The following is a 56,512-nucleotide window of genomic DNA, read 5'->3' as shown; positions in this document are numbered from 1 at the left end:
ACGCCACCGACCGCGCGGTGACCGCAGTGATCGCCAGCACGACGATGCCAATCACGTTCCAGGCCAGGGTGACGTACTCCAGGGCGAACCCACGCTGCAGCAGCCGCGATCGGGCGGCGTCCTCGATGTTCTGCACGACGACAGTCTGCCCGACCGCTGCTCACAAACGCAGCGCCACAGCTTCGCGAGCAGCACACGACCGGAAATCATTACCTGGCAACAAATCTGGTCGGCTTAAACCTCTCTCAAACGCCAAGCTGACTCGAACCACTTGCATCGTCACCAGGGACCCGGCGTCAAACATTCAATCGGAACTCGTCGTCGGTCAGCCATCGCGCCAAGAGCGCCCGCCTGCCGCCGTGCAGCAAGCGCTCATCGCCAGCCGAGGCCGCGGCGAAGCGGCCTGAAGTACTCACCGATTCTCCGTCTACTTGAAGGGATAGCTCCATGTCTCGGTTCGACTTACGCCCTGCGCACATCGACGGACTCGTCAACGCCGGCCTGCAATTCGGCATCATCGGCGTCTTCGACGATCTCACCCCCGTCGGCCAGATGCTGCTTCAGCAACACCGCCCCCACCGCGAAGTCGATCAGGAGGACAGCAAGCCGCCGGACTACGTCGCGACGGTGACTGACCGTGCACTGCATCCGATCGCCGCGCTGTGCCTGCTGGAGTGCTACGAGTACCAGACCAGCGGCACGATCGACTGGCACACCAGCGACGCGCACGATTGGACGCGTCGCTTGCGCGAGACGGTGCTGACCCGGCTGCCCGCCGAGGCCAAAGCGACCGTGCGCCATGGAACGAATTACGTCCCGGCCTACCGGCTTCTGGATGCCTACACCGAGACACCATGGGGCATCACGGAACTCGACCAGATTCCCGAAATAGGGGACGGCGTCATCGAGGTCCCGGTCGTCCGGAAAGGACTGCGCGCGCAGATCCTGACCGGCCCGATCCACTGCCCCAACAAGGGCCTGTCATCCCACGTCCGCCACGTGACGATCCTTGGCGTCGGGGACGAGCGGGCGCTGCCCGCGTTCGCTCGGATCTCCGAGCCCTCGGATGCCGCTCCGGGCGTCTACCTGCTGTTCCAATACGGCCGCTACGTCGCGCGCCCGGCAGACGCACCGCCCGGCAAGTGGTTCATGGCTTCCGGTGCTCACCTGCACACCAGCGATTCTCGCTGGCGCGAGCTGATCGGGCACAGCCTGCCCATCCCGCTGCACGACCGCACCGAGCCCTAGCCGGACCAGCGCCAACCGCACCCGCGAAACCCATCGACCTGAGCAAGCCCTACCTATCGAGGAGTTGAACCATGCCTTCACATGACGAACTGCGCGCCCGGCTGTTTCTTCTGCACGCGGCCGAACCGCCCGCAGCCGCCATTCACCACTTCGTCGCCGTCCACGGGCCGGTCGACGCCGTCGCGCAGATCCGACACGGCACCGCCCCCGCCGCCGTACTCAGCGAGATCACGCGGCCCGAAGCCCGGATCGATGACGACCTGCGAGCCCTCGATAGTGGCACGGCGCACCTGCTCACCCCCGAAGGGGACGACTGGCCGCTCGGACGGCTGACCGGTCTGGCCCGCCTCGGCGTCCCGCTCGCGCTTTGGGTGCGCGGCAGCGGCTCGTTGGCCGAACTCACCAGCCTTGCCGTCACGGTCACGGGCGCACGTGCCTCCTCGGCATACGGAAACACAGTCGCCGCCGATCTCAGCTACGAGCTCGCCCACGTCGGGGTGACTGTCGTCAGCGGCGGCGGCCTCGGTGTGGACGAGGAGGCGCACCGCGGCGCACTGGCCGCTGACGGCCGGACGATCGTCGTGCTCGCCAATGGTGTCGACCTGGCCCATCCGCACCAGCACGCACGGCTCTATCAGACAGTGATCGAGCAGGGCGGCTTGCTGGTCAGTGAGTACCCGATCGGCACGCCGCCAGCCCGCATCCGGTTCCACGCCCGGTGCCGGCTGCTGGCTGCCCTCTCCGCAGCGACCGTGATCACCGAAGCCGGCCAGCGCAGCGGCGCCCTTACCGTCGCCCGAGCCGCTGGCGAGCTCGGGCGGCGGGTCTACGGAGTCCCTGGCCCGATCCACTCCGCCCCGTCGAAGGGCGTCAACGAGCTCCTGCGGACCGGCGCTGCCACGGTGGCCAACTCCGTAGAGCACATCAACTACCAGGAGGGACTGCGATGAATAGTCCTGACCGCTATCAGACGGCTTTGGCCACTCTCCAGCTCCCTGATGAGTGGCAAGTCGACGTGGCAGTCCGTCCACGGCGCCGCCGCGTCGGCATCGAGGTCAAGCCCGGCGGTGCCGTCGCTGTCTTGGTCCCGCCGTTGGCGGACCCGGAGCAGATCGTGCGTTTCGTCCGAAGCCGACGCCGTTGGATCACCGAGAAGGTCGACCTAGCCGTACGCCTGGCGCCCGACCACCCGGTCAAAGAGCTCGTCAATGGCGACGAGTTCGATCTGCTGGGACAGCGGTATCAGCTCCAACTCGTTGCCACCCCGCCCGCAGGCATCGAGCAACTGCCAGCTGCGACGGCGGACCGGATCCTGTACGCGCGTGCGCAACGACCGGAGCAAGTTCGCCAGGCGATCATCGGTTGGTACCGACAGGTTGGTCTCGACTGGGTAAAGCGCGAGGGACGCCAGTACGAGCAGGACGGCCGCATCGGGGGCCTTCGGTACGAGGTACGCGACCTCGGCAGGCATCGTTGGGGGCTGTACCGCGGCGAGCCGAAGCACATCACCGCTCTGCACTGGGCGGTATTCGGCCTGCCCGTGCATCTCGCCGAGTACGTGCTCGTGCACGAGCAGGCCCACGCGACCAGGCCGGGCGGTCGGGCCCATGGGGCCGCTTGGCAACGGCGCATGAACCTGTGGATGCCCGACTGGCGCCAGCGTCAGCTCGAACTCGCCGAGGTTGGCCGTCATTGCTGGCTAGGGGACTGCCGCCTGCCCGGAGCGGCCGTTTAGCGACCGGGCGTCGTCACGCGCGTCAACAGACGGCGGGTCACCTCGGTCGGTTCCCCGAGGTGACCCGCCGCGCACCCGCAGGTGTCGTAGCGGGGGGACTGATAGACATGTGTGATAGACATGCAGGGATCTCGATCGTTAGTTGTGCACGGCCAGGACAACGCCCGGAAAGAGAGGCTTCCCGATGAGCGAGGATCCCGAGGAGGTCCTTCGGCTTCGTGTCGTGCGGGCCGAGGTCGAAGACGTCAAGGAGAAGCTCCGCGCCGCTCGCGCCCAGCAGGAGGAACTAGAGAAGAAGGTCACTGACCTGCTCGCGAAGCAACGCAAGGCTAGAGACAACCGTCGCGAAGCCATTCTCGCCGCCGATGCCGCGGGTATTCCGCGACTGCGGATATCCAAGGAAGTCGGCATGCCGCGCGGCAACATGTACAAGCTGCTCGCAGGAGACAGCAGCGACGATTCGTGACCGCAGCTTCCACCAAGACCTGTCCAAATTAGACGCGAGAATCGGCAACTGGTCGACTGGCCGCGAGATAGTCATCGCCGCCCCAGTGGTACCCGCTGGTCTGAATCGGCTGTCCAAAATCGGGCGCGTGCACCATCTTTCCGGCCCCGATATACAAGCCGACGTGATGGACGTTGCCCGGTGTGCCGTAGAAGACAAGGTCTCCGGGCAGCAGCGGCTCCCCGGTTGACACCAGCGGGCCGGCGTTGTATTGCGTCTGGGCCGTCCGGGGCAATGCGATGCCGGCAGCGTTGTAGGCTGCCATGGTCAAGCCTGAGCAGTCGAAACCCTTGTCTCCGCTGGACGGCCCGTTCCCACCCCACTGGTAGGGCAGTCCGAGTTGCCCGCAAGCGAAGTTGATGGCCATGATGGCAGCGGGGTTCGGAGCCTGGATCTTGTTGCAGTCGCCGGTACCGACCATGGCATCGCCGTATTTCTTCGCCTGCGCAAGAACGTCGTTGACGTACCAGTCGGCGTGGTTGTACGCGAAGATCGCTTTGCGAATGTCCTTTGGTGCCCCAGAGTCGCAGAGGTAGTACGCCGCGGCGTAGATAGCGTCATGTGGGTTGTATCGGGATGGCGGTGTAGATCCGCCTGCTGGCAACGAGTGTCGAGCTGTCACACCGTCGAATGTGGACTGTAGGAACTGCATGGGCCCACCTGCGCCAGCGAAATTTTCTCCGCTGGAGACGCCTGGCAGGGTCGATCGGCCGTGGTTGGTTTCGATCTTGCCGATGGCTGCGAGGATCGACCAGTCCAGGCCGGGGCACACGGTCACGGCTTGCTGGTAGTGGGCGAGGTAATTGCCGGGAATGTCGGCGAGTGCTTCCTGGCTAGGCTGGGTGCTGCTGCTACCGAAGAGGGCCTTGACGACGGCCTGCCCGATACCGCCGATCAGCATGGGGATGGCGATGATGGCCGCGACAGCGGCGATGGCGATCTTCATGGGGTCACCTCCGGAAACGGCTGGTGGGCGGTGATGGCGGGATCGGGTCCGGCGCTGCGAGTTCCGCTGGCGCCTGCTGGACCGGGAGCGACGTCGAGGACGGCGCAGCGGCAGGCGGGTCGACGTGGGGCCAGAGCTGGGCGAGCTCGACGAGTCGCAAACGGCCGGGCCGTCGCGATGACGGGCCGGAGACCGGGAGCCACCGGCCAACTGCGGGGTTGTTCTCTCCGCCCACGCCCGCGACGTCCGCGGCGCTGGTGGCCACCGGCACCAGCCCTGGGCGGTCCAGTTGGGACAGCGCGTCAGCGAGCGCCCGACGTGCGGTGGTCTCGCGACGGTTGGTGGGCAGCCAAAGAAGAACGGGCGTGGTGATTCCTGTTTCGGTGGCGAGCTTTTCGTAGCCGTGGAGCTTTCGGCCGAGCTTGCCGAGGTCCTCGGTGCCGAAGTCGAATTCCAAGAAGAACTCGATCTGGTGCCCGTCTTCGCGCCAGCGGCCGTAGGCGTCGGGGCGGACCATGTCTCCGAAGAGCCGGCCGCAGCGCAGTTCGGACCACCACGCGGTCAGCCGTCCGCGTGCGCCGGGCCGTTGGCTGAGCGCAACGAGGGCGGTGAAGAACCCGTTGATGCCAACGGTGTGCGCCAGGCGCAGCGAGTGTGCGATGCCGATGGCGTCTTCGTGGCGGTAGCCGAGTTGCTTGGGATCGAGGCCGTCCTCGTAGGCCAGGGCGACTGAGCCTGCGATGTCGAGCACGTAGTGCATCGGGGCGGTGCCGGAGGTGACGAACGGCTGGAAGCGGTCGACGACGCGCCACTTGAACAGGTCGAGCATCCTGTGGTTGGCCGCGCGCATGGTCGGGTAGCAGAGTTCAACGATCTGCTGGGTGGTGAGAACCTTGTGCTCGTAGAGCATCCGGGCCAACCATCGGTCCCGAAGCGTGAGCCGCCCGGCGAGCTGGGCGTGGTGCTCCCCGGTCGTGGCCGCGCGTGGCGTAGGACGCTTCGGCATGTGCCCGCGCAATGCCCTTTGGGGCGTGGGATTCGAAATCATGGGTACGCACCTCCCAGGTGTTGGCAGGAGTTGGGAATGGCCCGAGAAGCGCAGGACCGGCTCAAAGGGCCGCGATGTGCGCGAGAGATGACCCCGCATGCGTTGCGGGATAACAAGAACTGACGGGCTACGCTGCTCGGCGTGGGTCTGCGGTGGGCTGACCAGAACGCCCTGTCGTGTTGTCTGGGTCGGCGACAGGCGGTCGCGTGTTGATCTTTGCTGCCTTGCGGATTGCCTTGGCGCGTCCGGGAATCGCGGGTCGGAGTTTCTCGGTGACCGCCGTGAACGGCGGTGCTTCCTCACCACCCAGGACGAGTCGGGCGGCGACGTGGTAGACGCCGAGGTTGGACAGGTCGTGATCACTCAGCCGCGGCATGGTGTGCCGTGCCAGCCTCTTTGCGTCCTCCGGAGAGGCGTTGAAGAAGATCTTCGACCGGGCGTTGGTGCTGATGCCCTCTTCCAGCTCCTTCGGTAGCTGCCCGAGGTACTGGTGCGCTAACGCCATGGAAAGCCGGTAGCCACGGGCTTCGGCGAGCATGTCCTCCAACGGATAGGCCAAATTCAAGAAGTTGTGGCATTCGTCCACGTACAAGGAGGCGTCCCGGCGCTGACGCTGGGGGACGCGGGCTCGGCGTGAAGCGGCCTGCCAAGTACGCGCGACGACAATTGAGCCGACCAGCCGCGCGGTTTCCATACCCAGCGCATCGCGGGCGATCCGCACGAGGCAGATGCCGCCCGTGTTGAGCACCTCGTCCATGTCCACTGTGGATGCACCGCCTGCAATGGCGGCGCGGACGAACGGGCGCAGGAGAAACCCGCGGACCTTGTTCATCAGCGGGGCGATCACCTGCGCGCGTGAGGCGTCGGACAGGTCGTCGTACCAGGACCAGAAGCCTTTGAGGACCTCGTCGTCGATCTGGTCGCAGGCCCGTTGCCGGAATGCCGGCACGGTCAGCAGCTTGGGTAGGTCGTTCAGGGTCGGCGTGCCGGGCATCGCGGTCAGGGTGAGCAGGCCGGCGCGCAGGATGTCGTCGGTGCGCGGCCCCCAGGAGGAGGCGTAGATCCGAGAGAAGATCGACACGAGGTTGTCGACCGCGCGGTTCTTGTCCGTTCCTTCCAGGGGATTGAGCACCGGCGGGCGGCTCTTGCTGTCGGCGTCGAACAGCACGACCTTCTCGCCGAGTTCCTCGGGCAGCCGCATCAAGATGTCCGAGATGAGGTCGCCCTTCGGGTCGACCACGACCACGGCACGACCGGCCTCGGCGTCGTTGAGGATCATCCGGGCCATCAGCTCGCTCTTGCCGGAGCCGGTGGCGCCGAGGATGTGCAGGTGGTGGCGGGCGTCGGCGACGTGCAGGCCGACCGGGCGGGAGTGCCCGGAGTCCGACAACCCGAGGGGCTTGATCAGGTCACCGGTCGTGGCGATGCCCGGCGGGGGCGGCACAGCCTTCGCGCCGGCCCGCTGCAGGCCCGGCACGGCTTCGTCGATCGGCAGGTGCGCGATCGCGGCCAGTTCCGGGATCGAGAGCAGATCGCCCTTCCCGAGCCGGCGGTCGGCCAGCACGGTGACCGGGTGGCGGAGCCGGACCCGGCGGTAGTAGTTGTGCTCGGAGTACGCGGCGAACGCGGAGGCGATCGCGTGCCCGCGGCCCCTCAGTACCTCTCGCACGGCCTGGATCTCGCCGGGTGTTGCGTCGTTGGGGACGGTGGTGGCGACGGCGTAGCGGATGCGGGTCTCGAACTGGTTGGCGCGCAGCTTCTCCACGACCGCCCGGTCCTGGGCGGCGTACTCCAGGCTGGTCTGCCGATCCAACTGCGGCGTCCGCGTGCTGGTCGACGGCTTGGCCTTCTTGCCCGGCGTGATGGCATCGAGCAGTCGGCCGACCACGTTCACCGAGCCGCCTGCGTGCACCCGGCGGGCCGCCCGGCGGGCCTTGGTCACCCGGTGACCGGCGACCGGGCGGACGAGGATCTGCACGCAGGCGCGCTCGTGCGGGCCGAGTCCGACCGGCGCGCCGAGCAGCGCCCGGATCGGGTCGGCCTGGTGGTCGGTGCGGATAGGCAGCGCCTCCGAGCGCGCCAGCCGCAGCTCACCGCCCACAGCTTCGACCTGTCGGCCTGCCGCGGCGGCGAGCGGGATCGGCGGCTTGGCCGGGGTGGTGCGGGTATGGGAGCCGGGCCAGGCCGCTTCGATGGCGCGCTCGACCATGCCGGGTGGCACGAGGCCGGGTACCCACAGCCGGATGTGCACGCCGTCGTCGGTGAACGTGAGCTCGAAGCCGAGGTGCGGCTGCCCACTGAACCGACGCCGCCAACCCGGCCGCAGCAAGCCGACCAGGTTGGACCACACGGTGATCGCCCCGGACGGGTCGACTGTCGGCGGCGCCAGCACGGTGATCAGCCGGGCGTCGGTGACCAGCTTCTCGTGGTAGCGGCGACGCCACCGGCGCCGCGCGACGACCGCGGTGGTGATGACGACCGCGAGCACCGGCCCAGCGATCGGGCCCCAGGCCAGCGCGAGGTCACGCAGGTGGGCCAGCACGTTCTGGAACGCGCCCAGTGGGTCGCGCAGATAGTCACCGACCGGCGAGGCGAGCACGCCCACGGCAAGGTCGGCGCGCGGTTGGGCGATAGAGGACACGGGTACGGCGATGATCGACGAGGACATCGGGGACCTCCCACGAAGGCAGCAACGGAACAGGCGTATGAACTGGGCAGGTCGGGTCAGGCCGCCCGCGGCTGGTCTACCTGCCCCGAGGCGCGGGCGGCTTCGCCGGGCTCGACGGCGGGGCGGGTGTTGTCGACGACCAGATGCAGATGCCGGCGGCCTTGGCGGGTGGCGCGTTCGGCGTCGACCTCGGCCTGCCATTCGGAGAACCGGCGGCCGGCCAGCCGCTTGAGGTAGGCGGGAATCCGGTTGGCTGGGACACCGACGAGTCGCGGGCCGAGCACCGCGAGCAGATCGCTGGCTTCCTGCGACGCCCAGCCGCCGGCGGCGATCGCCGCTTCGTCGGGAAATACATCGGCCACCCGATCTGTGGCCAGGTTCAGGGCGGCATCCTGCGTTCCGCCGTAGGAGTAGACCCACAGGAAATTTGCGGGCGCGTTCGGTTCTGTGAGCCGACGGAACCTGTCGACTTCTTTTGTGTACGCATAGAAATTCACGTCAGGGCGGGCACGGCAAATGCGTAGCCACGCGCGCAAGTAGGCGTCGCTGAAGAAGTCGCCCGCGTCGTGAATCCTGATCCAGGCGCCGTGGAATCTGGGTGCTCCCAGCTCGGCGACCATGGCGGTTTCCCAGCCGGGCAGGTCGTCGAGCACAAACATCAGGTTCGCCTGGTGTTTGGCGCGCACGACTGGCCATGTATAGGTGCCGTGCCGGGCGTAGCACGCCCGTGCGCAAACCCCGGCCGACGGACATGTGTTGTAGGTGCGGCCATCGGCCAGGCGGCCAGCCCACGCGGGCAAAGACCAATTCCACACGCCGATCTGCTTCATCTCGCTGTTTTGGGTGAGCAGCCGAGCAGGCCGCCGAGCAGTTCCCGAATCAGGCTGAATTGCCGTCATGACTTTCCCCTTTAGTGAGCTTCGCTGCTGGATGGATCTGGTGCAAGAAAGTGTGGATCGCGATGTGACCACGAGGAGTCGAGTTCGAGATTCCGACTTCGTGCGAAGCGGACGCGCGTAGTCAGCGTGATCCAGTCGCGTCGCGATCGACATATTCATCGGGTGGCAGCGTGATCACGACCTCAAGACCCCCGGTGTCTCGGCGGCGTTCCCAGATCTCGACGACGACACCAAGTGACACCAAGACGACAATGCCGAGATAGACCACAAGGGACTGGAACGGCCAGTGCGCGACAACTGCGATCAGGACGATGAACACTCCCAGGCGAAGTAGGAGCGCCAGCGCACGTCGGCCGGATAATGAACTACTTTGCATTCGTTTTGATTGCATGATTAACTCCTCAAATAGGCGTGTTGATAGAGCTACCTTGTTGCGGGTTATCGGTTTATGTCGTTCTATGCGGCGTCGAGTTCGATTTGCGACGCGTCGCCGTCGTCGAACGAGTCTGCGATTTCCGCGTCGTCGTCTGCGCCGAGTTCGACGTAGGAGGTTTCGATTCCTGACGAGTTGTCGGAATATCCGGCGATTTCCGCGGGATTAGACGTGACCAGCTGATGTTCGACCGGTGAGGCGATGGACTGGAACGCCACTCTCTGAGTTCCGGTCGACAAGAGCCCCTGGCCCCGATCCGCGGAGAGCAGGAACTGCCGCTCGCCCATCGAGAGATCGAACGTGCGGGTGATCTCGTCGATCGCCTGCGAGGCTTGCCGGAGCAGGATCTGCGTCGCGGCGTTCGCGACGACGGCCTTGCCCAGATCCGAGCCGAGCACATCGGCGGTGTCCTGCGTGGCCACCGTGAGGCCGGCCCACTGCTTTCGGCTTGCCTTGGCCATCCGGAACAGGAACTCGGCTCCTGCGGGTTCCTTCATCAACAACCAGGCTTCGTCGACGACGACCAGCCTGGGTTTGCGGATGGCAGGGTTGGAGACCTGCCGCCACACCGCATCGAGCGTCAGCAGGGTGCCGATGGGCTTGAGTTCGTCGGCGAGATCCCGCAGCGAGAACACGACCAGGTGCCCCTCCGGGCGGGTCGTGGTCGGGCCGGAGAACAGCCCGGAGAAGGCGCCGGTGACGTAGGGGTGCAGCCGTGCCGCGAGCTCGACCCCGGCGGGGTCACCGGTGTCGGCGAGGACCTCGGCGAGGTCGGCCAGCAGCGGCGCAGGACGGGTCCAGGTCCGCGGATCGGAGGTGATTCCGACGCGCTGGTAGGTCGCGGTGATCGCCCGGTCCAGCGCGGCGCGTTCGGTCGCCGCCAACTCCGCGCCGAGGAGCACCGAGATGACGGTGTGCAGGAACAGCGACCTGCGGATCAGCGCGTCGCGGGGCGCGGTGCGCTGGCCGTCGGGGCGGGTGTGGATCGGCAGGTCCATCGGATTGAGGCGGACCTGCTCGGCACCGAGGTGCACGTAGGTGCCGCCGACAGCGGCGGCCAGCCGGGCATACTCGTCCTCTGGGTCGATGACGTGGATCTCGATCCCGCGGTACAGCGAGCGCAGCAACTCCAGCTTCACCAGGTAGGACTTGCCCGCGCCGGAGCGGCCGAGGATCACCGAGTTGTGGTTGTCCAGCGCGAACCGGTCGTGGTGGACGAGTCCTTGGCTTCCGACGTTGAAGCCGTAGAGCACTCCGGTCGGTGCGCCGACCGAGGTCGGGTCCGGCGGCGGCAGGTCCGGGCTGGTGAACGGGAACGCCGCGGACAGCGCGGAGGTGTCGAACGTCCTCCTCATCCCCACGAGATCGAGGCCCATCGGCAGACTGGTGATCCAGCCCTGCAGGCTGCGGTAGGTCGTGGGTTTGCAGTCCAGCAGCAGCGACGCTGCCAGCGACCGGATCGCGGCGACCTCGTCGCCGAGGGCTTCCTCGGTCGGGGCATGCACCGTCAGGTACAGGCCCATCCGGTACAACTTGCCTTCACCGCGGGCGACCCGCGCGGACAGGTCGTAGGCGTCTTCGGTGGCTGCCTCCACGGCGGGGTCGAGCAGCCGTCCCTTCTCGCTGGTGTGCCGGCGTCCGGACTCCAGTTTCGACAGCTGCTTCTTGAGTCGGTTGGCCGCGGTGACGGGGTCGATCGGCTCGATGTGCAGTGAGACGTCGACCCGGCCGGGGTAGGTCAGCAGCGGCTGCAGCCACCCGTTGTGTACCTCGCGCGGGTAGCCCACGACCGCGAACGAGGAGACCCATTCGCCGCCGACTTCCAGCGCGCGAGGGCGGACGGAGATGGCGTCCGGGGTGAACGCGCCGGCCCGCCCGAGCGGCGGCTGCGTGGCCGGCGCCTTCTGGCGGCGGCGCTTGTCCTTGGTCTTCATGAGCGGTACCTCCCCGCGGAGTTGTTGTAGTCGTCGGGGTCCTCGGCGTCGTCGTCCCAGGCGTCCTCGGCCTCGTCGAACTCGTCGTCGGTGGCGAACACGGACTTGCCGAACGCGGTCTCGTCCCAGCTCTCGTCCGGGGCGGTGGTGATGACCTCGTCCGACCCGGCCAGGCCGGCGCTCGGCGGGATCAGCGAGTCCGGGTTGCAGGCCGCGGCCAGCACCGCGGTGGCCTGCCCGGCATCGAGCGGGACGACCGTGATCCCCGAGGGCGAGAGCAGCTCGACCGCTTCGCCGAGTCGGCGCACCAGTCGGGCTTCGGCGGCCCGCTGGGTGGCGTCGTCGACGTGGCCGGCTTGCTTGGTGGCCTTGCGCCGTGCCGACAGCACGGCCAGCGGCGAGGCGCCGCCGAGTCCGTCGGTCGGGCCACCGGTGACCAGCGGTTCGCGCAGGATCAGCAGCACCTGGCGCCGCAGCAGATCGGTGGCGCGACCGAGCTGGTCGAGGTAATCGGCGTGCTCGCGCGCCGCCCGTTCCAGCGCCGGGTGTGGCAGTCCGCCGGCCTGCTCGCGGAGCTCAGCGATTTGCCCGGACAGGTCCAGCCGTTCCGCGCGAATCAGCACCTGCACGGGTGCGGTGAGGGAATGCAGATACCGCCCGAAACTGGCCACCAGAGACTCCTGCTCGGCTGGAGTGCGGAGCGCGAAGTTGATCGTGGAGCAGACCGCGACCACGGCGACACCGTCCTTGCCGAGGTCGATGACACCGGTCTCGGTGACCGCTTCGGCGGGCAGCCGTAACGCGGCCGGCGACACCGTCGACGCCGCGGCCCCCGCGCTCTGCTTCCCTTTGGTGCTGGCCTTGCTGGTGGCGTTGACTTGGTTGTTGAGCCACTCGGGAGCGGGCCGGATACCTTCTGGTGCGGCCACCCGGTGCTGCGGGCTCAGCCGCTGCTTTAGCGCTGCCAGGACCAGTCGGTCGAGGGTGATGCCGTCGCGCTGACCGAGCGCGAGGACCGCGGCGGTCGCCCCGATCGGGATGGCGACGATCAGGAACACCGCGACCGGGACGAACTGGCGGGTGATCGTGTACGTCCCGTACAGCACGATTCCGGTGATGGCGAGGATGAGCAGTTGCCGCGCGGTCAGCGGACCGATGACGCGGTCCTCGCGATCGACGTCGGCGGGAATTCTTACCGGCTGACTCATTTCCCTTCACCTCCTGGGGCGGGCTTCGGTGCACGGAACACCGGCGGCGGAACGGATTGCGTCCGCCGGTAGGCGTCGCCAATGCGGGGCTCGGGGTGCGCCTGCCGGAACACCGGCGCGGCGGGCGTGGACGCCGGTTTGGCGGGACTCGCGGGCTGCGGCGCGGGCGGCGTGGCCGGCTGGAATCGCAGCTGCGATGGCACCGACGCGACACGGATCGGGCGGGCCGGCGGCGGAACGGCGCCGCGTCGACGTGGCCCACCCGCGGCCTGGAACTGCGGCGCCGAGCCGGGACGCGGCCCTCGTCGCGGCGGTGTCATCGGTGTGGCGGGCGTGGGTGCGGAGCTGAATTCGGGAGGCATGGTTGGTCCCTGGTTCGCCGGAGTGACGGCGGGGTCGTGGGTGGTGTCTTGGGGTGAGGGCTGCAGGAACTGCGGTGCCTGCGAAGGCAGCCGCGAGTGGCGGGCCGCGCGGGCGCGCTCGGCGTCATGGGCCGCTTGGAGCCGCTTGTTGACCATCGCCGGAGTCGGCGCGAGGCGTGGCTGTGCAGGCCATGGCGGGTCCGCTGAGCCACCTCCGCCGCGGCCACCTCCGCCGCCCCCGCCGCCGCCGGACTTCGAGCCGACAGCAGCGCCGGCCTTGCCGAGACCACCAGCCTTGCCGGCGACCATGCCGAAGGTCTTCGCCGCGACGTACGCGCGAACAAGACCGCCGAGGAACGAGCGGCCGGAGCCGACCTTGACCGCCTTCAAGAGCCAGAAGGGGATCTTGAACAGGATGAAGAACAGGGCCATCGCGGCGACGAGGGTGCCCAGCGCGGACAGCGTTGAGCCGAACAGGTGCATGCCGCTGGAGAGGAACGTGCGCACCGCGGTGATTAGCACCAGCGCTTGAGCGAACTGGATGGCCAAGGTCGCGGTAAGGGCCTTCCACCACCAGCGCGCGAGCGGGTCGGTGTGCGGCAAGGCATGGCACATCAGGAACAGCGGCCCGCTGATGATCAGGACCAGGGTGATGGCGATCCGGACCACGTAGACGACCAGCAGAGCCAGACCCACGACCACGAGGACCAGGCCGACCAGGATGATGAACAGCCCGCCGGTCTGGATGCCCTGAACGGCGTCCTTAAGGGTGTTGCCCAGGGAAGGCGCGTTCACTCCGTCGCCGAGCACGCCCAAGGTCAGGGCGTTGGCCAGCTTGATGAACTTGTCGGCAAAGAACAGCGACAGCGCCGAGGCCAGAAATGCGATCGGGATCCGCGGCCCGATCTCCTTGATCGAGTAGCGCGCTTGGACGCTCTCGTGGCCCATCAGCAGGATGCCGCCGCCGAGGATGAAGAAGCCGTAGAGGGCGAGGACGAGCTCCCAGGAGTTGTTCCACAACTCGCCGATGCCGGGCAGGTCGCTGATCGCCGGTGTGGACAGCGCGGTGTTCCCGATCAGGTCCAGGATCGGTGAGAGCGCGGCGTCGACGACGCTGCGGAACGCCGAGTTGATGGCCTCGGTGATGCACGCGCCGATGTCGGTGATCCCGCAGTCCGAACTGTTGTCGCCGTTGCCGTCGCCCGGTTGCTGCGGGCCAGTGCCCGGCGGTGGAGTGGTCGGTTGCGGGATGCAGTCCTCGCCCGTGCACGGCTTGCTCGGAGTCGTGGTTGGGACGGACGAGGTGCAGCCGATCTGGCCGGGGAAACTGCATGTCGTCGGCGCAGGTACACCGGTCGGGAGCGGCAGGAGGGTCGGCTGCGGCTTGGTCGTGGTCGGGCCAGGCAACTGGCAGACCGGCAACGGTGAATCCGGAGGGCAGGGATCCACGGTCGGGATCGGCAGCGGCGGAGGCTGCTGCGGCGCGGCGGGTGAGGCCCACGCGCTGACCGCGAGGACACCGACCAGGAGCACGACGATGCTCAGCGCCAGCAGCCAGCCCGCGCGCCAGCGCCGCGGCCGACCGATCGGCGGCCGGTCGGCGCTGGCGTCGGAGACCGGGGAGAGCATCACTCGGTCCGCGGCGGCAGCGATCGCGACCGGGCCGCCGGACCGGCGGTGCGGGCGAACCGTGGGCGGGGTGCTGACGGCCATCGGTCAGGCCCCCACGATCCCTTTGAGGATCTCCACGACCAGCGGCGCGAGCGCCGCCAGGGCGTAGCCCCACCCCGCGGACTTGAAGCAAGTCTTCGCTTTCTCGACCTCGCCGGGGTCGCCGCCGCCCATCACGTAGCGGACGCCGCCGATGGACAGGAACACTGTGGCCAAGCCGGCCAAAATGCCCATGATCCAGTTGCGGATGTTGTTCAGGACGTCGGTCACCGAACCGGCGATGGCGAGCACCACGGTGTCGGCGTGTGCCGAGGAGGCCGACGCCAGCAGCGCGAGGACCGCCAGTTCGACGATCAGGGCCATGTGGGCCCAGCGCCGCGGTCGCACCGGTGTCCAGTCCGCCAGCGTAATGATCGGAGCATTCATCGGCTGGCTGCTGGTGACCTCGTTCGGCGTGCTCGCTGAGGTGGTCTCGACCAGCGGCTGTGGACGGTCGTCGAGACGGGCGCTGCGCGGCCCGCTCACGGCGGTGAGGAATCGATCGATCAGGCGCATTGGGGCACCTCCGGAAGTCGGGCTGAGAGCGGGTGTGTCCCGCAGCCCTGAACTCCGGAATTCGGGTCCGTTTTGGACACGCGACCCTGAACTTTCTGCGCCGACTCAACCTCGGGCACCGACACAGAAAGTGACGACCGTGGAAGGTTTCGGACCGGCCTGGCTGAGCGCGCGAGAGCCACCGAAGTGGCAACCTGGTCGATCAGCGGGTCAGTCGGATCGGTCTCGGCGGCGCCATCGCGCAGGTACTCAGCGAGCCGGAGCTCGGCGCGGTTGCGCGCCTTATAGACCGCCCACTCGCCGGTCTGGTGCTGCGCGGCCCAGTCCGCGACGGCGACCTCTTCCAACCGGGTCGCGCCGATCAACGCGGCCTCAGTCTGGGTCAGGACTCCGTCCGCGACCGCACGAGCGAGGACCAGATCCGGGTGCCCCCACGGTGCGTGCGGCGGGGTGGATCGAAAGCCCGGCGCGACCGGGGTCGGACCCGCGAGCGCTTCCGCGAGCGCCTGGTAGCCGGACCGGTAGGCGTCCCACCGCAGCCGGAGCATGATCCGCGGCGGGCGCAGATCGATGGTCGACAGCGCGGTCAGGAAGCCGCGCAGAACCTCGGCGTGCACGTCGGCCGGATCGCCGGCGAACCGGTTGGTCAAGGTCGCGGCGACGGAGGTCAGCGCGGGCAGCGCGACCCCGACCGCGACGACCGTCCAGGTCGCTCCTTCTGTGCGGGAGCGCAGCACCAGATGCGCCCACACCGCGTCCCGCGTCGCCTGCGGGCAACGGCGCGCCAGCAGCCGGTCGCGGACCTCGTCCAGCGGTATGCGCCGATCAGGCAGCCCCGGAAAGAGCCTGCCGTTCAGCGACACCGGATGAGGCCCGGTCACCAGCCAGGTAAAGGTGTCCCGCGCGATATCCAGCGAGTTCGGAACAGCGGCGTCGCAACCGCGACGGAAAACAGATTGTGCAGCCATGTCGTGTCTCCCAGGGCGTCGATGTGAACAACAACGACGTCAGGAAGCCACGACCGATACCAGCGAAATACCACGCCATTACTAGCTCCCAACTAGCGAAGCGCCCTGAGGGCTACTAGCGGACTACTATTTCGCCCGCGAACGGGCGCCCGCAAGATCCACTTCATCGTGGTCGGGCCGTCAGGTGTTGATCAACACTAGTACGCGCTGAACTGGGCTTATAGTCGAACACTAGTAGCGCACTGGTATCCAAAGGGACGCGAGGGGCAGTAGATAGTGAGCCTGCCACAAGATCAACATGACAGGCGGGAGAAAAATCTTGAAAAGTCCGTCGCAGCCCGTCCAGAACTCGGCTCGCGGAGCTCGCGCAGATATCGCAGTTCGGCGCCATTGCCGAACCTCGGTCGGAGCTGACTGAACAGTTTCCCACCCGCATCCATGCGGGCTTCTACGGTCACCAAGAAAGTCAATTTGGTGTGTCCAAAACGGGGTCAAAAAACGGAGTTAAGGGGCGTCAGAACACACGGCACCCATCCGTCGGAGGAGACCCACGATGACCCCGACACACGGCAACGACTCCCCAGGAGACGACTCCCAGGAGCACGGCCCCACCGACCCACCGACCATCCCGATCCCGCTGCCGCAGATGCGGCGAGCGCCGCGCCTGCGCACCCTGCGCCTCGCGCTGCGCCACCCCCGTCCGGCCCGGCCGAGCACCATCTGGCCGTGCGCTCAAGACGACCTGAGCGAGGGCACCGGCCTGCTCGCCAACTGGCTGCTGACCGCGGTCATCAAGATCGTCACCACCTACACCCAACCCGGCCAGCGAGTGCTGTTGCTCGACCCCGCGCCCTACCTCACGCCGGGCGCGTCGTGGCCGACGATCGCGGTCCGCAACCGGCCCTGGCGCGGCCCGTACGCCGGACTGCTCGAAGCCGGCTGGACCGTGGTCCGACTCGGCCGCGGCATCCAGACCCAGACCGCCGTCGCCAACCCCGACCCGGCCGGCGAGCACCCCGTCGACGCACCGGCCCAGTCTGAGTCCGGACCCGGACTGCCCACCGAAATTCCGTCCGCCGACCACCCGGTCGGACCGTCGGCGGACCGCGTGGCCGAACCGGACCCGGCCGCGACCGGACACGGTCCGGACCGCTACGACCTGATCATCACCGCGGCCGAACCGCACACGCTCGGCTGGTTCCGCCCGACCGACTGGACCGGTCTGCTCACCCCGACCGGCATCCTCGCCGTCATCACTCATGGTGACCGCAGCAGCAGCGGTCGGCTCGCCGACCCGGCCGGCGCGCTCGTGCGCACCGCGCACCACGCCGGACTGCGCTACCTCGATCGCATCGCGCTGCTACGCGTACCCGTCCGCGACGGCGCGCTCGCCGCTGCAACCCCGGCCACACGCGACCGTTCCCAGGTCCAGTCGGGACGGTCGACGTCCACCGTCCGGCACACCCAGGTGCACGACGACCTCCTGGTGTTCACCTGCCAGCCCGCCCTCAGCGGCCCGACCGATGGCGAGGAGACCTCCGATGACTGACCGTCCCACGTCGCCCTGGCCACTCCCCCTACCGCCGGGGGAGGAGCCGCCGATCCCGCCGTTGTCGGTCTGGTCGACCGGCCAGCGCGACCCCGCGGCGCAGCTGCGCAACAGCGGCTGCGTGCCCGGCACCGATGCCGACACCGACCGGATCCCGCCCGCCGTCGCCGCCTACGCGATCGCGACGCACACCCGCCCCGGCGACCTCGTTCTCGACCCTGACTGCGGGGCCGGCACCGTGCTGACCGAGGCGCTGCGCGCCGGTCGCCACGCGCTCGGGCTGACCGCCCGCAACCGGTGGTGGACGCTCGCCCGCGCCAACATCACCGCCGCCAAGACCGCGGGCGCGTGGCGCGACGGATCGGTCCTCGACGCCCGTCCGAAGGTGCTCGCCACGATCCGCGCCGCCGGGTTGGTCGGCCGAGTCGGACTCGTCCTGACCGCCTTGCGCACCACACCCGACGAGCCGACGGATCGTGCACCGAGTCCGGACCGCGACCCCGACTCCGCCATCGCCGAACTCGCCGCGACGCTCACCTACTGCGAGCCACTGCTGCGCTCCGGCGGACACCTCGTCGTCGTCGCGCGACCCCGCCGACACCCCGACGGCTCGCTGGTCGACCTGACCACCCCGCTGATCGCCGCGGCGAGGGCCGCGGGCCTGGCGCCGGTCGAACGGTGCGTCGCGCTGACTGCCGAACTGCGGGGTAGCCGACTGGTCAACCGAGCCTCGCTCGCCGAGCGCCGCGCCGCCGCCCGAGCCCGCGCCGCCGGGACGCCGACCGCACTCACCGCGCATCACGAGGTGCTCGTCTTCCAACTCGCCCACGACGCCGAACTAGCCGACGCCGCAGCAGTCGACATCCCGTGGTCGACCGGGGACCAAGTCATCCGGCCCGCAGTCAACGGCGTCAAGTACCCCGGTTGGAGGCGAGCGGCATGACCACTCGCCTGTACTGCCGCGAGTGCGGCTGGCACACCAAGTTCCGCAGCAAGCGCTCCGCGCTGCGCGCCGCCGGCCGTCCCCACTGCACTGGCACACCGGTGGCCGAAACCTGTCCACGGCGGTGGTCCCGACTGTGGACAAACCTGTGGACAGGCCGATCCGATGCCGCGGCCAACAACACCGAAGTCGGGGCCGACGACGGAATCGGTGACGGCGAACTGATCGATGCCCGCGGCAACCGCGTCCAGTGGGCCGCGCTCGCCGCGCACCACGCCGAAACGACTCGGCGGGCCCGCCAGGCGATGGTCGAAATCGTCCGCGCCGGCTACCAGATCGGGCCGCCACCGTATGGCTACCGCGCCCTGCGCATCCGGGTCACCGACCCGACCGGACACAGCAAGCTGCGCGCGGTTCTTGTCCCGGACTGGCAGACCGCCGCGGTCGTCAAGCAGATCTTCATGTGGCGTGCCGACCACGGCCTGAAGTTCGCTGTCATCGCCACGCGACTCAACGCCGACCCGCGCCAGTACCCGGTACCGGTGCCTAACAGGCGATGGACCGCCAAGGCCGTGCGGCGGATCGTCACCAACGCCAAGTACACCGGGCGTCAGGTCTGGGGTCGCACTGTCGCCGGCCGCCCCGCGCCCGTGGAGCAGTGGGTCACGTCAGCGCCGAAAGTGCACGAGCCGTTGGTCGACGAGCGCACCTTCCGCCGCGCCCAGCCTGGCCCCACCGAGCATCCACCCGGCGCGGCGAACGCGGCAGACTGCCCGCCGAGCGCGGCATGAACACCCGCCGGTGGACCGTCGCCGCCGCAGTCTTGTTCGCCACCTATGCGGCGACGATCGCCGGGGCGAACTGGGCGTCCACGCTGTGGCCGGCGGTCGCGGTCGCGGGCCTGCAGATTCCCGCGGGCGCACTCTTCGCGGGACTCGCGTTCACCGTCCGGGACCTCCTACAAGACGTTGTTGGCGCCCGGACAACGCTGCTCGCGATCGCTCTCGGTGCGGCGTTGTCCGGGCTGGTCGCCGAGCCGCGGATCGCGCTGGCCAGCGCGGTGGCCTTTGTCGTCTCCGAAGGCGTCGACCTCGCCGTCTACACCGCACTGCGGCAGCGGAATCGCTTCGCTGCCGTGGGTCTGTCGAACGCGGTCGGGTTGCTCGTCGACAGCCTGCTGTTCCTGCCGCTGGCGTTCGGCTCGCTGACTTACCTCGCCGGGCAACTCGCCGGGAAGACCGCCACAACCGTCATCGCGGTCGCCGTGCTCGTGGGCACCCGCGCCCACCGGAGGGCGGTGCCGGCGTGAAGTTCTTCCTGGGCGCCCACCAACCCATCTGGCTGACCCGTGTACCGGACATCCCGCTGCTGGTGTCGCACCGGCGGCTCGGCCACCGTCGCACTCTGCCCAGCGCCATCACCGAATGGGCGCTCGACTCCGGCGGCTTCACCGAACTGCAGCTCCACGGTCGCTGGGAGACCAACGAGAAGGACTACGTCCGCGCGGTCCGGCGCTACGCCGACGAGATCGGCAACCTCACCTGGGCTGCGCCGCAGGACTGGATGTGCGAGCCGCACATCCTCAAGCGCACCGGTCTCACGGTCCGCGAGCATCAACGGCGCACCGTCATCAACCTCGTCCGCCTCCGGGACCTCGCGCCCGAGCTCGCATGGGTGCCGACGCTGCAAGGCTGGACCCTGTCGGACTACCAAAGGTGCGCTGACCTCTACGACCGGGCCGGGATCGACCTGGCAATCGAGCCGCTCGTAGGGATCGGCACGGTGTGCCGGCGCCAGAGCAGCGCTGATGTGGAGCGCATCATGCGTGCCTTCGCGGCGCGCAATTTGAACCTGCACGGCTTCGGCATCAAGATCACGGGCCTCAACCGGTATGCCGAAGCTCTCTGTAGTTCGGACTCGATGTCATGGAGCAGGCGTGGCCGCTACGTGCCCGGATGCGGTCCGAGCCACCGCACCGAGTCGAACTGCCTGCGCTTCGCGCTGAGCTGGTATCGACAGATCCAAACCAGGCTCGGTTCGGCAGGGCTGACAGCGGAAGGCGTTCACCCCGACCCGTTGGCGAGGGTCGCGTGAAGACCGTCGCCGCGCTGCTTGCGCTGCGAGCTCACTGCTCGCCGCGTACCTCGGTGCTGTCCGGTTCGACGAGCGAGACGTCGCGTGGCGTGTCGATCCCGAACAGCTCGTTCGGCGTGCACTGCAGCGTTGTGCACAGCGCCTTCAAGGTCGCCACCTTGACCTGGACCGGCTGCTTCTTGATCAGCACGTCAACCGACTGGAGGGACAGTTCGAACCCGGCACGCTGGACGAGGAGCTCGCGCAGTTCGGTCGCGTTCCAGACGTTGCGGGAGGCCATGACCTTCCGCAGCCGCCACTCGATCTGCACCCGCTGCCCGCCCATGCTCGTCGCTCCGCGGCGCTTCGCGCCGTCGCCAACGACGCTCAGTGTCCCCGATGGCGACGGAAGCCGGCCGCTGCATGTCCGGCGTGTTCAGCAGACGCACATCCGCAAGCAGGCATAACCTGAGATACACAGGCTACACACGAGCTATTCAAGTGTTACCTTAGTTGAATGACAGACGTGTGCGCGGCTCAACAGATAGGAGGTGCCTCGGCACCCATCACGTTCAACGTTCTGCAGGCGCAAGGCCGTCCGCGGTCCGCGCCGGTACTGATCATCTGGACTCGCGTCGACCGCCGTCCATCTCGTTTGCACGAGGTGCCTCAGCACCCGTTCGACAAGGCCCCTGGCCCTGCCGAACGGCGAGAGTCCAGCACGGCCACGAGCGCCGGCCCCGCACACACGTACTCGGGGAGTAGAGGCCCGCTGATCGTGACAGCTTCGGCGATCCCAGCTTGTTCAACGCACGTCATGGTGCGTGCCCGCGTCGCCGCGAAACCCGCCTCGCGCGGACCGGCGACCGCAGGTGTCAACGGCTGGGAGCGCCCGCTGTGTCGACGGTTCCTGTCGCCGACCAGCAGCCCCATGAACCTCCGCCACGCGCGGACTTCATGGGCACGAAGGGGGCGCTCATGTGCGCTCAACCTCGCAACCCTGACCAAGCCAACGACAACGCCGCCAACATCCCTGCTGCAGTCGAACTGCAGCAGGAAAGCTCCGCCAACGCGCCGAGCCGGCAGCCCCGGCAAAGCGCTCGCGCCGGCAGGGCTGGGCGCAACTTGGTGGTGCGCGGCGTTCGCCGCGATCCCCCCGACATCCACAAGCTCGCGCGAGTGGTCGCCAGCCTCGCGGCAGCGTTGTTGGCGGCCGAATCCGGCGACCAACCGCCGCGCGCCGAGCCTGACGCCGACCACCACCTCCGCGACGCCGCATAACGCCGCACGTTTGCGCTCGCCCAACAAATGCGGCGGATCGGCCTCGTTCGCCGCTGCCCCGAAAGGAAGGTTCAACACGATGTCTGCCAATTGCCATCCCCGCACTGATCGCCTGGCCGAAGATCCGCGGGTTCGACGCTTCGTGCGCGTCGGCCTTTACCAGCGATGCCCCACTTTCGGCGAAAGCGACTTCCTACAGTCCTACGTCGCCTCCCAGCCTGATTGGCGAGTCGCTCTTCGCAGCAGCGACGATGGATCAGGTGCCACGTTGAAGCGGCGTGGACTGCAACGAATGCTGGCGGCAGCCCGATCCGATGCCATCGACGTGCTCGTCGTCCGCCACATGTACAACCTGTCCCGAACAACTCAGCACCTCGCCTTCCTGCTCGACGAGCTGACGTCGCACGGTGTGCGGGTGGTCTCGGCCGCTGACCCCGGCCTCGACACCGAGACCCCGTTCGGCCTCTTCCTCGTACGCGTGGTGAGTGCCGTCGCCGAGATCGAGCACACCGGCGCGCTCGCAGATCGGCGCGCTCGCCTTCGCCACAAGCAGAAATCCGGTAACGAGTCGCCACTTGCGGGTTAGCCCGCAACGCACCCGGCAGATCCGCCGGGCCAATACAGCGACCAACACCGTCCTCATCCAGACGACTCACAACGAGGTGTTCATGAACAGCGCTTATGTCGGTTCGGACGACGAACTGCAGGCAGACGTCGCGCTCTGCGTCCAGCGACCGTCCACTGACCTCGAACCCGGTACACGCGCGGTGATCTACCTGCGTGTGTCCTCGTCCGGACAGGTCAAGACTGACTACAACGACGAGGGCATCTCCATCCCGGCACAGCGTGAGTCATGTCTGCGCAAGGCGAAGGATCTGGGCGTCACGGTCATCGACGAGTACGTCGAGCCCGGACGCTCGGGAACGGAGATGACCAAGCGGGAGGCGTTCCAGCGCATGCTCGCGCGGGTACGCAGCCAGGGCGACGTTGACGTCATCATCATCTACCAGCTCTCGCGTATGGCTCGTAACCGCTACGACGACGCGGTCGTCATGGCAGACCTGCGCAAGCGCGGTGTCACCCTCGTCTCGGCCACCGAGGCCATCGACGACACCCCGGTCGGCCAGCTGATGCACGGCATCCTGGCCACGTTCAACGAGTACCAATCCCGCCAATCCGGTGCCGACATCGCTTACAAGATGGGTCAGAAAGCCCGCAGCGGTGGCACCCTCGGCCGCGCGAAACTCGGCTACCTCAACTACATCGACCACTCAGATGGCCGAGTAATCCGCACGATCATCGTTGATCCCGAGCGGGCACCGATGGTCAAACTCGCCTTCGAGCTCTACGCCACAGGCGACTATTCCTTGGACGAGTTGGCCGACGAACTGTACGACCGCGGACTCCGCACCCGTGCCACCATTAGGCATCCGGCGAAAAAGGTGTCGATCAACAAGCTCTCGCAGATGCTGCGCGACCGCTACTACCTCGGGTACGTCGACTACAAGGGCGAGGAGATCCGCGGCCGACACGAGGTCCTGATCGACGACGAGGAACTCTTCGACCAAGTCCAGGAAATCCTCGAATCACGGCTCACAGCAAAGGAACGCCGCCGCGTTCACCACCACTACCTCAAGGGCTCGGTGTACTGCGGCTACTGCCGACGCGCCGGCAAGACACAACGACTGGCGATCCAACGCACGGTCAACCGCCACGGCTACGAGTACCTGTACTTCTTCTGCCGCAACAAACGCGACGGAATCTGCCCAGGCCCGCACGTCCACATCTACCAAGTCGAAGAAACCATCGAACGCCACTACGCCAACATCCGATTCCACCCGGAATTCATCGCGGACGTCGGCGCGCACATCGACACCGTCATCAACGAACAGGAGGCCGCCGCACGCCTACTGCACAAGCAGATCGCCAGCCAACTACGCGAACTCGACACCAAGGAGGAGAACTTGATCGACCTCGCCGCCGACGGCACACTGCCGCAAACCAAGGTCAAAGCCAAACTCCGCGATATCGGCACAGAACGACGACGCCTCACCCAGCGGCTCGACACCGCCAGTGCCGACCTCACCGACAGCGCTCGACTCATCCAGGCCGCCCTCAAGTTCCTGGAAGCCCCCGAAGAGCTCTACCGACGCTGCAACGACCAACAACGGCGCCTACTCAACCAAGCGATCTTCCACGGCCTCTACATCGAGGACGACCAGGTCACCGACCAGGACCTCCACGACCCCTTCGGGCAACTTCACGCCCTTCAGCGCGAACACGTCCCTGGGCCAAGGCTCGCGACGGCTCGGTCGCCGCGTGGGAGCAGCAAAAAGGCCACCCGCTCAGCGGATGGCCCTTCAACTTCCGGCGTTGCCCTCTTGCTCAAGGGCGTTGACGCAGGCAAGGGTTCTAATAACAACCCTAGGGTGGAGCTAAGGGGACTCGAACCCCTGACCCCCTCACTGCCAGTGAGGTGCGCTACCAGCTGCGCCATAGCCCCGAAGCGAAGGTGAACTCCGCATCTCGTGTGGCCATACGTTACACCCCGGCCCCGCCTCGGTCTCAGGGGGGTGGTGATCAGTGGCTGTTGGGCTGTTCGGGCAGGTGACCTGCACGTTCATGACTTATTTTAAATCCTGTATTGATTCTCTGTGTGGTCCCGGTTACATTTTGCTCGGTTGTGACGCCGAGGTCCCCGCCCGCTACGCCGCGTCTCCATCCCTGGGTTCAGCCTTGCCGTTTCCTGCTCAGCGAACGCCGCGATGCGGCGGAGGAGGTTCCGATGAGTCGACGGTCACGGAGAGTGGCGACGTTGCTGCTGTCCGCCTTCACCCTGGTGGTGGGGTATCTGACGGTAGCGGCACCTGCGGCACCAGCGGCACCAGCGGCGCAGGCCGCGGCCGTGCCAACGGACTGGTCCACGGTCAGCTCCGTGAACAGCGGGAAGTGCGTGGACGCGCGGGCCGCGGCCAGTGCGAACGCCACCGCGGTCCAGCAGTACTCGTGCAATCAGGCGGCATCGCAGCAGTGGCAGTTCCAGGCGACCAGCGACGGCTACTACCGCGTGAACACCCGGAACAACGCGGCGCAGGCGTGGGACGTCACGAACGTCTCGAAGGCCGACGGCGGGCTGGTGCAGCTCTGGGCCTACTCGAACGGGGCGAACCAGCAGTGGCAGCCGGTCCAGGAAACCTCCGGCGCCTACCACTTCGTGAACCGCAACAGCGGCAAGTGTCTTGACGTGCCCAGCGCTTCGATGGCGGACAGTGTGCAGCTTCAGCAGTACGCCTGTAACGGCACCAATGCCCAATCGTTCACAATTACCCCCGTGGGTGGCACTACTCCTCCGAGCTCGGGGCAGCCGGACCTCGGGCCGAACGTCGTCGTCTTCGATCCTTCGATGGACAGCGCGGCGATCCAGAGCAAGCTGAACAGCATCTTCAGCCAGCAGGAGAAAAACCAGTTCGGCAGTCAGCGGTACGCGGTGATGTTCAAGCCGGGCACCTACTCCAACGACGTCAACGTCGGCTTCTACACGCAGGTGCTGGGCCTCGGCCTGTCGCCGGACGCGGTGACGATCAACGGCGCCGTGCACGTCGAGGCCGACTGGTTCCCGCCGCAGAACGCGACGCAGAACTTCTGGCGCGGCGCCGAGAACCTGTCGGTGAACCCGGCCGGCGGCGCCGACCGCTGGGCCGTGTCGCAGGCGGCGCCGTACCGCCGCATGCACCTGCGCGGTGACCTGGCGCTCGACGACGGCGGCTGGGCCAGCGGCGGCTGGATCTCCGACTCGAAGATCGACGGCCAGGTCCGCTCCGGCTCGCAGCAGCAGTGGATCTCGCGTGACTCGCAGTTCGGCAGCTGGAACGGGTCGAACTGGAACATGGTGTTCGTCGGCGTCAACGGCGCGCCCGCCAGCACCTTCCCCTCCCCGCCGTACACCACGGTCGGCCAGGCGCCGGTGGTGCGCGAGAAGCCGTTCCTCTACATCGACGACGCCGGCAACTACCAGGTGTTCGTCCCGTCGGTGCGCACCAACACCTCGGGCACCAGCTGGGCGAACGGCACCGCGCCGGGCAGCTCCCTGCCGATCGACCAGTTCTACATCGCGAAGCCCGGCGCGACCGCGGCCGAGATGAACGCGGCGCTGGCGGCGGGCAAGAACCTGCTGATCACGCCCGGGGTCTACCACCTGAACCAGACCCTGCACGTGACCCGGCCGGACACCGTGGTGCTCGGCCTCGGCATCGCGACCCTGGTGCCGGACAACGGCATCACCGCGATGAACGTGGACGACGTGGACGGCGCCAAGATCGCCGGCCTGCTGATCGACGCGGGCACGACCAACTCCAGCACGCTCATGCAGGTCGGCGCCGCCGGCTCGAGCGCCGACCACTCGGCCGACCCGACCTCGCTGCACGACGTGTTCTTCCGCATCGGCGGCGCCGCCGTCGGCAAGGCGACCACCAGCCTGGTGGTGAACAGCAACAACGTGATCGGCGACCACATGTGGATCTGGCGCGCCGACCACGCCGCGGACAACAGTTACGTCGGCTGGAACACCAACACCGCCGACAACGGGCTGACCGTCAACGGCGACAACGTGACGATGTACGGCCTGTTCGTCGAGCACTACCAGAAGACCCAGGTCGTCTGGAACGGCAACGGCGGGCGCACGTACTTCTTCCAGAACGAGATGCCCTACGACGTGCCGGACCAGGGCGGCTGGATGAACGGGTCGACCCAGGGCTACTCCGCGTACCAAGTCGGCCCGAACGTGACCAGTCACGAGGCGTGGGGGCTGGGCAGCTACTGCTTCTTCAACACCAACCCCTCGGTCGCCAGCGCCCACGCGTTCGAGGCGCCGAACACCCCCGGGGTGCGGTTCCACGACATGGTGACGGTTTCCCTGAACCACCAGGGGACCATCACGCACGTGATCAACTCGACGGGCGACACCACGCCCGACGGCACCAAACCGGTGAACCTGGTGAGCTACCCGTAGCCACCTCCCGGACAACCGGCGCACGCCGTGGTGGCGGCCGCGGCGTGCGCCGGTCCCCACCTCGCGGCGGGCCGGAGCGAGAGGGACCTTCGCCCGTGACGGCGCCCTCCGGGGACCGCACGCCGTAGGCTGGGCGTGTGAGCCAGCCGATCCTGATGACCGTCGACGACGACCCCGCTGTGTCGCGCTCGGTCGCCCGTGACCTGCGTCGCCGCTACGGCAAGGACTACCGCGTCATCCGCGCCGATTCGGGGGCCGACGCCCTCGACGCGCTGCGCGAGATCAAGCTGCGCGGCGACGCCGTCGCGGCCATCCTCGCCGACTACCGCATGCCCCACATGGACGGCATCGTCTTCCTCGAGAAGGCGATGGACCTGTTCCCCAACGCCCGTCGCGCCCTGCTGACGGCCTACGCCGACACCGACGCGGCCATCCAGGCCATCAACGTGGTCGACGTCGACCACTACCTGCTCAAGCCGTGGGACCCGCCGGAGGAGAAGCTCTACCCGGTCATCGACTCCCTGGTGGAGACGTGGCTCGCGGTCGGCGACCGGCCGGTCGAGGAGACGAAGCTGATCGGCCACCGCTACTCGGCGCCGTCGTTCAAGGTGCGCGACTTCCTCGCCCGCAACGCCGTGCCGTACCGCTGGTACTCGGTGGACGACGAAGAGGGCGGCCGCATCCTGAAGGCCGCCGAGGCGTGCGAGACGGACATCCCGGTGGTCGTCACGCCGGACGGCACCGTGCTCAAGCAGCCCTCCGGCGGGCAGATCGCCGACGCGGTCGGTTTGTCGACCCGGCCCGCGCAGGAGTTCTACGACCTGGTCGTGGTCGGCGGCGGGCCGGCCGGGCTCGGCGCCGCCGTGTACGGCGCGTCGGAAGGGCTGCGCACCGTGCTGGTGGAGAAGAAGGCCACCGGCGGGCAGGCCGGCACCAGCTCCCGCATCGAGAACTACCTCGGCTTCCCGGACGGCGTCTCCGGCGCCCAGCTGACCGACCGGGCGCGGCGTCAGGCCCAGAAGTTCGGCGCCGAGGTGCTCACCGCCCGCGACGTGGTCGGTCTGGAGGCCCGCGGTTCGAGCCGCGTGGTGACCTTCGGCGACGGCTCGGAAATCGCCGCGCACTCGGTGATCCTCGCCAGCGGCGTCACCTACCGGGCGCTGGAGGCCGAGGGCATCGAGGAGCTCACTGGCCGCGGCGTCTACTACGGCTCGGCCGCCACGGAGGCGCCCGAGTGCAAGGGCGAGCACGTTTACATCGTCGGCGGCGCGAACTCGGCCGGCCAGGCCGCGGTGTTCTTCTCGCGCCACGCCGCGGACGTGACGATCCTGGTGCGCGGCGCCTCGCTGGAGGCGTCGATGTCGCACTACCTCATCGAGCAGCTCGCGGCCATCGACAACGTGCACGTCCGCACGCACACCACCGTCGTGAAGGCGCACGGCTCGGAGCACCTCGAATCGCTGACCCTGTGCGAAAACGGCGTGACCGAGACGGTCGACAGCGGTCACCTGTTCGTCTTCATCGGCGCCGCGCCGCGCACCGAGTGGCTCGGCGAGACGATCCAGCGCGACGGCCACGGCTTCGTCCGCACGGGCCCGGACCTGGTCGCCGAAGGGCGTTACCCGGCCGGCTGGTCGCTCGACCGCGACCCGCACTACCTGGAGTCGTCCGTGCCCGGCGTGTTCGTGGCGGGCGACGTCCGTTCGCAGTCGGTGAAACGCGTGGCCTCCGCCGTCGGCGAGGGCGCCATGGCGGTCACCCTGGTCCACCGTTACCTGGAGGAGCAGTGAGCACACCCGCACTGCCGCGTGAGGAACTGCGCGGCCTGTTCCTGTTCGAGCACCTGTCCGACGAACAGCTGGACTGGATCGAAGAGCACGCCGCCCTCGAGCGTTACGAGGGGGGCAGCGTGGTGATCCAGGAGGGCGAGCCCGCCACCTGCTTCTACCTCCTGCTCGGCGGGGCACTGCGGATGACGCGGCTGGTCAGCGGCGTCGAGGTCGAGATGAAGCGCTCCGACCAGCGCGGTTCCTATTGCGGCGCAACACAGTTCTTCGTGCATCAGGAGACCGACCACTCGTACGGCGCTTCGGTGCACGCGGTCAGCGACGTCGAGTTCCTGACGCTGCCCGCGGCCGAGTTCGCCGTCCAGTTCCGCGGCTGGTTCCCGATGGCCGCGCACCTGCTGGAGGGCATGTACGTCGGCTGGCGCAACACCGACACGGTGATCTCGTCGCGCCGGCGGCTGCTGGCGCTCGGCGAGCTTTCGGCGGGGCTGACGCACGAGCTGAACAACCCGGCCGCGGCCGCCGTGCGCGCCACCGCTTCGCTGCGCGAGCGGGTCGCCGGGATGCGCCACAAGCTGGCGCTGCTGGCGAAGAAGGACATCGACCCGGATCTGCTGGAGCAGCTGCTCGACGTCCAGGAGCGCCTGGTCAAGCAGGTCGCCGACGCGCCGAAGCTCACCGCGATGCAGCAGTCCGACCGTGAGGACGAGATCGGCGACTGGTTCGACGACCACGGCATCGGCCAGGGCTGGGACCTCGCCAGCATCTTCGTCAGCGCGGGCTTGACCGCCGACAGCCTGGACGGTGTCCTGGATTCCGTCGGCGAGGGCCTGCTCGACAGCGCGGTGCGGTGGCTGGCGTACGCGCTCGAGACCGAGATGCTGATGGGCGAGATCGAGGACTCGACCACGCGGATCTCGGCGCTGGTCGGCGCGGCGAAGCAGTACTCGCAGATGGACCGCGCGCCGCACCAGTGGATCGACGTGCACGAAGGACTCGACTCCACGCTGGTGATGATGTCCGGCAAGATCGGCCCGGGCATCCGCGTGGTCAAGGAGTACGACCACGGCATCGCCCGGGTGCCGGCGTACGCGGCCGAGCTGAACCAGGTGTGGACCAACATCATCGACAACGCGCTGGGCGCGATGGCCGGCGAGGGCACCCTGACCCTGCGCACGTGGCAGGTCGACAAGCAGGTGCGCGTCGAGATCGGCGACACCGGGCCGGGCATCCCCGAGGACGTGCGGCAGCGCATCTTCGAGCCGTTCTTCACCACCAAGGGCGTGGGCGAGGGGACCGGCCTCGGGCTCGACATCTCGTGGCGCATCGTCGTCGAGCGGCACTACGGCGACATCAAGGTGGAATCCGCCCCCGGTGACACCCGGTTCGAGATCTGCCTTCCGGTGGAAGAGCAAGCCTCGCTCTAACCGCCCCTTCCCGTTCACCGATCGTTCATCACGAAATCCTCCGGCCGCGCGTCAAAAGAGTCGCGGGGACTGGAGGATTCGTGGTGTCGGTCGGGGGATCTGGGGAAGGTGGGGGTTTCTTGAAACGCCGGTTGTCCATCGGACTGGCCGTGGTATTGGTGCTGGGGGTCGTGGCCGCGATCGTCTGGGGGCGCTCGGGCAGCTCGTCCGGCGGTGATCTGACGGTCGTGCGCGGGGTGATCGGCTCGGAGAAGCAGGCCTTCTTCACCGACTCGCGCGTGGTGGCCGCGTTCGCCAAGCACGGGCTGAAGGTCGAGGTCGACACCGCGGGCTCGCGCCAGATCGCGACCACCGTGGACCTTGCGAAGTACGGGTTCGCCTTCCCGTCGTCCTCGCCGGCCGCGCAGAAGATCCAGCGCGACCGCAAGGTCACCACGGTGTACACGCCGTTCCAGTCGCCGATGGCGATCGCGACCTTCGAGCCGATCGTGGCGCTGCTGAGCGCGAACGGCGTGGTGCACAAGGGCGCCGGCGACTACCAGGTGCTCGACGTGGCGAAGTACCTCCAGCTCACGCAGGCCGGCACGCGCTGGGACCAGCTGCCGGGCAACACGGCCTACCCGGTGCGCAAGAACGTGCTCGTCACCACCACGGACCCGCGTGAGTCCAACTCCGCGGCGATGTACCTGTCGATCGTTTCGTTCGTGGCCAACGGGAACAACGTGGTCAGCAGCGCCGACCAGGAGTCGAAGGTGCTGCCGCAGGTCGCGAAGCTGTTCCTCGACCAGGGTTACACGCAGAACAGCACCGACGGCCCGTTCGAGGACTACCTGTCCGCCGGCATGGGCAAAACGCCGCTGGCGCTGATCTACGAATCGCAGTACGTCGACCGGCTCGTGCGCGCCGACGGCTCCATCCGCCCGGACATGCGGATGCTCTACACGGCGCCGACCGTGTACTCGAAGCACACGCTGGTTCCGTTGTCCCCCAACGGGGACCAGGTCGGCCAGCTGCTCTCGACCGACCCCGAGCTGGGCGGCCTCGCGGCGACGTTCGGCTTCCGCACCACGAACCCGAAGCTGTTCGCCGACGTCGTGGCGAAAGCGAAAGCGCCCGTGCCGGCGGACCTCGTCGACAGCGTCGAGCCGCCGTCGTTCGAGACGCTGGAACGGATGCTCGACGCGATCCAAAGCCAGTACTGATGGAGGACTTCACCCTGACTGCGCCCGAGGCGGTCCACGCGGTGCCGGTCGAACGCGCGGCCGGCCTGATCGCGCTCGGTGACGACCGGCGGGCGGAAATCTCCGCTCGCGCGGCCGGGTTCGCGGCCCGGCTGGAGGCGCTGGACGTCCACTCGCCGGAGTTCACCACGCTGCTCGACGAGCTGCTCGCCGTCGGCGAGGCGGACATGCGCGCGGCGGCCGCGGTCGCCGGGACGATGCTGGACCGTTCGACGCGGGCGCTGGAGTCGGCGTCCTCACCGCAGGAGCGGGTGACGACCAGCCTCGCGGACCTGCGCCGCACGGTGGCCGAGCTGGACCCGGCGAAGCTGCCGCTGACCGGGCGCAAGCTGCTCGGCCTGTTCCCGGCCGCGGCCGGCGCCAGACGCGCGCTGGACCGGTACCGCGCGGCGAACGAACCGGTGAACGCGCTGGTCGGGGACCTGCGCACGCGCCAGGACGGGCTGCGCCGGGACAACGCCGTGCTCAAGGGGGAGCGGGAGCGCCTGTGGGCCACGCTCGGCAAGCTGGCCGAGGCGGCCGCGTTCGCGGAAGCCGTCGACGCCGCGGTCGAACGGCAGGCGAGTGTGTTCGACCTGACCGATCCCTTACGCGCCAACGCTTTGCGCGCCGACGTGCTGTACCCGATCCGGCAGCGGCACCAGGACGTCCTCACCCAGCTCGCCGTGAGCGCGCAGGGCTACCTCGCGCTGGACCTGGTGCGGCGCACCAACGACGAGCTGATCCGCGGCGTCGAGCGGGCGGTGTCCACAACGGTTTCGGCGCTGCGCGTCGCGTTGCTGGTGAGTTCCGCGCTGGCCGGGCAGCGCGACGTGCTCGACGAGGTCGCCGCGCTGCAATCCACCACCGAGGGACTGCTGCGCGCGAACGCCACGCTGCTTGAGTCGCAGAGCGCGGAGATCCGCCGGGCGGCCAGCTCGCCCGCCGTCGCCGTCGAAACGCTGCGTGACTCGTTCGACCGGATTTACGCCGCCATGGACGCGATCGACGGCTTCAAGGCCGAGGCGGTGCGGACCATGGCGTCCACTGTGGAGTCTTTGGGCGGGGAGCTGCACCGCGCGGAGGACCGGCTGCGCCGCAGCCACGAGGGGGAGCTGTGAAGAACCTGGCCGTGCTGGGGCTGGCGGCGTTGCTGGCGCTGGCCGGGTGCTCGTCGACGCCGGATTCGGCGGAGCCGGCGGGCCCGCCCGAACCGGGCACGTTGCGCGTGCTCGCAGGCAGCGAGCTGGCGGACCTGCAGCCGGTGCTCGACGCGGCGGAGAAGGCCACCGGCGTCAAGGTCAAGCTCACCTTCACCGGCACGCTCGAGGGCACCCAGTCACTCGCGAACGGCAGCCTCGACGGCCACTACGACGCCGTGTGGTTCTCCTCGAACCGTTACCCCGCAGGCATTCCCGACGCGGCGAAACGGCTGGGGAACCAGGTCAAGATCATGAGCTCGCCCGTGGTGCTGGGGCTGGCCCGCTCCGCCGCGCAACGGCTCGGCTGGGACTCGCGGCCGGTCAGCTGGGGCGAGATCGCCGCGGCGGCGGGCAAGAAGGAGTTCAGCTACGGCATGACTGACCCTTCCGCGTCCAACTCGGGCTTCTCCGCGCTGGTCGGCGTCGCGTCCGCGCTGGCGCATTCCGGCACGGCCGTCGACGCGCAGCAGATCGCCGCGGTGACGCCGCAGCTCACGCAGTTCTTCAGCGCGCAGGCGATGTCCGCCGGCTCGTCGGGCTGGCTTTCGGACGCCTACCAGCGGCGCGCGACCGGTCAGGACCCCGGGCAGAAGGTGGACGGGCTGATCAACTACGAGTCGGTGCTGCTGTCGATGAACGCCGCGGGCAAGCTGCCCGAGCCGATGAAGCTGATCTACCCCAGCGACGGCGTCGTCACCGCCGACTACCCGCTCACCCTGCTGACCAGCGCCGGCGACGACGCGCGCGGGGCGCACCAGCGGCTCACCGACTACCTGCGCACGCCGGACGCCCAGCGCCGCATCATGGACACCACCCAGCGGCGGCCGGTGGTGCCCGGCGTCGCGCCCGGGCCGCAGTTCGTGCCGCGGGACCTGGTGGAGCTGCCGTTCCCGGCCACCCAGCAGGCCGTCGACGCGCTGCTTTCGGCCTACTTCAACAAGATCCGCCGCCCGTCGCGCACGCTGTACCTGCTGGACACGTCCGGCTCGATGGAGGGCGACCGGATCGAAGCGCTGCGCTCGGCGCTGGTCGGCCTGACCGGCGCGGACAACTCCCTGGTGGGGCGGTACCGGCAGTTCCGCAGCCGGGAGGAGGTGACGATGCTGCCGTTCAACACCGGGCCACAGGCGCCGCGGACGTTCACCGTGCCGGAGCAGGGGCCGGAGGCGGAGCTGGCGAAGATCAAGGCGTTCGCCGAAGGACTGCAAGCGGGCGGGGGCACGGCGATCTACGACAGCCTCCAACGCGCGTACCAGGTGATGGAGCCGTTGGCCGCCAAGGACCCGGACCGGTTCACCTCGATCGTGCTGATGACCGACGGTGAGAACGAGAACGGCGGGAACCTCTCGTCGTTCCGTTCCACGTTCGGTGCGCTGCCCGCCGCGATGCGCCAGGTGCCGGTCTTCACGGTGCTGTTCGGGGAAGGCAGTGGCGACGAGCTCACGCAGGTCGCGACCATGACCGGCGGCAAGGTCTTCGACGCCAGGAACACGCAGCTGTCCAGTGTGTTCCAGGAGATTCGCGGCTACCAGTGAGCCGATCGCGGCTCGGGCGTTGGCTGGGTTCGGCGAAGAACCTGGCCGGGTGCGTCGGCGGCCTGATCGGGCTCGTGCTGTACCTGACGGGCGTCGTCGGGGCGATCTGGCCGCTGGTCGTGGTCGTGCTGTACGCGGCGGGCGCGCTGCTCGCGCCGCCGGAGCGGGTGCGGCTGGTCGCCGACCCGGCGGCGGAGGCGGCCGAGCTGCGGACGTCGCTGGCCGCGTTGGCGCAAACGGTTTCGACGCACGCCGGCCGGCTGCCGGAGTCCGCTGTGGACAGTGTCCGGCACGTCGTGGAGGTGCTGGACGACCTGCTTGGGCACCCCATCGCGGACGCCGGCCTCCGGCACCGGGTGCTGCTGCTGGCGCGCACGGACCTGCCGCTGTCGGTCGAGGGCTACCTGAACCTGCCGCGCTGGTTCGCCGCGCGCCGTCCCGCCGCGGCCGCGGAGCTGCTGACCCAGCTCGAACTGCTGTCCGGCCAGGCGGACCGGCTGGCGGAGCAGGTCTACGCCACGGAGGTCAACCGGCAGGCGGACCACACCCGGTACCTGCGGGACCGGGACCAGGACTGATCCGGCTCCCGGTCACCGCAGCAGGCTGCCGCCGGCGGTGAGCCGGCTTTTCAGCGTGCTGGTGGCCGCGGTGAGCGCGGTGGTGGCGGTGGCCCAGTCGATGCTGTCGTCCCAGGTGGCCATGACCGCGAGGGCGAAGGTCCGGGAGCCGGTCCGGACCAGGCCGGTGGTGTTGAGCACGCGACGGCCGTCGGAGCTGCCCCAGCCCTGTTTCACCGCCCAGTCCGCGCCCGGGAAGGCGCGCGGGATCCCGAAGTGCTGGTCGAAACCGTCGGCGGCGTTGCGTGGGGCGCTTTCCATGGCCTCGGTGATGAAGTCGCGTTCGTCTTCGGGCAGCTCCGCGGTGATGTGCCGGTAGACGGTGATGACGTCGGCGGGCGACATCCGGGTGGAGCCCCACTGGCCGGTGTCGGCCGGGGGCGAGGTGTGCGTGAGCCCCAGCTTTTTGGCCTGCCGCTGGACAATCGCCGGGCCGCCGTCCTGCAGCCACAGGCGGCTGGCGATGTGGTCGTCGCTGGCTGCGAGCATGGTGTGGAGGTCCGTGGCCTCGCTGCCCTCGGGCAGCCCGGACCGGTCGATCAGGTCGAGCGCGATGAGCAGCTTGACCACGGACGCGGTGGGCTGCGGCTGATCGGCCTTCCAGCTCAGCCTCACCGCGCACGCGTCCAGATCGACGAGCTCGAGTTCGAGCCGGGGGTCCTTTCCCTTGCTCAGCAACGCTTCCCTGGCTTCGGTGACAGCGCTTTCCGGCTTGTCCCCGGCCTCGGTGGGAGCCGAGCTGCACGCGGCCGTCCACTGACTGCTCGCGGATCCGCTGTTCAGGGCGATCGCGGTGACCACACCGATCACGACGATGAGCGCGGCGATCCCCACGCGCACCTTCAGCTGTCCTGGATGTTTCAGCAACGGGCCACCTCCGCCGGCAATGTGGGCGATCCGAAGCTATTCAGGACGGCGTCGCGGGGGATCGACCGATGAGCCGCCGGATTCCGGCCAGGCGGTGGGAAACCTGGCTGGAGGGGGCGCATTTATCGGCCGGATGGCCGATTCCTCGCTGTTTCAGCGCGTGCTACTACCGACTATCGGGCAGTTTCCCCGCCATCAATGGGCAACGCGGCGCCGGTGATGAAGGAGGCGGCGTCGCTGAGCAGGAAGGCGACGAGCCCGGCGATCTCGTCCGGGGTGGCGACGCGGCCGGTGGGGTTGGGCGCGTCGAGTTCGGTGCTGGGCTGCTGCGGGGAAGCACCGAGCAGCCGGCGGTACAGCGGCGTGTCGACGTTGCCCGTCACCAGGGTGTTGACCCGCACGCCGCGGTCGGCGCATTCCAGCGCCGCGGACTTGCTCAGGCCGACGACGCCGTGCTTCGCGGCGGTGTAGGGGCCCAGGCCCGGCACGGCGGCCACGCCGGCAGTCGAGGCGTTGGTGACGATGGACCCGCCGCCGCTCGCGCCGATCGCCGGGATCTGGTGTTTGAGCCCGTAGAACGCGGTGGTCAGGTTCAGCTCCAGCTCCTCGTGCCAGGCTCGGCCGGAGACCTGGTCGAGCGGCCCGGTGGCGACGACACCGCCGGCGTTGTTGACCGCGCCGTGGAGCCGGCCGAAGGTGGCACGAGCGGCTTCCACGGCAGCGGCCACGTTGTCTTCCACGGTCGCGTCGCAGGTGATGAACAGCGCTTCGCCGCCGGCGGCGCGGATCTCCGTGACGAGGTGTTCGCCGAGTCCGGTGCGCCGCCCGGCCGCGACGACCGCCGCTCCCTCCGCGGCCACGCGCCGCGCCACCGCGGCGCCGATCCCGGAGGTGGCGCCGACCACCAGCACGACCTTGCCGGCCAGGGCAGCCCGCTGCGGTGGCTCAGACCGGGTCACGAACGGGGGCCGAGCCGAGGCAGGGTCAAGGTCCGTGCCGCCGTGGTCAGCCAGCTCAGCAGATCACCGAGCGGGATGCGGGCGAGTCGCTCGGGCCACTCGTCCGCGACGGTGTCCAGCACCAGTTCGCCTTCGGCGGCGCGAACCCCGTTCAGCCGCAACCCCTTCGGCAGCTCCGGCAGAGGCAGCACGATCGGCCGGATCCGTTTCGGCGCGCGGAACTTCCACCGTCCGATGTGGAGGGTGGTCGGCGTCAGCACCACTGTGTCAGCTGCCACTGTGGGCAGCAGAGTCAGGTGCCCCCACGCGGGACGCCGCGTCGAGCGCAGCCGCAGCCCGTCGTGGTGCGGCGTGGCGACGATCCCGGGGCGCAGCGCCGCCACCCGTTCCCGGACCACGTCCCCGTCGACGAAGATCTCCAGCCCCACCTCGGCCGGGATCACCGACGGCGTGGGCAGGCTGCGCACCCGCACGTCCTTCGCCAGCACGACCACCCGGCGCAAGGCGAGCGGCGGGGTCCCGGGCCAGTCGATGTTCTCGGCCACGATGCGGACGTCGCCGATCCGGCCGGTCGCCAGCCGCAGGGAGTCCGCGGGGTAGTCGAGTTCGGTGAGGGTGAGGGCCATCTCGGCGCCGTCCACCGTGGCGGTCAGGCGCCTGCCGATGAGCTGCTCGGTGACGGTGCGCGCGAGCGCGGCGGGCACGTCCGGCACGAGCGAGCGCCCGGCGGCCGCGAGGCCCGCCAGCTCCGTCCACGGCACCAGCCCCTCGAACGGCAAGCCGCCGAACCTTCGGCCTTCGGTCATCCGGCCATCGTATGGCGTTTCTACCGGGGCGGCGCCGAGATCACCGTCACCGGCCGACCAGCCGGGCGACGATGCCGCTGACCACCAGCCAGAACACCGCGGCCAGGCCGTAATTGAGGATCACGGCCAGATCGGCGTTGGACACCGGGAACAGGCCCGGCCAGAACAACGCGAGCGGGTCCGCCAATGATCGGATGAAAACGAAGAAGCCGTTCGCCGCGTTGGCGCCGGCGAGCAGCATCACCAGGTAGAGCACTTCGATGAACGCGAAGAGCGCGCCTATTCCGGTGATCACTCGAGCAGCACTGGTGTGGGTTCTGGTGGAGCCTCGCCATCTGGACATGCCGGTGAAATTCCACCGCGAGGTGACGCTGAAACGCGTCACCCGGCAAGTTGCGCCGATTGGCGGGGTGGTTTTGCTCCCCGTCACCGGCGGTTAGGCTGATCCCGTGCCCGAAGCCGCCCAGGAACCAGCCGAGCCCGTGCAGGAGGAACGGACCTTCCGGCGCGAGGACTGGTACGGCGAGGAGTTCACCGGCCGGCGGTTCGTGCGGTGTGAATTCCACGAGATCGACCTCACGGAGTCGGTCACCCGCGGGGCGACGTTCACCGACTGTGTGTTCGGCAACGTGCGGTTCAACGCGTCTCGGCACTTCCAGTCGGCGTTCACCGGGTGCAGTTTCAAGCGCTGCAACCTGTTCGACGCCGAGTTCACCGGCTGCAAGCTGGTCGGCAGCCGCTTCGAGGAGTGTTCGCTGCGGCCGTTGCAGGTGAGCGGAGGAGACTGGTCGTTCGTCGGGCTGGTGCGGGCCGATCTGCGCGGGGTGACGTTCGAACGGGTGCGCATGCGGGAGGCCGACCTCGCCTGGGCGGACGGCACCGACGCCGTTTTCTCCGACGTCGACCTTTCGGGCGCGGACCTGGGCAACGTCAAGCTCGCCCGCGCCGAGCTGCGCGGCAGCGACCTCTCCTCGCTCGACCCGACGCAGGCGGAGCTGGCCGAGGCGATCGTCTCGCCGGAACAGGCCACGGTGCTCGTGACCTCGCTCGGCCTGCACGTGCGCGGGTAGGCTTTCCGGCGAGGGCAAGGGAAAGGAGCACCGGATGGGCGTCGTCACGCCGGGGTTCACCGGTCGCGCGCGCAGCGGTGACCCGCGGCTGCCGCCGGGACAGTACCTCGCGCAGGACTTCCCGGTGCTGTCCGCCGGTCCGACCCCCCGGGTCCGCACGGAGGGCTGGGAGTTCACCGTCGTCACGGAAAGCGGCGAGAAACGGGCGTGGTCCTGGCGGGAGCTGCTCGCGCTGCCGAGTGAGAAGTTCACTGTGGACATCCACTGTGTCACGCAGTGGTCCAAACTGGACACCCGCTGGCGCGGCGTGCGGGTGGAGACGCTCATCGGCGACCTCACCACCTCCGCCGACTACGTCATGGCCCGCTCCTACGGCGGCTACACCACGAACCTGCCCCTGGCCGACCTGCTCGACGGCCAGGCCTGGGTCGCCTACGAGTACAACGGCAAACCGCTGACGCCCGAGCACGGCGGGCCCGCCCGGCTGCTGGTGCCGCACCTGTACTTCTGGAAGTCGGCGAAGTGGGTGCGCGGTCTGCAGCTCACCACCAAGGACGACCCGGGGTTCTGGGAGACTGCGGGCTACCACGACTACGGAGACCCATGGCGGGAACAGCGGTATCAGGGCGATTAGCGTGGCGCGTCGCCCGCCTCGCCGAGGCCCGGCCGGAGACGCCGACGGCCCGCACGCTCGTCTTCGACATCCCCGGCTGGCCGGGCCACCTCGCGGGCCAGCACGTGGACGTCCGGCTCACCGCCGCGGACGGTTACACCGCGCAGCGCAGCTATTCCCTCGCCGCGCCGGCCGACGGTGACCGGGTGGAGCTGACGGTCCAGCGAGTGCCCGGCGGTGAGGTCTCCGAACACCTCACCGGCCGGTACGCGGTCGGCGACCCGGTGGAGATCCGCGGCCCGGTCGGCGGCTGGTTCGTCTGGCGCCCCGCCGACCCGGCGCCCGTCCTGCTGGTCGCGGGCGGCTCCGGCATCGTCCCGCTGATCGCGATGATCCGCGCCCGCCGCGCGGCGGGCAGCAAGGCGCTGTTCCGGCTCGTCTACTCCCTGCGCACGCCGGCCGAGCGGTATTACGCCGAGGAACTCCGCCGCCCGGTCGCGGGGCTGGACGTCACGTACGTCTACACACGCGAGCTGCCCGAGGGCCAATCCGGCATCCCGCGCCGGATCAACGTCGCCACGCTCAACACGGCGGCCTGGCCGGCGGACTTCGGGCCGACCACGTACGTCTGCGGCCCGACCGGCTTCGTCGAAACCGTGGCCGACATCCTGCTCGCGCTGGGCCACGACCCGCACACCATCCGCACCGAACGCTTCGGCCCCAGCCGCGACTGACGGCTCCGGCCCTAGGAGAAGTCGTAGCCGGCGAAGTCGGTGATCCGGGCGTACCCGATCCGCCGGTAGAGGGCGTTGCTGGTGGCGTTGGCCGGATCCGTGTACAGGACGACGTCCCGCGCGCCCGCGGCCAGCGCGGCCCTGCTCACCTCGACGGTCACGGCGCCCGCGTAACCGTGGCCCCGCAGCTGGGCCGGGGTGTAGACCGGGTCCACCCGGACCATGCCGGCGATCATCGAGGTCCTGGCCGCGAGGGAGACCGGGGTTCCGTCCGGGGCCTCCCAGAACGTGAAATGCCGGTCGGCGAAGCGTGAGCTTTCCCACGAATCGGCCGGGACTTCCCCGACCTCGGTGACGAACTCATTGCACAAGCGGATGAGCTGCGCGCGGTCTGGCTCGCCCGCAGCGCGTCCCCGGCCCGCCGGGCGGGGCTCCGGCGGGGTGAGCGTGCCGAGCCGGTACAGGTGCAATCGCTGGCCCGGCGTCGGCGATGCGTTCGTGCGCTGGTGCCAGGCCTCGGCGAACGCAGCGGCCGTGTCGTGCTCCGCGGTGACGCCGGAGAGCGCGTGGCCGAGCCCGGCCAGGTACTCGGCGAGGCGGCCCGTCTGCCCGGGGGAGAGGGGAGTGAGGCCCAGCCGGAGGGACGGGCGGAGGTAGAAGACAGCGCTGACCTCGCCCGCTCGCTCCAGCCGGCCGAAGACGGTGCCGTCGGCGCCCCCGGCCGCTCGCAGCTTCTCGATCAGGGTCAGCGGCGTGTTGTGCAGGGCCGCCCGCGAGTGCAGGAAGCCGCGGGCTCGGGCGAGGAACTCGTCGACGTCTTCGGTCAGGTGCCAGGCATCGGTGGGCATGCCGCATGGTCCCCGACGCACGCGGCGGCGCGCCCGGGAATCGCTCAGGACGGGTCGGGCTTGGTCAGCAGTTCGCGGAGGGTGGCGAGCAGTTCACGGCGGTCGGTGGCGCCCAGTTTGCCCCGGATGCGGGCCATGTGGTGCTCCACGGTCTTGCCCGAGATGAAGAGCTTGCTGCCGGCCTGTTTGTAGGTCAGGCCTTCGACGACCAGCCGCGCGACTTCCAGCTCGCGTTCGCTCAACGCGCTCAGGCCGGCACCCGCCGTGGGCTCCGGGACGTGGGACTCGCGCCGGTTCGTGATGCCCTGGAACTGGCGGGCGGCTTCCAGCAGCTGCACCATCGCCTTGCGGTCGGACGTGCGGATCGCGGCCTGGCCCGCCAGGCGCGCCGCGTCCCAGCCGAGGCCCAGCTCGTGCAGCTCGGCGGCGGCCGCGGAGATGGTGTCGGGCTCGAAGGTGCCGCTCAGGACGGCGAGCCAGCACGACGCCGCCCGCGCGAGCGCCGACGGGTAACGGCCGCAGTCCGCGAAGCCCGCCAGCGCCGTCAGCTGCTTCTCGACGGTGGCGCGGTCCTCCAGCGTGATGGCCGCGTGCAGCTCGTGCCAGCACAGCGAAACCGTCCACAATGGAGGGTTGGCGAGGCGGTCGAGCATCTCGTGGGCGCGTTCGAGCTGACGGGCGAGCTTCGCGTGCGCGCCGGTGCGCGCGGCGGCGATCGCCAGCTCACCCAGCGGCAGCAGGGTGAACAGGTCGGTCTGCTGCCGCATCGACGCCTGGTACGCGCGGTCCCACGACCGCTGCAGCCCGACGAGGTCGCTCGCCCGGCGCGCCAGCCCCAGCTCCAGCGTCGCGAAGAACAGCTCGTCCCTGGCCTCGAGCCGGCCGGACGCGGCGACGGCGTTCCGGTGCTCGTCGGCCGTGCTCAGGTTGCCCGCCGTCATCGCGACCCAGCCGAGCAACAGGCGGTGCCGCGTCGCCAGCAGGTCGCCGCCGACTTCGCTGGCGAGCGCGCGCGTGAGCACGGACTCGGCGAGCCCCAGCTCACCGGTGTGCAGCCCGACGATCGCCGCGAGCGCGGCCGGGCTGTCCGGCAACGGCGCGCCGCCCCCGGACGGCTCCAGCATCGCCGCCGCCCCGACCAGCGTCGACAGGCTTTCGGTCCCGTGCCCGGTCACCGACTCGGCGATCCCGTCCGCCGTGCGGCTCGCCGCGCCCGCGAACAGCGTCGGCGCCATCCCGGGCGCCGGCGTCCGCAGCACTTCCCGCGCACCGGCCAGCTCGCCGGTCCCGACCAGCGCGATCGCGGCAAACGCGTTCACCGCGCCCTGTCCCGTCCACCGGTACCCCTCGCCCGCGGAGGGCGAAGGGCCGGTGAAGTCGTCCGCACCGTCAGCGCTGTCGGGGTTCGGCTCCGCGGCGCAGAGACCCGCCCAGCGGTACAGCTCGGCGCTGCGGGCAAGTTCGCCGCGGTGGGCGAGGACGGTGGCGGCGATCTCGGCGCCCGCGGCCCGGGTGTCGAGGTCGGCAGCGCTCAGCATGCCGTCGCCGAGGCGCAGGGCGGTGTCGAGGTCGCCGGACAACGCGGCGGCGCGGGCCCAGCCCGTGGTCACCAGCGCGTCGCGCGTGCCAGCCTCCGAAGCGGCTTCGTACAGGCTCGCGGCCAGCTTCGCATCAGTCGGCAGGGCTTCGCCCGCAGCGGCGGCGAAGGCGGCGGCCGCGCTGGAGCCGGAGCTTCCCGTGTCCAGCAACGACTTCGCGAGTTCCAGCACCGGCAGGCCGTTGCGCAGCTGCAGCTCCACCAGCTGCTGCAACGCCGTCAGCCGCCGCGCCGGGGGGCCGTACGTGCGGACGGCCTCGGCGGCCACGGGGAGTAGCGCGTCCTCGGCGTCGAGCAGACCGGTGGCGCGGGCGCCGTCGACGATCTCCGGCAGCCGGTCCGGCGAACGGCCGAGCAGCGCGCACAACAGGTCCAGGTTCCGGCCCGCGCCGGCCTCGGCGGCGATGAGGTACCGCAGCACGTCTTCGTCCAGCTCGGCCAGTTCGGCGCGGAAGTCCGACAGCCGGCCGGTCACCACGCGCTCCACCAGCCGCGGGACCCCGCCGGTGCGGGTGTGCAGCGCGGCGGCCGTCTTCGCGTCGACGGACCGGCCGGTGAGCTGCCGGGCCAGCGCGGCCACCTCGTCGGGGCCCAGCGGCGTCAGCACGATCTGCGGTGCCTGCCGCCCGAACGCCTCGCCGAGCGTGCGCAACGCCTCCGAACCGGCGTTCGGCCGATGGGCCAGCACGATCGGGCCCTCGGCGGTGGTCGCGAGCGTGCTCAGTCTCGCCAGGTCCTCTTCGCCGAGCTGGTCGGCGTCGTCGACGAGGGTCGCCTCGACGCCGGCCGCGCGGTAACCGCGGTCGAGGGCGCCGAGCAGCGCGGTCTTGCCGTAGCCGCCGGGGGCGACGACAACCAGCCTCGCGGGTGTCGCGGGGGCATCGGCCAGCTCGGCGAGGAGCCGGCGAGCGACGGGGTGGACGGCTTCGGTGCCGGTTTTCGCCAGCAGTGCGTTCAACAGTGACCTTCACCGGTGGGGGCCGCGCCGGGGCGGGCGCAGGAGCTCAGGGTGGCGGAGTGGGGCGGGGTGTTTCCCTTGTCTGCGGTGGCTTCGTGGGACGACAGGGTGGCGATCAGGACGGAGGAGCCGATCGCGAGGACCGCGGCTGCGGCGGCGAGCGGTCGCCACCGCTTGAGCAGCTTCGCGGCCCCTTCCGGCTCGGGCAGCTCGAACGGCTTGATGTCGACCGGCGGCCGGGCGGGCCGCTCGGTCAGCTCGGGCGGGTGGTCGACACGGGGCAGCAGGGTGGTCTCGGCGGCCGGCCGCTCCCGCCGCGAGGGCGGGCTCGTCCGTTGGGCGGCGAGGCTACTCGCCCCGAACGCCGCCGTCAGCGCCGGCCGGGGACCGGCGAACACGGGGCAGGGCAGCCGGCCCGGCAGCGCGCCCGGGCCGGGCTCGCCGCAGAACACGATGCCCGCCAACGAATCCGGCGTGACCGAAGCGGAGTGCGCGAGTGCGAAAGCAGTGCTCACGGCGGCCGCGGGGGCGACGCCCTCGGTGCTCGTCCGCGACACCCAGCCGCTCGCGCCGGACGCCGTCGCGAGGGTGACCGTGACGCCGTCGGGGCCGAATTCGCAGACGGCCGCGGTCTGGTCGCCCGCGCCGGGCTCCGGCAGGTGCGCGTACAGCGCCGCGATCGAGCCGGGCAGCAGCGTCACCGCCGTGAACCCCGATTCGGCCAGCGCGCGGCGAAGCAGGTCCCGCCGGTAGTCGCCCCAGTCGCCGGGGTGGGTCACCACGAGATGGCGGGGCGTGCCGCCGAACTGCGTGGCCGCGTGCTCCGCGATGCCCTCGACGAGCACGGTGGTCAGTGATTCGGGCGAGAACGCGTCGGCCTCGATCAGCATCGGCACGTCGTCGCCGATCCGCCGGTGGAACCCGGTGAGCAGGCGCGACGGCACGGCGGCCCCGGCGCGCGCGGCGGCATCGCCGGTCAGCAGGTAGCCCTCGTCGTCGAGGAACAGCGCGGACGCGGCAGCGGGGGTCTGCTCACCCAGCCACAGCGGTTCGGGGGCCTCCCAGCCGTCTCCTCGCCGGAGACGGGTGGCGGCGTGGGTCCGGGCGTGGGCGACATCGATGCCGAGCACGTAGGGCAACGCCGCTTCCTCCCTTCGTTGGACAGGGGGGCCGCCAATCGGCCTAAGGGACCACTAGGGGTAGTCCATCCTCACCCGTAAGGGTCATTCGAGCAAGCCAGACGGTGGGATTCGGCCCAACATCGGCTCGCCCGATCGAGCCCCTAACCCCCTAACGATCTCATATCGACTCCCTAACGGCTGAGCGAGTCGCGACTGGGAGTAAACCCCGATGTAGGCGGGGGTCCGGGGTCCCTACCTTGAGCGCCACCCAGACCGGAGACGGTCCGGTCAATCCCCCGTACAGACGAACAAATCTGGAGATCTCCCCATGGACCCGGTGCAGACCCTGCACGATTTCACGCTCAACCTGCTCGGCGACCCGGCCGCGCTGGCGTCGTTCGGCCAGGACCCGCAGGCCGCGCTGGCCGCCGCCGGCCTCGGTGACATCAGTGCCGCCGACGTGCACGAGGTCATGCCGCTCGTGCTCGACTACGTGCCGGTCGACAACCTGACCTCGCTCGGCCACCTGCCGCAGGCCGGCGACCTCACCGGGGTACTGGCCGACGGCCCGCAGGGCGCGATCGAGCAGCTCCAGGCGCTGACCGCGTCCTTCGGCCTGCCCGCCGTCGACGCCCCGTCGCTGCCGGCCCTGCCCGCCATCGGCGACCTGCCCGTCGGCGACCTGCCCGTGGGCGACCTGCCCATCGGCGCGGTCCCGGGCCTGCCCGCGCTGCCGGCCCTGCCGGGCGCGACCCTGCCGGCCCAGCCCGGCGTGCCCGCGATCCCGGCGCTGCCGGGCGTGCCCGCGCTGCCGGGCCTCGGCGAGGTGCAGAACACCGTCGCCGGCGTCACCGCGCTGGCGCAGAGCCCCGCCAGCTCGTTCTCCTTCGGCAACGACCTCTCCAACGGCCTCGACTCCGACGCCGTCGCGAAGGCCGGCGGCCTCGCCAACGGCGCGGCCTCGCAGGTCCAGCACCTGGGCGGCGACGTCGTCGGCGCGGTCGAGCACGCGTCCCCGGTGGACGTCAGCGGCTTGACCTCGCAGGTCCCGGACGTCAGCGGCCTGACCTCGCAGATCCCGGACGTCACCGGCGCCACCGCGCCGGTCGGCGACCTGGCCGGTCATCTGACCGAGGCCGGCGGCGGCATCGCGGGCCACGTCAGCGACCTGGCCGGTCACCTCACCGCGCCGGTCGGCCACCTGGCCGGGGCGCTCAGCCCCGCCGGCCTGGAGCACGCCGCCGGCAGCCTGGCCCACGGCGCGCAGTCGGCCGTGCCCACGCCGGACCTCGGCGAGCGGGCCGACAGCGGCACGGACGCGGTCCACACCGGCACCGACGCGGGCTACACCGGTGCCGACGCGGTCCACAGCGGCACCGACGCCGGTGTCGGCGCGGTGCACGACACCGTCTCGACGGTGACGGCCCCGCTGCACGACGCGCTGGGCGGCCTCGGCCTCCACGCCGGTGTCGAGTCGCAGCACGGTGGCGGCGACCTGCACCTTTCCCTCTGAGCAGAGGTCTGACGGAGGTGGCTCCGCGGTCTGGGTGCGACCGCGGAGCCACCACCCGGTTCGAATACTCCGCGTGCACGGGGGACACTGCTTGGTCGTGACCGCTCCACCTTGGCTCGAAGTGCTCGACGAGACCTTGGACGCCTGCCGGACGCACGGCCGCGAGGACCTGGCGCTACGCCTCCGCCGCCGCCGGGACCGGCCGTCCGGGGGGACCCGGGTTGCCGTGCTCGGCTTTCCGAAGCAGGGCAAGGGCTATCTCGTCAACGCGGTGCTGAACGCGCCGGTCTGCGCGGTCGGTGACGCGCCCACCCCGGCGGTGCCGGTCGAGATCGGCTACGCCGCCGAGCCGGCCGCCACGCTGATCGGGCGCGCCGAGGAGCGCATCCCGGTCGCCGTCGAGCGGATGACCGGTGAAGTCGGCGCGCGGCCCACGGGATCGTTGCGCCGCGTCGAAGTCGGCGTCCCGCGTGAGCTGCTCTCCGCGGGCCTGGTGCTTGTCGACACCCCCGCCATCGGCGATCCCCGCTCGGCCCGCACGGCGGCCGCCCTCGACGTCCTCGCCGACGCCGACGCCGTGATCCTCGTTTCCGACGCCACCACGGCGCTCAGCCCGGCCGAGCTGGCGCTGGCCCACCACGTCCGCACCTGGTGCCCGCACGTGATCCTGGCCCTGACCAAGGTCGACGTCTGCCCGAGCTGGCGCGCCGTCGCCGAGGAGGACCGCACGGCGCTGTCCGGCGCCGGCATCGACGCGCGGGTGCTGCCCGTCTCGGCCACGGTCCGCCAGGCCGCGGCGAAAACGGGGGACCAGGAGCTGAATGCCCGCTCCGGTTTCCCGGAACTGCTGTCGTGGATCGCCGAACAGGTCGCGCGCCCGGCGGAGCGGTCGAGCGCGCTGCTCGCCGCGGTGAGTGTGCGGGCCGCGGCCGCGGAGCTGGTCGAGACGCTGCGCACCCGCGCCGAGGCGGCGGGAAAGGACGCGGGCGTCGACCAGACCACGTTGCTGCACCGCGCCCAGCGCAAGGCCGACGACCTGCGCAGGCGCAACACCCGCTGGCAGAACCTGCTCTCCGACGAGATCGCCGACCTGATGTCGGACGCCGAGTACGACCTGCGTGAGCGGACCCGGCACATCGTCGAGGTCATCGACGAGACCTTCGACCGCGGCGACCCGATCAAGCTGTGGGACGAGTTCGGGCCGTGGCTCGACGACACGCTCGCCAAGGCCGTCGAGACGAACTACACCTGGGCCGCCGAGCGGGCGGAGTGGATCGCGCAGGCCGTCGCGGTGAGCTTCGGGGAGCAGTACGACCAGCCGGACCTGAGGCTCGCGGATTCCGGGTCCGACCTGATCGGCGAGGTCCGCCAGCCGCGCATCGAGCGGTTCAAGATCGGCCAGAAGCTGTTCACCGGCCTGCGCGGCTCGTACGGCGGTGTGCTGATGTTCGGCCTGATCACCAATCTCGCCGGGCTGACGCTGCTCAACCCGATCTCGCTGACCGCGGGCGCGGCGTTCGCCGCCAAGACGATCAGCGACGAGGGCGGCATGCGGCTGCAGCGACGGCAGGCCGTGGCGAAGATGACCGCCCAGCGCCACGTCGACGACGTCTTCCTGCGGTTCAGCAAGGACTGCCGCGACTCGATCCGCGGTGTGCAGCGGAAACTGCGTGACCACTTCACCGCGCTCGCCGACGATCTGTCCGAGCAGCTGGCGCGGGAGCGCGAGACGATCATCGCGGGGTCGGCGGAGCGGGAGCGCCGGACCGTCCGGCTGCGGCGGGAGATCGAGCGGCTCGCTTCTCTGCACCAGCGTGCCGGGGAGCTGGGCCTGCTCGCGGGCCGCGCGCCACGGGAGCTGCCCGCGTGACCGAGGACGTCCGGGGCCTGCTGGCCGACGCTTTTTCGCTCTACCGCGACAGTCCGCGTGCGGCCGGGCTGCTGCGTGAGGCGCTGGAGCACCTCGAACAGCCGTTGCGCGTCGGCATCACCGGCGCGGCCGGCACGGGGAAGTCGACGCTCGCGGCGGCACTCGGCGACTGGCCGACGCGGGCGTTACGCGATCTCGCGCTGCTCGACGATCCGCCGCCGGGCACGCTCACCGATGCCACCGTCCGGCTGTTCCGGCACCTCGAGCCGGACGAGCTGGCGGCGGCGCTTCCCCCGGCGCGGTCGGCGTTCGCGCGCCAGACGGCCGTGGACACGGTCCTGGTGCTCGCGCGCGCCGACGAGACGGGCGCGGGCCGTATCGACGCGCTTCTCACCGCGAAGCAGCTCGCGCGGCGCGCGTGGCGCGAGGACCCGCTGTGCAGCGGGTCCCAGGGCGTGATCGCCGTTGCCGGCCAGCTCGCGTACGGGGCGCGCGCGTTCGACGACGACGAGTTCGAGCTGCTGGCCGCTTTCGCCGCTGTGCCACGCGAAGAGCTGGAGCGGTACCTGATTTCGGTGGACTCCTTCACCGATCCGGCGTTTCCCGGGCCGGTGTCGGTGGATACGCGGCGCTCGCTGGTGTCGCGCTTCGGCCTGTTCGGTGTGCGGCTGGCCCTCACGCTGATCCGCACGGGCTCTGACAGCCAGCTGAAGCTGTCCGCGGAACTCGTGCGCCGCAGCGGGTTGGGTGAGCTTCGTGACACGATCGCGGGCTGTTTCGCCGCGCGCGCCGACGCGTTGAAGGCGCGCACCGCGGTGGTGCGGCTGGAAACCGTGCTGCAGGCCGAACCCCGTCCGCACGGCGACCGGCTGGCCGCGCGCGTCGAGCGCTTCGCCGCCACCGCGCACGACTTCCGCGAGCTGCGCCTGATCGCCGACATCCGCGGCGGCCGCACCGCGCTGTCCGGCGACCCGGCGGAAGAGGCGGTGCAGCTGCTGGGCGCGCAGGGCACGACGCCGGAGGAACGGCTGGGCCTCGCTCCCGACGCCGACCCGCGCGAGGTCTACGCCGCGGGCATCGACGCCGTCCGCCGCTGGCGCCACGAAGCCGAACGCCCGGACCGCCCGCCGGCCGAGCGTGCCGCCGCGCACGTGGTGGTGCGCAGCGCCGAAGGGCTGCTGGCGCTGTTCGCCTGACGGGTTCAGGCGTTCCCGAGCACGCGCTTGACGGCGATCTCCAGCACCACCCGCTGCGGATTCGGCTTGGGCTGCCGATACCGCGCGGCGTAACGGTTCTCCGCGTCCTCGACGGACGCCGGATCGTCCTTGAGCGTCATTCGTCCCTCCAAAGTGGACCAACGCGGTCCCTCCAGCTGGCAGACGGCGGCGGCGACACCGGCTTCCCCGGCCGCGCGGACGAGCTTCGCCTTGTGGGAGCCGTCGAACGTGATGACCCGCGCGATGCCCGTCTCGAAGTCGACCGTGACCCCGACGGCGACGACGTGCGGGGTCCCGTCGGGGCGGACCGTGGTGAGGCTGGCGAGACGGCGTTCGGTCCAGAACAGGTGGAAGTCCTCGCCGCGGTCCGTGAGATCGATCTTCATGAGGTCACGGTATCGGTTACCCCACCGCGGCCGTTTTCGCCTGCGCTGACTGGTTTTCCGCGGTGCGTCCGTGCTCGGTGCCGGCGAAGGCCCGATTGATCACCGGGCGCAGGATCCGGGCTTGGAGGGTGCGCATGACCAAGGCGTTGAACCAGATGCCGAGCGCGGTCTTCGGCGCCGCGGCGGCCACCCGGCCGGGCGGGAGCTGCTGTGCGGAGACGACGCGAGGGCGCATCGCCGCCTCGAACGCCGCCAGTGCGGCGGGCACGGACTGAGCGTGCTCGCGCAACGCGGCGGCCAGCTCGGCCGCGCCGCGCAGGGCCAGCGCGGTGCCGAGCCCGCTCAGCGGGCTGGCCGACCAGGCGCTGTCGCCCAGCAGGACCACGCGACCCTCGTGCCAGCACTGCATGTGCACCTGGTCGAAGGTGTCCAGTGCGAAGTCGTCGGCCTCGCGGGCCGCGGCCAGGAATTCCTTCGCGCGCCAGCCGACGTCGGCGAAAGTGCGCTCCAGCAAGGCGATCTGGGCCTCGCGGTCGTGGCGCGACGGCAGCGTCTCGGCGGCGAAGGTCAGGCCGACCTCCTGCTGGCCGGGGTGGCCCGGGCGGGCCTCCACCATGCGGCGGCCGGGGGCGTTGTGCATCAGGAACCAGCCGTCCAGACCTGGCGTGCCGGGCTTTTCGGTGATGGTGAACCAGGCGTGCGCCAGGCCCAGCGGCCTGCGGTACGCCTCCTCGGGGCCGAACCGCAGCGCGCGCACCTTGGAGTGCGCGCCGTCCGCGCCGACCACCAGGTCGAACTCCTCCTCGCCGCCGGTGCGGAACCGCGCCAGCACGCGGTTTCCCCGGTCCTCCAACGCTTCCACCGTCTCACCGAAGCGGTGCGTGACGCCGGGGCCGGCCGCGTCGTGGATGATCCGGGCGAGGTCGGTGCGCAGCAGCTCCTCCTTCGACACCAGGCCCCGGCCGTCGAACGCCTCGACCGGCATCGCGGCCAGCCGCCGTTCGCCCGCGTCGATCCACGCCGCCCCGGCCTGCGGGATCAGGCAGCCGAGCGCCTGCTCCAGCAGGCCCGCCTGCGCCAGCACCGCACGGCTGTCCCCGCGCATGTCCACGGTCTGGCCACCCTTGCGCGGGGCCGGGGCGATCTCCGCGACCGTCACCGCCCAGCCGTCCCGCTCCAGCAACAGCGCGAGGGTGTCCCCCGCGATCCCTCCGCCGACGACAAGTGCACGTGCCACGACATGTCCTCCCTGCTCACGTAACCCGACCTTGATGCGAACGTTTCGCGTTAACGGTAGCCCTGGCGGAGGTGCTAACGCAATAGATTCGCGGTAGTGTGTCGGCATGGCGCAGGCAACCGGGGTGACCCGTCCCGGCGGGCGGACTGCCCGCACCCGTGAGGCCGTGCACGCGGCCACCCGTGAGCTGCTGGCGGAATCCGAGGACGGCACCGTCGAGATCGCCGAGGTGGCGGCCCGGTCCGGGGTGCACGTCGCCACGATCTACCGGCGCTGGCGCACTGCCGAGGGCCTGGTCATCGACACGATCGTCGACGAGCTGGCCACCCGGTCACCGCTGCCCGCGACCGGCGACCTGCGCGCCGATCTGCTGGTCTGGGCCACCAAGCTGCTCGCCGATCTCCGCAAGCCGGTCCAGCTGACCCTGGCCCGCGCCATGGTGAGGGCGGGCGAGGCCGGCGAGCAGGGCTCGGATGACGTCGCCCGGTTCTCCGAGCCCCGCATCCGCGAGATCGAGGCCACGCTGAAGGCCAGCGCCACCACCGCGATCGGCTGGCAGGACGTCTTCGAGATGGTGCTCGCCCCGGCGTACCTCTACGCGCTGATTTCCAGCCCGCTCGACCCGGAAGCCGACGCCGTCCGCCTGGTCGACAACCTCATCGCCGTGCACGACCAGCGCGCCGGTCAGGGCGTGGGAACCCGCGGTTCCAAGGCGGCGGCGCGGTAGATCCCGTCCACCACCGTCATCGTCTCGACGGCGTCTTCGGGCGGCGTGCTCACCGGGCCGTCGCGCAGCACCGCGTTCGCGAAGGCGTCCAACTGGTAGTCGTACGACGGGCGGTGCGGGAACCGCTCGGCGCGCCGCCCGCCCGGGCCCCGGACCGAAAGGCGGTGCCACAGCTGCGGGGAGATCGGGTTGATCGCCCGCACCTCGCCCCGGGAGCAGGTGACGCGGGCGGAAATGCGGAGCACGTCGGACGACCACAGGGAACAGCGCACCCGGCCGGTGGCGCCGGTGGGGAACTGAAGGGCGGCCGTCATCGCGCGGTCCACGCCGGGGGAGCGGAGCTTCGCGCTCGCCGAAACCACTTCCGGCGTCGAAGCCGCCAAAACGCGGGCCAAGTGGACGGCGTAGCAACCCGCGTCCATCGTCGCCCCGCCGGCCAGCGGGAGGCTGTAGCGGATGTCGGAGAAGCGGGGCAACGGGAAGCTCACCGCGGTCTCGACGTGCAGCACCGAGCCCAGCTCGCCCGAAGCCAGGATCTCCTCCATCCGCAGGGTGAACGGGTGGTACCGGTAGTGGAACGCCTCCATCACCACCAGGCCGGACGCCGCCGCGGCCTGCGCGACGGTGGCGGCCTCGTCCGCGTTGGCAGTAAAGGGTTTCTCGCACAGGACGTGCTTGCCCGCGGCCAGGGCGGCGAGCGTCCAGCGGCCGTGGAGGCCGTTGGGGGTGGGGTTGTAGACGGCGTCCAGTGACGGGTCCGCGAGGAGATCGTCGTACGTCGCGTGCACCTTCGGGATGCCGTGCTTCGCGGCGAACTCGGCGGCCCGCCGCGGGTCGCGCGCCGCGATGGCCGCGACCTCCACTTCGGCGTTGCCCCGCGCGGGCTTGACCAGCGCACTCGGCACGATCCCGGCTGCTCCCAGCACTCCGATCCGCATGCCGGAACCTTAGCGGCTCGGTGAATTTCAACTGACCGTTGACCTCTTCAACAGCGAGTTGTACCGTTCCCGGCATCACGACGCCCTGGAGGTCCCCGATGCCGTCGCCGTCCCGTTCCCGCACCTGGTTGACCGCTCTGCTCGGCGGTGCCCTCGTCCTGGTCACCTCGGCCTGCGGAGGTGGTCCCGACGGTGCCGGCGGGTCGCCGGCCGCGGGGAACAGCAAGTCCGCCATCCCGGACAACGCCGCGCTGATCACCGCCGTCAGGGCGGATCCGCAGCTCACGGCCGCCCTGCCGCCCGCCGTCGCGCAGGCCAAGACGCTGCACCTCGCGTCGAACATCCAGTCGGCGCCGAACAACTTCTACTCGGGCGACGGCAAAACGCCGATCGGCTACGAGGTGGACCTGGCCAAGGCGGTCGGCGCGAAGCTCGGCGTCACGGTGGCGTACCAGGACATGGCGTTCGGCTCGCTGATCACCAGCCTGCAGTCCGGCCGCGTCGACCTGACCATGGCCGCGATGAACGACACCAAGGAGCGCCAGCAGCAGATCGACTTCGTCGACTACTTCTCCTCCGGCATCACGATCATGGTCGCCAAGGGCAACCCCGACGGCATCACCGGGCCGGACACCTTGTGCGGCAAGAACGTCGCCGTCGTCCAGGGCACCAGCCACCAGAAGTTCGCCGCCGCGCAGAGCGCGAAGTGCACGCAGGCGGGCAAGCCGGCGATCACCGTCACGGCCACCGACAGCGACACTCAGAACCAGAACCAGCTGCGCACCCGCCGCGTCGCCGCGATCCTCAACGACCTGCCCAGCGCCGTCTACATCTCGCGCACGGCGGGCGAGGGAAAGTTCTTCGAGGTCGTGCCGGGCCAGCCGATCGAGGGCGGCCCGTACGGCATCGGCTTCACCAAGGCCAACACGAAGCTGCGCGACGCCGTGAAGCAGGCGCTCCAGTCCCTGATCGCCGACGGCACGTACGGCAAGATCCTCCAGTCCTGGGGTGTCGAGCAGGGCGCGGTGAAGGAGGCGGCCGTCAATGGCGGAAGCTGAGCCGCTGCCGATCGTCCGGCTGAAGCACTGGGGGCGCTGGGTCAGCGCGGTGGTCATCCTCGCGCTGCTGGTGCTGCTCGGGTTCGCGCTCGCGCAGGCCCAGATCGAGTGGAACTCGGTGCCGGACTTCGTGTTCTACCGCGTGATGGCGCTCGGCCTGCTCAACACCGTGGTGCTCGCGGTGATCTCGCAGGCCGTGGCGATCGTGCTCGGCATCCTGATCGCGTTGCTGCGCCGGAGCGCGAACCCGGTGGCGAAATGGTTCGCGGCGGCCTACATCTGGCTGTTCCGCGGTTTGCCGGTGCTGCTGCAGATCCTGATCTGGTACAACCTCGCGTTGATCTTCCCGACGATCTCGATCCCGCTGCCGTTCGGCGGCTACCTGCTCCACGAGCAGACGAACGTGCTGATCAGCGCGTTCACCGCGGCGTTGCTCGGGCTGGCGCTCAACGAGAGCGCGTACATGGCCGAGATCGTCCGCGCCGGGCTGAACAGTGTCGACAGTGGACAGACGGAGGCGGCGAAGTCCATCGGCATGACCCCCGGCGCCACGCTGCGCCGGGTGGTGCTGCCGCAGGCGATGCGCGTGATCATCCCGCCGACCGGCAACGACTTCATCAACATGCTCAAGGGCACGTCGATGGCGTCGGTGATCGGCGTGACCGAGCTGATCCACGCGGCGAACAACATCTCGTCCAACAACCTGCTGGTGATGGAGACGCTGATCGCGGCCGCGGTCTGGTACATGGTGGTGGTCACGGTCGCGGGGGTCGGCCAGCATTACCTGGAACGCGCGTTCGGCGCCTCGGACCGCGGGCCGGCCTCACGCGTCGGCAAGGCGCTGCGGGGAGTGCCGCTGGTGAGGAGTGCCCGTGTCTGAACCACTGCTGCGTGCCGTGGGCGTGCGCAAAACCTTCTTTTCGGGGGGTCCAGGGGGGCGTGCCACCCGGCGGGGGTCTGGGGGTTCGACCCCCAGGGGACACAGCGGGCACACCGAGGTGCTGAAGGGCATCGACTTGGAAGTCCACAAGGGACAGGTGGTCTGCCTGCTCGGGCCGTCGGGCGCGGGCAAGAGCACGTTCCTGCGCTGCCTGAACCACCTGGAGACGATCGACGCCGGGCAGGTCTGGGTCGACGGCGAGCCGATCGGCTTCAAGCTGCGCGGCGGGAAGCTGTACGAGCTGCGGGAGGCCGACGTCGCCCGCCAGCGCCGTGACATCGGCATGGTCTTCCAGCGGTTCAACCTGTTCGGCCACCGGACGGCGCTGGAGAACGTCGTCGAGGGGCCGATCCGGGTGCTCGGGGTGAAACCGGACCGAGCGCGCGCCGACGCGCTGGAACTGCTGGACCGCGTCGGCCTCGCACACCGGGCCGACGCGTATCCGGCGCAGCTTTCGGGCGGGCAGCAGCAGCGGGTCGCGATCGCGCGTTCGCTCGCGATGAAGCCGAAGCTGATGCTGTTCGACGAGCCCACGTCGGCGCTCGACCCGGAGCTGGTGGGGGAGGTGCTGGCGGTGATGGGTACGTTGGCGCGGGAGGGGATGACGATGGTGGTCGTGACACACGAGATGGCCTTCGCCGCCGAGGCGGCCGACGAGGTGGTGTTCCTCGCCGACGGCGCGGTGGTCGAGACCGGCCCGCCGGACCGGGTGCTGAAGGCGCCGGAGCACGAGCGCACCCGCCAGTTCCTCGCGCGGGTCCTGTCGTGACGCGGATTTCGCCCCGGTACCTGCTGCAGTTCGACGAGCCCGCGGGCTACCTGGACTTCGCCCGGTTCGGCCCGCCGTCCCACGCCGTGCTCGACACCACGGCTCGTCTCCTCGAAGACGCCACGGTCGCCGGACCGTCCACTGTGGACGAATTGATGCGGCAGGAGACCCGCGCCAAGGCGGCCGCCGCGCGGCTGTGCGGCAGCGACACCGACCACACCGTGTTGTTGCCGCACACCAGTTTGGGCCTGTTCCAGGCGGCGTTCAACACCCCCGGCGGCGAGGTGCTGGTGTCGGCGGCGGAGTTCCCGGCCAACACCTACCCGTGGGCCCGCGCGGAGCAGGCCGGGCTGGTCAAGGTGCGGCGGCTGGACGGCGGCTTCGTGACGGCCGACCGGGTGGCCGCGGCGCTGACCCCGGACATCACCACGGTCTCGGTGAGCGCCGTCGACTTCCGCACCGGTTACCGGGCCGATCTCGCCGCGCTGCGCGAGGTCGTCGACGACCGGCTGCTGGTCGTCGACGGCATCCAGGGCTTCGGCGTGACCGAGGCGCCGTGGGAGGTCGCGGACGTGCTGGTGGTCGGCGGCCAGAAGTGGCTGCGCGCGGGCTGGGGCACGGGGTTCGCCGTGCTGTCCGACCGCGCGCTGGAGCGGATGGACCCGATCCTGTCCGGCTGGACCGGCGCGCGGGACCCCGGGCTGTTCGACAACGAGATCCACCCGGCCGACATGACGGCGGCGGGCTGGTCGATCTCCAACCTCAGCCCGATCACCTCCGGTGCCTTCGCCGCCGCGCTCGAGCTGGTGGAGGAGGCCGGCGTCGGGGCGATCGCGGGCCGGATCGCCGAGCGCGTCGGCTCGCTGGAGGACGTCCTGCGCTCCTGCGGCGCGGAGATCGTGTCGGCGACCGAACGGCGCGCGGGCATCCTCGCGTTCACGCTGCCCGGTCACCCGGCCGAGCAGGTCGGCGCGGCGCTCGCGTCGGCCGGGATCGCGGCGACGGTGCGACCCGAGCACGTGCGCCTCTCGCCGCACGCGTCCACTCCGGTGGCCGCCGCCGACCAGCTGCGCACAGCGCTGGAAACCCTTACCCGGCCCCGAAAGCCGCTCTCGGTGACCCCGCCCGCCGCGTCCGGCGCGGCGACGCCCGAACTGCTCAGCGCGCTGGTCCCGGCCGTCGACGGCCTGGCCGCGATGCTGGGCCCGGGCAACGAGGTGCTGCTGCACGACCTGAGCCGCCTGCCGGACTCGATCGTCGCCATCGCCGGCGACCTGACCGGCCGCACCGTCGGCGGCCCGATGACGGACCTGCTGCTCGGCCTGGTCCGCCGCGGCACCACCCAGGACCTGACGAACTACCGCACCCACGGCCCGGACGGCCGCGCCATCCGCTCGTCCACCCTCTTCCTGCGCGATGCGGCCGGCGTGGCGGTGGGCTGCCTGTGCGTGAACAGCGAACT

At 70.0% G+C, this 56,512-nt stretch carries 53 protein-coding genes, 1 tRNA gene and 1 pseudogene (2 of these 55 only partly in view); 30 read left to right on the top strand and 25 right to left on the bottom strand.

The window, feature by feature from the left end; translation table 11 throughout:
- Positions 1-136, bottom strand: partial view of a cation diffusion facilitator family transporter gene (locus BMY97_RS28875; RefSeq protein ID WP_091622459.1) — the 5' portion only. It extends 464 nt beyond the left edge of the window; the window shows 136 of its 600 coding nt (coding positions 1-136); its start codon is at positions 134-136; its stop codon lies off the left edge, out of view.
- Positions 137-447: 311 nt separating this feature from the next.
- On the opposite strand from BMY97_RS28875, the gene BMY97_RS28870 reads away from it, so the two are divergent.
- The 4 genes from BMY97_RS28870 to BMY97_RS28855 all read left to right on the top strand — a co-directional run bounded on the left by BMY97_RS28870 (position 448) and on the right by BMY97_RS28855 (position 3,449).
- Positions 448-1,248: a hypothetical protein gene (locus BMY97_RS28870; protein ID WP_091622456.1), complete on the top strand. Its 801-nt coding sequence runs from the start codon at positions 448-450 to the stop codon at positions 1,246-1,248.
- A 71-nt stretch (positions 1,249-1,319) separates the two neighbouring features.
- Positions 1,320-2,198, top strand: coding sequence for a DNA-processing protein DprA (gene dprA, locus BMY97_RS28865; protein ID WP_091622453.1), 879 nt, complete (start codon positions 1,320-1,322; stop codon positions 2,196-2,198).
- Positions 2,195-2,983, top strand: a complete 789-nt coding sequence (locus BMY97_RS28860) for a M48 family metallopeptidase (RefSeq protein ID WP_091622450.1) — start codon at positions 2,195-2,197, stop codon at positions 2,981-2,983. Before dprA ends, BMY97_RS28860 begins: the two co-directional genes overlap by 4 nt.
- Positions 2,984-3,167: 184 nt before the next feature.
- Positions 3,168-3,449 (top strand): hypothetical protein, encoded by a 282-nt coding sequence (locus BMY97_RS28855; RefSeq protein WP_091622448.1) that lies wholly within the window; start codon positions 3,168-3,170, stop codon positions 3,447-3,449.
- A gap of 28 nt (positions 3,450-3,477) precedes the next feature.
- On the opposite strand, the gene BMY97_RS28850 is transcribed toward BMY97_RS28855, so the two are convergent.
- From BMY97_RS28850 to BMY97_RS28805, 10 genes are all read right to left on the bottom strand, one after another.
- A complete protein-coding gene (locus BMY97_RS28850) occupies positions 3,478-4,434 on the bottom strand; it encodes a C40 family peptidase (protein WP_091622445.1) in 957 nt (318 codons plus the stop codon).
- 4 nt (positions 4,435-4,438) lie between these two features.
- Positions 4,439-5,482, bottom strand: a complete 1,044-nt coding sequence (locus BMY97_RS28845) for a replication-relaxation family protein (protein ID WP_091622443.1) — start codon at positions 5,480-5,482, stop codon at positions 4,439-4,441.
- Positions 5,483-5,609: 127 nt separating this feature from the next.
- Positions 5,610-8,150, bottom strand: a complete 2,541-nt coding sequence (locus BMY97_RS28840) for a DUF8128 domain-containing protein (protein WP_091622440.1) — start codon at positions 8,148-8,150, stop codon at positions 5,610-5,612.
- Between the two features lie 56 nt (positions 8,151-8,206).
- Complete coding sequence (locus tag BMY97_RS28835; RefSeq protein ID WP_091622438.1) at positions 8,207-9,049, bottom strand: GP88 family protein; 843 nt, start codon at positions 9,047-9,049, stop codon at positions 8,207-8,209.
- Positions 9,050-9,170: 121 nt separating this feature from the next.
- Positions 9,171-9,440 (bottom strand): hypothetical protein, encoded by a 270-nt coding sequence (locus BMY97_RS28830; protein WP_143086318.1) that lies wholly within the window; start codon positions 9,438-9,440, stop codon positions 9,171-9,173.
- Positions 9,441-9,505: 65 nt separating this feature from the next.
- Positions 9,506-11,416, bottom strand: a complete 1,911-nt coding sequence (locus tag BMY97_RS28825; protein ID WP_091622433.1) for a VirB4 family type IV secretion system protein — start codon at positions 11,414-11,416, stop codon at positions 9,506-9,508.
- Positions 11,413-12,624 carry a PrgI family protein gene (locus BMY97_RS28820; RefSeq protein ID WP_091622430.1) on the bottom strand — a complete coding sequence of 404 codons (1,212 nt, stop codon included), beginning with the start codon at positions 12,622-12,624 and terminating at the stop codon, positions 11,413-11,415. The genes BMY97_RS28825 and BMY97_RS28820 overlap by 4 nt, the downstream gene beginning before the upstream one ends.
- Positions 12,621-14,699, bottom strand: coding sequence for a TrbL/VirB6 family protein (locus BMY97_RS28815; protein ID WP_091622427.1), 2,079 nt, complete (start codon positions 14,697-14,699; stop codon positions 12,621-12,623). The genes BMY97_RS28820 and BMY97_RS28815 overlap by 4 nt, the downstream gene beginning before the upstream one ends.
- 3 nt (positions 14,700-14,702) lie before the next feature.
- Positions 14,703-15,212 (bottom strand): pilin, encoded by a 510-nt coding sequence (locus tag BMY97_RS49780; RefSeq protein ID WP_483860485.1) that lies wholly within the window; start codon positions 15,210-15,212, stop codon positions 14,703-14,705.
- Complete coding sequence (locus tag BMY97_RS28805) at positions 15,203-16,180, bottom strand: hypothetical protein (protein ID WP_091622424.1); 978 nt, start codon at positions 16,178-16,180, stop codon at positions 15,203-15,205. The genes BMY97_RS49780 and BMY97_RS28805 overlap by 10 nt, the downstream gene beginning before the upstream one ends.
- A gap of 553 nt (positions 16,181-16,733) precedes the next feature.
- On the opposite strand from BMY97_RS28805, the gene BMY97_RS47260 reads away from it, so the two are divergent.
- The 5 genes from BMY97_RS47260 to BMY97_RS28780 are packed head-to-tail and all read left to right on the top strand — an operon-like array spanning position 16,734 to position 20,766.
- Complete coding sequence (locus tag BMY97_RS47260) at positions 16,734-17,729, top strand: hypothetical protein (RefSeq protein ID WP_091622422.1); 996 nt, start codon at positions 16,734-16,736, stop codon at positions 17,727-17,729.
- The gene (locus BMY97_RS28795; RefSeq protein ID WP_177231592.1) at positions 17,722-18,672 is read left to right on the top strand and encodes a DNA methyltransferase; all 951 of its coding nucleotides are present in this window, start codon (positions 17,722-17,724) and stop codon (positions 18,670-18,672) included. The genes BMY97_RS47260 and BMY97_RS28795 overlap by 8 nt, the downstream gene beginning before the upstream one ends.
- A complete protein-coding gene (locus BMY97_RS28790; RefSeq protein WP_091622417.1) occupies positions 18,669-19,463 on the top strand; it encodes a recombinase family protein in 795 nt (264 codons plus the stop codon). The genes BMY97_RS28795 and BMY97_RS28790 overlap by 4 nt, the downstream gene beginning before the upstream one ends.
- Positions 19,460-19,981, top strand: a complete 522-nt coding sequence (locus tag BMY97_RS28785; protein ID WP_091622415.1) for a VUT family protein — start codon at positions 19,460-19,462, stop codon at positions 19,979-19,981. Before BMY97_RS28790 ends, BMY97_RS28785 begins: the two co-directional genes overlap by 4 nt.
- Complete coding sequence (locus tag BMY97_RS28780; protein ID WP_091622412.1) at positions 19,978-20,766, top strand: deazapurine DNA modification protein DpdA family protein; 789 nt, start codon at positions 19,978-19,980, stop codon at positions 20,764-20,766. The genes BMY97_RS28785 and BMY97_RS28780 overlap by 4 nt, the downstream gene beginning before the upstream one ends.
- A gap of 31 nt (positions 20,767-20,797) precedes the next feature.
- Here BMY97_RS28780 and BMY97_RS28775 read toward each other — a convergent pair whose 3' ends face one another.
- Positions 20,798-21,091 (bottom strand): helix-turn-helix domain-containing protein, encoded by a 294-nt coding sequence (locus BMY97_RS28775; protein ID WP_245787547.1) that lies wholly within the window; start codon positions 21,089-21,091, stop codon positions 20,798-20,800.
- Positions 21,092-21,702: 611 nt separating this feature from the next.
- Between BMY97_RS28775 and BMY97_RS46245 the strand changes: the two genes are divergently transcribed.
- The 3 genes and pseudogenes from BMY97_RS46245 to BMY97_RS48690 form a co-directional block, all read left to right on the top strand.
- Positions 21,703-22,026, top strand: a complete 324-nt coding sequence (locus tag BMY97_RS46245; RefSeq protein WP_143086316.1) for a hypothetical protein — start codon at positions 21,703-21,705, stop codon at positions 22,024-22,026.
- Positions 22,027-22,105: 79 nt separating this feature from the next.
- On the top strand, positions 22,106-22,612 hold the full coding sequence (locus BMY97_RS46240) for a recombinase family protein (protein WP_143086315.1): 507 nt from the start codon (positions 22,106-22,108) through the stop codon (positions 22,610-22,612).
- Between the two features lie 82 nt (positions 22,613-22,694).
- Positions 22,695-23,558 (top strand): annotated as a pseudogene (locus BMY97_RS48690) (recombinase family protein); the annotation flags it as partial.
- Between the two features lie 54 nt (positions 23,559-23,612).
- Here BMY97_RS48690 and BMY97_RS48685 read toward each other — a convergent pair.
- From BMY97_RS48685 to BMY97_RS28760, 3 genes are all read right to left on the bottom strand, one after another.
- Positions 23,613-23,894, bottom strand: coding sequence for a hypothetical protein (locus BMY97_RS48685; protein ID WP_245787546.1), 282 nt, complete (start codon positions 23,892-23,894; stop codon positions 23,613-23,615).
- A 66-nt stretch (positions 23,895-23,960) separates the two neighbouring features.
- Positions 23,961-24,191 (bottom strand): hypothetical protein, encoded by a 231-nt coding sequence (locus tag BMY97_RS48680; protein ID WP_245787545.1) that lies wholly within the window; start codon positions 24,189-24,191, stop codon positions 23,961-23,963.
- Between the two features lie 265 nt (positions 24,192-24,456).
- Positions 24,457-24,529 (bottom strand) — tRNA-Ala (locus BMY97_RS28760).
- Positions 24,530-24,811: 282 nt separating this feature from the next.
- Between BMY97_RS28760 and BMY97_RS28755 the strand changes: the two genes are divergently transcribed.
- The 7 genes from BMY97_RS28755 to BMY97_RS28725 all read left to right on the top strand — a co-directional run bounded on the left by BMY97_RS28755 (position 24,812) and on the right by BMY97_RS28725 (position 34,783).
- Positions 24,812-27,034 (top strand): RICIN domain-containing protein, encoded by a 2,223-nt coding sequence (locus BMY97_RS28755; RefSeq protein ID WP_091622407.1) that lies wholly within the window; start codon positions 24,812-24,814, stop codon positions 27,032-27,034.
- Positions 27,035-27,171: 137 nt separating this feature from the next.
- A complete protein-coding gene (locus BMY97_RS28750; protein ID WP_091622404.1) occupies positions 27,172-28,824 on the top strand; it encodes an NAD(P)/FAD-dependent oxidoreductase in 1,653 nt (550 codons plus the stop codon).
- On the top strand, positions 28,821-30,248 hold the full coding sequence (locus BMY97_RS28745; RefSeq protein ID WP_091622401.1) for an ATP-binding protein: 1,428 nt from the start codon (positions 28,821-28,823) through the stop codon (positions 30,246-30,248). The genes BMY97_RS28750 and BMY97_RS28745 overlap by 4 nt, the downstream gene beginning before the upstream one ends.
- Positions 30,249-30,367: 119 nt before the next feature.
- The gene (locus BMY97_RS28740; protein ID WP_091622398.1) at positions 30,368-31,450 is read left to right on the top strand and encodes a hypothetical protein; all 1,083 of its coding nucleotides are present in this window, start codon (positions 30,368-30,370) and stop codon (positions 31,448-31,450) included.
- Positions 31,450-32,589: a toxic anion resistance protein gene (locus BMY97_RS28735; RefSeq protein ID WP_091622396.1), complete on the top strand. Its 1,140-nt coding sequence runs from the start codon at positions 31,450-31,452 to the stop codon at positions 32,587-32,589. Before BMY97_RS28740 ends, BMY97_RS28735 begins: the two co-directional genes overlap by 1 nt.
- Positions 32,586-34,205 (top strand): VWA domain-containing protein, encoded by a 1,620-nt coding sequence (locus BMY97_RS28730; protein WP_091622393.1) that lies wholly within the window; start codon positions 32,586-32,588, stop codon positions 34,203-34,205. The genes BMY97_RS28735 and BMY97_RS28730 overlap by 4 nt, the downstream gene beginning before the upstream one ends.
- The gene (locus BMY97_RS28725) at positions 34,202-34,783 is read left to right on the top strand and encodes a hypothetical protein (RefSeq protein ID WP_091622390.1); all 582 of its coding nucleotides are present in this window, start codon (positions 34,202-34,204) and stop codon (positions 34,781-34,783) included. The genes BMY97_RS28730 and BMY97_RS28725 overlap by 4 nt, the downstream gene beginning before the upstream one ends.
- 12 nt (positions 34,784-34,795) lie before the next feature.
- Here BMY97_RS28725 and BMY97_RS28720 read toward each other — a convergent pair whose 3' ends face one another.
- From BMY97_RS28720 to BMY97_RS28705, 4 genes are all read right to left on the bottom strand, one after another.
- The gene (locus BMY97_RS28720) at positions 34,796-35,689 is read right to left on the bottom strand and encodes a serine hydrolase (protein ID WP_091622387.1); all 894 of its coding nucleotides are present in this window, start codon (positions 35,687-35,689) and stop codon (positions 34,796-34,798) included.
- Between the two features lie 173 nt (positions 35,690-35,862).
- Positions 35,863-36,648, bottom strand: a complete 786-nt coding sequence (locus BMY97_RS28715; protein ID WP_218156902.1) for an SDR family NAD(P)-dependent oxidoreductase — start codon at positions 36,646-36,648, stop codon at positions 35,863-35,865.
- Complete coding sequence (locus BMY97_RS28710) at positions 36,645-37,454, bottom strand: hypothetical protein (RefSeq protein WP_091622384.1); 810 nt, start codon at positions 37,452-37,454, stop codon at positions 36,645-36,647. Before BMY97_RS28710 ends, BMY97_RS28715 begins: the two co-directional genes overlap by 4 nt.
- Positions 37,455-37,500: 46 nt before the next feature.
- Entirely contained in the window at positions 37,501-37,797 is a 297-nt protein-coding gene (locus BMY97_RS28705; RefSeq protein ID WP_091622560.1) for a hypothetical protein, read from the bottom strand.
- Between the two features lie 106 nt (positions 37,798-37,903).
- On the opposite strand from BMY97_RS28705, the gene BMY97_RS28700 reads away from it, so the two are divergent.
- From BMY97_RS28700 to BMY97_RS28690, 3 genes are read left to right on the top strand one after another with little or no spacing between them, the layout of a single operon-like run.
- Positions 37,904-38,524 carry a pentapeptide repeat-containing protein gene (locus BMY97_RS28700; RefSeq protein WP_091622381.1) on the top strand — a complete coding sequence of 207 codons (621 nt, stop codon included), beginning with the start codon at positions 37,904-37,906 and terminating at the stop codon, positions 38,522-38,524.
- Positions 38,525-38,558: 34 nt separating this feature from the next.
- Positions 38,559-39,158, top strand: a complete 600-nt coding sequence (locus BMY97_RS28695; RefSeq protein WP_091622379.1) for a sulfite oxidase-like oxidoreductase — start codon at positions 38,559-38,561, stop codon at positions 39,156-39,158.
- Positions 39,128-39,871, top strand: a complete 744-nt coding sequence (locus BMY97_RS28690; RefSeq protein ID WP_091622376.1) for a ferredoxin reductase — start codon at positions 39,128-39,130, stop codon at positions 39,869-39,871. Before BMY97_RS28695 ends, BMY97_RS28690 begins: the two co-directional genes overlap by 31 nt.
- 11 nt (positions 39,872-39,882) lie before the next feature.
- On the opposite strand, the gene BMY97_RS28685 is transcribed toward BMY97_RS28690, so the two are convergent.
- The 3 genes from BMY97_RS28685 to BMY97_RS28675 are packed head-to-tail and all read right to left on the bottom strand — an operon-like array spanning position 39,883 to position 44,413.
- Positions 39,883-40,719, bottom strand: a complete 837-nt coding sequence (locus BMY97_RS28685; protein ID WP_091622373.1) for a GNAT family N-acetyltransferase — start codon at positions 40,717-40,719, stop codon at positions 39,883-39,885.
- Between the two features lie 44 nt (positions 40,720-40,763).
- Positions 40,764-43,274, bottom strand: coding sequence for a helix-turn-helix transcriptional regulator (locus tag BMY97_RS28680; RefSeq protein WP_091622370.1), 2,511 nt, complete (start codon positions 43,272-43,274; stop codon positions 40,764-40,766).
- Positions 43,271-44,413, bottom strand: coding sequence for an Hsp70 family protein (locus BMY97_RS28675; RefSeq protein ID WP_091622368.1), 1,143 nt, complete (start codon positions 44,411-44,413; stop codon positions 43,271-43,273). Before BMY97_RS28675 ends, BMY97_RS28680 begins: the two co-directional genes overlap by 4 nt.
- A 310-nt stretch (positions 44,414-44,723) precedes the next feature.
- Here BMY97_RS28675 and BMY97_RS28670 point away from each other — a divergent pair, with 310 nt between their 5' ends.
- The 3 genes from BMY97_RS28670 (at position 44,724) to BMY97_RS28660 (ending at position 48,974) form a co-directional block, all read left to right on the top strand.
- Positions 44,724-45,908: an IniB N-terminal domain-containing protein gene (locus tag BMY97_RS28670; RefSeq protein WP_091622365.1), complete on the top strand. Its 1,185-nt coding sequence runs from the start codon at positions 44,724-44,726 to the stop codon at positions 45,906-45,908.
- 97 nt (positions 45,909-46,005) lie between these two features.
- Entirely contained in the window at positions 46,006-47,778 is a 1,773-nt protein-coding gene (locus BMY97_RS28665) for a dynamin family protein (protein WP_177231591.1), read from the top strand.
- On the top strand, positions 47,775-48,974 hold the full coding sequence (locus BMY97_RS28660) for a P-loop NTPase family protein (protein ID WP_091622360.1): 1,200 nt from the start codon (positions 47,775-47,777) through the stop codon (positions 48,972-48,974). Before BMY97_RS28665 ends, BMY97_RS28660 begins: the two co-directional genes overlap by 4 nt.
- Positions 48,975-48,979: 5 nt before the next feature.
- Here the strand turns inward: BMY97_RS28660 and BMY97_RS28655 are convergent, their stop codons facing one another.
- Positions 48,980-49,381: a TIGR03618 family F420-dependent PPOX class oxidoreductase gene (locus BMY97_RS28655; protein ID WP_091622358.1), complete on the bottom strand. Its 402-nt coding sequence runs from the start codon at positions 49,379-49,381 to the stop codon at positions 48,980-48,982.
- Between the two features lie 16 nt (positions 49,382-49,397).
- Positions 49,398-50,618 (bottom strand): FAD-dependent monooxygenase, encoded by a 1,221-nt coding sequence (locus BMY97_RS28650; RefSeq protein ID WP_177231590.1) that lies wholly within the window; start codon positions 50,616-50,618, stop codon positions 49,398-49,400.
- Between the two features lie 106 nt (positions 50,619-50,724).
- Between BMY97_RS28650 and BMY97_RS28645 the strand changes: the two genes are divergently transcribed.
- Positions 50,725-51,345, top strand: coding sequence for a TetR/AcrR family transcriptional regulator (locus BMY97_RS28645; RefSeq protein WP_091622352.1), 621 nt, complete (start codon positions 50,725-50,727; stop codon positions 51,343-51,345).
- Here BMY97_RS28645 and BMY97_RS28640 read toward each other — a convergent pair.
- Positions 51,303-52,283 carry a Gfo/Idh/MocA family protein gene (locus BMY97_RS28640; protein WP_091622350.1) on the bottom strand — a complete coding sequence of 327 codons (981 nt, stop codon included), beginning with the start codon at positions 52,281-52,283 and terminating at the stop codon, positions 51,303-51,305. The genes BMY97_RS28645 and BMY97_RS28640 overlap by 43 nt on opposite strands.
- Before the next feature lie 98 nt (positions 52,284-52,381).
- Here BMY97_RS28640 and BMY97_RS28635 point away from each other — a divergent pair, with 98 nt between their 5' ends.
- From BMY97_RS28635 to BMY97_RS28620, 4 genes are all read left to right on the top strand, one after another.
- Positions 52,382-53,341, top strand: a complete 960-nt coding sequence (locus tag BMY97_RS28635; protein WP_091622347.1) for an ABC transporter substrate-binding protein — start codon at positions 52,382-52,384, stop codon at positions 53,339-53,341.
- The gene (locus BMY97_RS28630) at positions 53,328-54,221 is read left to right on the top strand and encodes an amino acid ABC transporter permease (protein WP_091622345.1); all 894 of its coding nucleotides are present in this window, start codon (positions 53,328-53,330) and stop codon (positions 54,219-54,221) included. Before BMY97_RS28635 ends, BMY97_RS28630 begins: the two co-directional genes overlap by 14 nt.
- 118 nt (positions 54,222-54,339) lie before the next feature.
- Entirely contained in the window at positions 54,340-55,050 is a 711-nt protein-coding gene (locus BMY97_RS28625) for an amino acid ABC transporter ATP-binding protein (protein WP_177231589.1), read from the top strand.
- Positions 55,047-56,512, top strand: partial view of an aminotransferase class V-fold PLP-dependent enzyme gene (locus BMY97_RS28620; protein ID WP_091622339.1) — the 5' portion only. Its footprint extends 262 nt past the window's final position; only the first 1,466 of its 1,728 coding nucleotides appear in the window; the start codon lies at positions 55,047-55,049; its stop codon lies beyond the right edge, outside the window. Before BMY97_RS28625 ends, BMY97_RS28620 begins: the two co-directional genes overlap by 4 nt.

The organism is Amycolatopsis saalfeldensis, from assembly GCF_900110575.1.
Classification (GTDB): Bacteria; Actinomycetota; Actinomycetes; order Mycobacteriales; family Pseudonocardiaceae; genus Amycolatopsis; species Amycolatopsis saalfeldensis.
This window is presented reverse-complemented; position numbering and strand designations above follow the sequence as displayed.

Bases quoted from the DNA above. Each gene is read 5' to 3' on its own strand.
- BMY97_RS28870 (WP_091622456.1), top strand. From the start codon at position 448: ATGTCTCGGTTCGACTTACGCCCTGCGCACATCGACGGACTCGTCAAC.
- dprA (WP_091622453.1), top strand. From the start codon at position 1,320: ATGCCTTCACATGACGAACTGCGCGCCCGGCTGTTTCTTCTGCACGCG.
- BMY97_RS28860 (WP_091622450.1), top strand. From the start codon at position 2,195: ATGAATAGTCCTGACCGCTATCAGACGGCTTTGGCCACTCTCCAGCTC.
- BMY97_RS28855 (WP_091622448.1), top strand. From the start codon at position 3,168: ATGAGCGAGGATCCCGAGGAGGTCCTTCGGCTTCGTGTCGTGCGGGCC.
- BMY97_RS28850 (WP_091622445.1), bottom strand. From the start codon at position 4,434: ATGAAGATCGCCATCGCCGCTGTCGCGGCCATCATCGCCATCCCCATG.
- BMY97_RS28845 (WP_091622443.1), bottom strand. From the start codon at position 5,482: ATGATTTCGAATCCCACGCCCCAAAGGGCATTGCGCGGGCACATGCCG.
- BMY97_RS28840 (WP_091622440.1), bottom strand. From the start codon at position 8,150: ATGTCCTCGTCGATCATCGCCGTACCCGTGTCCTCTATCGCCCAACCG.
- BMY97_RS28835 (WP_091622438.1), bottom strand. From the start codon at position 9,049: ATGACGGCAATTCAGCCTGATTCGGGAACTGCTCGGCGGCCTGCTCGG.
- BMY97_RS28830 (WP_143086318.1), bottom strand. From the start codon at position 9,440: ATGCAATCAAAACGAATGCAAAGTAGTTCATTATCCGGCCGACGTGCG.
- BMY97_RS28825 (WP_091622433.1), bottom strand. From the start codon at position 11,416: ATGAAGACCAAGGACAAGCGCCGCCGCCAGAAGGCGCCGGCCACGCAG.
- BMY97_RS28820 (WP_091622430.1), bottom strand. From the start codon at position 12,624: ATGAGTCAGCCGGTAAGAATTCCCGCCGACGTCGATCGCGAGGACCGC.
- BMY97_RS28815 (WP_091622427.1), bottom strand. From the start codon at position 14,699: ATGGCCGTCAGCACCCCGCCCACGGTTCGCCCGCACCGCCGGTCCGGC.
- BMY97_RS49780 (WP_483860485.1), bottom strand. From the start codon at position 15,212: ATGCGCCTGATCGATCGATTCCTCACCGCCGTGAGCGGGCCGCGCAGC.
- BMY97_RS28805 (WP_091622424.1), bottom strand. From the start codon at position 16,180: ATGGCTGCACAATCTGTTTTCCGTCGCGGTTGCGACGCCGCTGTTCCG.
- BMY97_RS47260 (WP_091622422.1), top strand. From the start codon at position 16,734: ATGACCCCGACACACGGCAACGACTCCCCAGGAGACGACTCCCAGGAG.
- BMY97_RS28795 (WP_177231592.1), top strand. From the start codon at position 17,722: ATGACTGACCGTCCCACGTCGCCCTGGCCACTCCCCCTACCGCCGGGG.
- BMY97_RS28790 (WP_091622417.1), top strand. From the start codon at position 18,669: ATGACCACTCGCCTGTACTGCCGCGAGTGCGGCTGGCACACCAAGTTC.
- BMY97_RS28785 (WP_091622415.1), top strand. From the start codon at position 19,460: ATGAACACCCGCCGGTGGACCGTCGCCGCCGCAGTCTTGTTCGCCACC.
- BMY97_RS28775 (WP_245787547.1), bottom strand. From the start codon at position 21,091: ATGGGCGGGCAGCGGGTGCAGATCGAGTGGCGGCTGCGGAAGGTCATG.
- BMY97_RS46245 (WP_143086316.1), top strand. From the start codon at position 21,703: ATGGGCACGAAGGGGGCGCTCATGTGCGCTCAACCTCGCAACCCTGAC.
- BMY97_RS46240 (WP_143086315.1), top strand. From the start codon at position 22,106: ATGTCTGCCAATTGCCATCCCCGCACTGATCGCCTGGCCGAAGATCCG.
- BMY97_RS28755 (WP_091622407.1), top strand. From the start codon at position 24,812: ATGAGTCGACGGTCACGGAGAGTGGCGACGTTGCTGCTGTCCGCCTTC.
- BMY97_RS28735 (WP_091622396.1), top strand. From the start codon at position 31,450: ATGGAGGACTTCACCCTGACTGCGCCCGAGGCGGTCCACGCGGTGCCG.
- BMY97_RS28710 (WP_091622384.1), bottom strand. From the start codon at position 37,454: ATGACCGAAGGCCGAAGGTTCGGCGGCTTGCCGTTCGAGGGGCTGGTG.
- BMY97_RS28705 (WP_091622560.1), bottom strand. From the start codon at position 37,797: ATGTCCAGATGGCGAGGCTCCACCAGAACCCACACCAGTGCTGCTCGA.
- BMY97_RS28695 (WP_091622379.1), top strand. From the start codon at position 38,559: ATGGGCGTCGTCACGCCGGGGTTCACCGGTCGCGCGCGCAGCGGTGAC.
- BMY97_RS28690 (WP_091622376.1), top strand. From the start codon at position 39,128: ATGGCGGGAACAGCGGTATCAGGGCGATTAGCGTGGCGCGTCGCCCGC.
- BMY97_RS28685 (WP_091622373.1), bottom strand. From the start codon at position 40,719: ATGCCCACCGATGCCTGGCACCTGACCGAAGACGTCGACGAGTTCCTC.
- BMY97_RS28670 (WP_091622365.1), top strand. From the start codon at position 44,724: ATGGACCCGGTGCAGACCCTGCACGATTTCACGCTCAACCTGCTCGGC.
- BMY97_RS28655 (WP_091622358.1), bottom strand. From the start codon at position 49,381: ATGAAGATCGATCTCACGGACCGCGGCGAGGACTTCCACCTGTTCTGG.
- BMY97_RS28645 (WP_091622352.1), top strand. From the start codon at position 50,725: ATGGCGCAGGCAACCGGGGTGACCCGTCCCGGCGGGCGGACTGCCCGC.
- BMY97_RS28640 (WP_091622350.1), bottom strand. From the start codon at position 52,283: ATGCGGATCGGAGTGCTGGGAGCAGCCGGGATCGTGCCGAGTGCGCTG.
- BMY97_RS28635 (WP_091622347.1), top strand. From the start codon at position 52,382: ATGCCGTCGCCGTCCCGTTCCCGCACCTGGTTGACCGCTCTGCTCGGC.
- BMY97_RS28630 (WP_091622345.1), top strand. From the start codon at position 53,328: ATGGCGGAAGCTGAGCCGCTGCCGATCGTCCGGCTGAAGCACTGGGGG.